This is a genomic window from Chryseolinea sp. T2 (assembly GCF_037203685.1).
In the GTDB taxonomy this organism is placed as follows: domain Bacteria; phylum Bacteroidota; class Bacteroidia; order Cytophagales; family Cyclobacteriaceae; genus Chryseolinea.
This window is the reverse complement of sequence record NZ_JBBCAU010000009.1, coordinates 346,030-403,700: the sequence shown is the minus strand read 5'-3', so window position 1 is coordinate 403,700 and position 57,671 is coordinate 346,030. Positions and strand designations below refer to the sequence as shown.

44 protein-coding genes and 4 tRNA genes (1 of these 48 running past the window's edge) are annotated in these 57,671 nt (G+C 47.6%); 25 read left to right on the top strand and 23 right to left on the bottom strand.

Annotation, left to right across the window (positions count from 1 at the left end; all coding sequences use genetic code 11):
* The 3 genes from WBG78_RS26535 to WBG78_RS26525 all read right to left on the bottom strand — a co-directional run.
* On the bottom strand, positions 1–382 hold the beginning of the coding sequence (locus tag WBG78_RS26535; protein WP_337329543.1) for a gliding motility-associated C-terminal domain-containing protein. The gene continues 9,497 nt to the left of window position 1, outside the view; only the first 382 of its 9,879 coding nucleotides appear in the window; it begins with the start codon at positions 380–382; the stop codon falls past the left edge of the window.
* A 6-nt stretch (positions 383–388) separates the two neighbouring features.
* Positions 389–724 carry a hypothetical protein gene (locus WBG78_RS26530; RefSeq protein WP_337329542.1) on the bottom strand — a complete coding sequence of 112 codons (336 nt, stop codon included), beginning with the start codon at positions 722–724 and terminating at the stop codon, positions 389–391.
* Between the two features lie 158 nt (positions 725–882).
* Positions 883–1,473: a hypothetical protein gene (locus tag WBG78_RS26525; protein WP_337329541.1), complete on the bottom strand. Its 591-nt coding sequence runs from the start codon at positions 1,471–1,473 to the stop codon at positions 883–885.
* A gap of 469 nt (positions 1,474–1,942) precedes the next feature.
* On the opposite strand from WBG78_RS26525, the gene smc reads away from it, so the two are divergent.
* From smc to WBG78_RS26510, 3 genes are all read left to right on the top strand, one after another.
* Positions 1,943–5,479 (top strand): chromosome segregation protein SMC, encoded by a 3,537-nt coding sequence (smc, locus tag WBG78_RS26520; RefSeq protein WP_337329540.1) that lies wholly within the window; start codon positions 1,943–1,945, stop codon positions 5,477–5,479.
* A 202-nt stretch (positions 5,480–5,681) separates the two neighbouring features.
* Positions 5,682–6,896: a hypothetical protein gene (locus tag WBG78_RS26515; protein ID WP_337329539.1), complete on the top strand. Its 1,215-nt coding sequence runs from the start codon at positions 5,682–5,684 to the stop codon at positions 6,894–6,896.
* Positions 6,897–6,901: 5 nt separating this feature from the next.
* The gene (locus WBG78_RS26510; protein ID WP_337329538.1) at positions 6,902–7,288 is read left to right on the top strand and encodes a hypothetical protein; all 387 of its coding nucleotides are present in this window, start codon (positions 6,902–6,904) and stop codon (positions 7,286–7,288) included.
* A 45-nt stretch (positions 7,289–7,333) separates the two neighbouring features.
* Here the strand turns inward: WBG78_RS26510 and WBG78_RS26505 are convergent, their stop codons facing one another.
* The 3 genes from WBG78_RS26505 to WBG78_RS26495 form a co-directional block, all read right to left on the bottom strand.
* On the bottom strand, positions 7,334–7,732 hold the full coding sequence (locus WBG78_RS26505; RefSeq protein WP_337329537.1) for a hypothetical protein: 399 nt from the start codon (positions 7,730–7,732) through the stop codon (positions 7,334–7,336).
* A gap of 443 nt (positions 7,733–8,175) precedes the next feature.
* Positions 8,176–8,709: an ORF6N domain-containing protein gene (locus tag WBG78_RS26500; RefSeq protein ID WP_337329536.1), complete on the bottom strand. Its 534-nt coding sequence runs from the start codon at positions 8,707–8,709 to the stop codon at positions 8,176–8,178.
* A 254-nt stretch (positions 8,710–8,963) separates the two neighbouring features.
* Positions 8,964–9,704: a class I SAM-dependent methyltransferase gene (locus WBG78_RS26495; RefSeq protein WP_337329535.1), complete on the bottom strand. Its 741-nt coding sequence runs from the start codon at positions 9,702–9,704 to the stop codon at positions 8,964–8,966.
* Positions 9,705–9,932: 228 nt separating this feature from the next.
* Between WBG78_RS26495 and WBG78_RS26490 the strand changes: the two genes are divergently transcribed.
* From WBG78_RS26490 to WBG78_RS26480, 3 genes are read left to right on the top strand one after another with little or no spacing between them, the layout of a single operon-like run.
* Entirely contained in the window at positions 9,933–10,271 is a 339-nt protein-coding gene (locus tag WBG78_RS26490; RefSeq protein ID WP_337329534.1) for a PadR family transcriptional regulator, read from the top strand.
* The gene (locus tag WBG78_RS26485; protein ID WP_337329533.1) at positions 10,268–10,876 is read left to right on the top strand and encodes a hypothetical protein; all 609 of its coding nucleotides are present in this window, start codon (positions 10,268–10,270) and stop codon (positions 10,874–10,876) included. Before WBG78_RS26490 ends, WBG78_RS26485 begins: the two co-directional genes overlap by 4 nt.
* 9 nt (positions 10,877–10,885) lie before the next feature.
* On the top strand, positions 10,886–11,512 hold the full coding sequence (locus WBG78_RS26480; RefSeq protein WP_337329532.1) for a hypothetical protein: 627 nt from the start codon (positions 10,886–10,888) through the stop codon (positions 11,510–11,512).
* Positions 11,513–11,576: 64 nt separating this feature from the next.
* Here WBG78_RS26480 and WBG78_RS26475 read toward each other — a convergent pair whose 3' ends face one another.
* The 6 genes from WBG78_RS26475 to WBG78_RS26450 all read right to left on the bottom strand — a co-directional run bounded on the left by WBG78_RS26475 (position 11,577) and on the right by WBG78_RS26450 (position 17,567).
* Positions 11,577–12,272, bottom strand: a complete 696-nt coding sequence (locus WBG78_RS26475) for an ABC transporter ATP-binding protein (RefSeq protein ID WP_337329531.1) — start codon at positions 12,270–12,272, stop codon at positions 11,577–11,579.
* Positions 12,269–12,940 carry a molybdate ABC transporter permease subunit gene (gene modB / locus WBG78_RS26470; RefSeq protein ID WP_337329530.1) on the bottom strand — a complete coding sequence of 224 codons (672 nt, stop codon included), beginning with the start codon at positions 12,938–12,940 and terminating at the stop codon, positions 12,269–12,271. The genes WBG78_RS26475 and modB overlap by 4 nt, the downstream gene beginning before the upstream one ends.
* A gap of 13 nt (positions 12,941–12,953) precedes the next feature.
* Positions 12,954–13,766, bottom strand: coding sequence for a molybdate ABC transporter substrate-binding protein (gene modA, locus WBG78_RS26465; RefSeq protein ID WP_337329529.1), 813 nt, complete (start codon positions 13,764–13,766; stop codon positions 12,954–12,956).
* On the bottom strand, positions 13,753–14,253 hold the full coding sequence (locus tag WBG78_RS26460) for a molybdopterin-dependent oxidoreductase (RefSeq protein ID WP_337329528.1): 501 nt from the start codon (positions 14,251–14,253) through the stop codon (positions 13,753–13,755). The genes modA and WBG78_RS26460 overlap by 14 nt, the downstream gene beginning before the upstream one ends.
* A 115-nt stretch (positions 14,254–14,368) precedes the next feature.
* Positions 14,369–15,487 carry a cytochrome-c peroxidase gene (locus tag WBG78_RS26455; protein WP_337329527.1) on the bottom strand — a complete coding sequence of 373 codons (1,119 nt, stop codon included), beginning with the start codon at positions 15,485–15,487 and terminating at the stop codon, positions 14,369–14,371.
* 103 nt (positions 15,488–15,590) lie between these two features.
* Positions 15,591–17,567, bottom strand: a complete 1,977-nt coding sequence (locus tag WBG78_RS26450) for a TonB-dependent receptor plug domain-containing protein (protein WP_337329526.1) — start codon at positions 17,565–17,567, stop codon at positions 15,591–15,593.
* A gap of 355 nt (positions 17,568–17,922) precedes the next feature.
* Here WBG78_RS26450 and WBG78_RS26445 point away from each other — a divergent pair, with 355 nt between their 5' ends.
* The 9 genes from WBG78_RS26445 to WBG78_RS26405 all read left to right on the top strand — a co-directional run bounded on the left by WBG78_RS26445 (position 17,923) and on the right by WBG78_RS26405 (position 28,739).
* Complete coding sequence (locus WBG78_RS26445) at positions 17,923–20,178, top strand: heavy metal translocating P-type ATPase (RefSeq protein ID WP_337329525.1); 2,256 nt, start codon at positions 17,923–17,925, stop codon at positions 20,176–20,178.
* Positions 20,179–20,250: 72 nt separating this feature from the next.
* Positions 20,251–20,454, top strand: coding sequence for a heavy-metal-associated domain-containing protein (locus tag WBG78_RS26440; protein WP_337329524.1), 204 nt, complete (start codon positions 20,251–20,253; stop codon positions 20,452–20,454).
* A gap of 29 nt (positions 20,455–20,483) precedes the next feature.
* The gene (locus WBG78_RS26435) at positions 20,484–20,888 is read left to right on the top strand and encodes an HYC_CC_PP family protein (RefSeq protein WP_337329523.1); all 405 of its coding nucleotides are present in this window, start codon (positions 20,484–20,486) and stop codon (positions 20,886–20,888) included.
* 96 nt (positions 20,889–20,984) lie between these two features.
* Entirely contained in the window at positions 20,985–22,325 is a 1,341-nt protein-coding gene (locus WBG78_RS26430) for an efflux RND transporter permease subunit (protein WP_337329522.1), read from the top strand.
* Positions 22,322–24,241 (top strand): efflux RND transporter permease subunit, encoded by a 1,920-nt coding sequence (locus WBG78_RS26425; RefSeq protein WP_337329521.1) that lies wholly within the window; start codon positions 22,322–22,324, stop codon positions 24,239–24,241. The genes WBG78_RS26430 and WBG78_RS26425 overlap by 4 nt, the downstream gene beginning before the upstream one ends.
* Positions 24,225–25,580 carry a TolC family protein gene (locus WBG78_RS26420; RefSeq protein ID WP_337329520.1) on the top strand — a complete coding sequence of 452 codons (1,356 nt, stop codon included), beginning with the start codon at positions 24,225–24,227 and terminating at the stop codon, positions 25,578–25,580. The genes WBG78_RS26425 and WBG78_RS26420 overlap by 17 nt, the downstream gene beginning before the upstream one ends.
* Positions 25,558–26,874: an efflux RND transporter periplasmic adaptor subunit gene (locus WBG78_RS26415; protein ID WP_337329519.1), complete on the top strand. Its 1,317-nt coding sequence runs from the start codon at positions 25,558–25,560 to the stop codon at positions 26,872–26,874. The genes WBG78_RS26420 and WBG78_RS26415 overlap by 23 nt, the downstream gene beginning before the upstream one ends.
* A 2-nt stretch (positions 26,875–26,876) precedes the next feature.
* Positions 26,877–28,106, top strand: coding sequence for an efflux RND transporter periplasmic adaptor subunit (locus WBG78_RS26410; RefSeq protein ID WP_337329518.1), 1,230 nt, complete (start codon positions 26,877–26,879; stop codon positions 28,104–28,106).
* A 24-nt stretch (positions 28,107–28,130) separates the two neighbouring features.
* Positions 28,131–28,739, top strand: coding sequence for a DUF3347 domain-containing protein (locus WBG78_RS26405; RefSeq protein WP_337329517.1), 609 nt, complete (start codon positions 28,131–28,133; stop codon positions 28,737–28,739).
* Positions 28,740–28,850: 111 nt separating this feature from the next.
* Here the strand turns inward: WBG78_RS26405 and WBG78_RS26400 are convergent, their stop codons facing one another.
* The gene (locus WBG78_RS26400) at positions 28,851–29,333 is read right to left on the bottom strand and encodes a VOC family protein (RefSeq protein ID WP_337329516.1); all 483 of its coding nucleotides are present in this window, start codon (positions 29,331–29,333) and stop codon (positions 28,851–28,853) included.
* A gap of 295 nt (positions 29,334–29,628) precedes the next feature.
* On the opposite strand from WBG78_RS26400, the gene WBG78_RS26395 reads away from it, so the two are divergent.
* The 3 genes from WBG78_RS26395 to ggt all read left to right on the top strand — a co-directional run bounded on the left by WBG78_RS26395 (position 29,629) and on the right by ggt (position 33,528).
* On the top strand, positions 29,629–30,816 hold the full coding sequence (locus WBG78_RS26395; RefSeq protein WP_337329515.1) for a sensor histidine kinase: 1,188 nt from the start codon (positions 29,629–29,631) through the stop codon (positions 30,814–30,816).
* Positions 30,813–31,538 carry a LytR/AlgR family response regulator transcription factor gene (locus WBG78_RS26390; RefSeq protein ID WP_337329514.1) on the top strand — a complete coding sequence of 242 codons (726 nt, stop codon included), beginning with the start codon at positions 30,813–30,815 and terminating at the stop codon, positions 31,536–31,538. The genes WBG78_RS26395 and WBG78_RS26390 overlap by 4 nt, the downstream gene beginning before the upstream one ends.
* Positions 31,539–31,728: 190 nt before the next feature.
* Positions 31,729–33,528 (top strand): gamma-glutamyltransferase, encoded by a 1,800-nt coding sequence (gene ggt / locus WBG78_RS26385; RefSeq protein WP_337329513.1) that lies wholly within the window; start codon positions 31,729–31,731, stop codon positions 33,526–33,528.
* A gap of 68 nt (positions 33,529–33,596) precedes the next feature.
* Here the strand turns inward: ggt and WBG78_RS26380 are convergent, their stop codons facing one another.
* From WBG78_RS26380 to WBG78_RS26370, 3 genes are all read right to left on the bottom strand, one after another.
* Positions 33,597–34,430, bottom strand: a complete 834-nt coding sequence (locus tag WBG78_RS26380) for an alpha/beta hydrolase family protein (RefSeq protein WP_337329512.1) — start codon at positions 34,428–34,430, stop codon at positions 33,597–33,599.
* A gap of 472 nt (positions 34,431–34,902) precedes the next feature.
* Positions 34,903–38,952 carry a hybrid sensor histidine kinase/response regulator transcription factor gene (locus WBG78_RS26375; protein WP_337329511.1) on the bottom strand — a complete coding sequence of 1,350 codons (4,050 nt, stop codon included), beginning with the start codon at positions 38,950–38,952 and terminating at the stop codon, positions 34,903–34,905.
* A 418-nt stretch (positions 38,953–39,370) separates the two neighbouring features.
* Entirely contained in the window at positions 39,371–39,910 is a 540-nt protein-coding gene (locus tag WBG78_RS26370; protein ID WP_337329510.1) for a C40 family peptidase, read from the bottom strand.
* 334 nt (positions 39,911–40,244) lie between these two features.
* Here WBG78_RS26370 and WBG78_RS26365 point away from each other — a divergent pair, with 334 nt between their 5' ends.
* Entirely contained in the window at positions 40,245–42,620 is a 2,376-nt protein-coding gene (locus WBG78_RS26365; protein WP_337329509.1) for an ABC transporter permease, read from the top strand.
* Positions 42,621–42,778: 158 nt separating this feature from the next.
* The gene (locus WBG78_RS26360) at positions 42,779–44,038 is read left to right on the top strand and encodes a BamA/TamA family outer membrane protein (RefSeq protein ID WP_337329508.1); all 1,260 of its coding nucleotides are present in this window, start codon (positions 42,779–42,781) and stop codon (positions 44,036–44,038) included.
* Positions 44,039–44,266: 228 nt separating this feature from the next.
* Here the strand turns inward: WBG78_RS26360 and WBG78_RS26355 are convergent.
* Positions 44,267–44,340 (bottom strand) — tRNA-Pro (locus WBG78_RS26355).
* 127 nt (positions 44,341–44,467) lie between these two features.
* Between WBG78_RS26355 and WBG78_RS30800 the strand changes: the two genes are divergently transcribed.
* From WBG78_RS30800 to WBG78_RS26345, 3 genes are all read left to right on the top strand, one after another.
* Positions 44,468–44,728, top strand: coding sequence for a GIY-YIG nuclease family protein (locus WBG78_RS30800; RefSeq protein WP_443092804.1), 261 nt, complete (start codon positions 44,468–44,470; stop codon positions 44,726–44,728).
* Positions 44,729–44,759: 31 nt separating this feature from the next.
* Positions 44,760–44,862, top strand: a tRNA-OTHER gene (locus WBG78_RS26350).
* A 220-nt stretch (positions 44,863–45,082) separates the two neighbouring features.
* Positions 45,083–47,500 (top strand): ABC transporter permease, encoded by a 2,418-nt coding sequence (locus WBG78_RS26345; protein WP_337329507.1) that lies wholly within the window; start codon positions 45,083–45,085, stop codon positions 47,498–47,500.
* A gap of 57 nt (positions 47,501–47,557) precedes the next feature.
* Here the strand turns inward: WBG78_RS26345 and WBG78_RS26340 are convergent, their stop codons facing one another.
* Together WBG78_RS26340 and WBG78_RS26335 are read right to left on the bottom strand one after the other, a co-directional pair.
* Positions 47,558–49,936: a TonB-dependent receptor gene (locus WBG78_RS26340; protein ID WP_337329506.1), complete on the bottom strand. Its 2,379-nt coding sequence runs from the start codon at positions 49,934–49,936 to the stop codon at positions 47,558–47,560.
* A 291-nt stretch (positions 49,937–50,227) separates the two neighbouring features.
* Positions 50,228–50,695 (bottom strand): hypothetical protein, encoded by a 468-nt coding sequence (locus tag WBG78_RS26335; RefSeq protein WP_337329505.1) that lies wholly within the window; start codon positions 50,693–50,695, stop codon positions 50,228–50,230.
* A gap of 245 nt (positions 50,696–50,940) precedes the next feature.
* On the opposite strand from WBG78_RS26335, the gene WBG78_RS26330 reads away from it, so the two are divergent.
* The gene (locus WBG78_RS26330) at positions 50,941–53,394 is read left to right on the top strand and encodes a TonB-dependent receptor (RefSeq protein WP_337329504.1); all 2,454 of its coding nucleotides are present in this window, start codon (positions 50,941–50,943) and stop codon (positions 53,392–53,394) included.
* Positions 53,394–54,251, top strand: a complete 858-nt coding sequence (locus WBG78_RS26325) for a DUF4249 domain-containing protein (protein ID WP_337329503.1) — start codon at positions 53,394–53,396, stop codon at positions 54,249–54,251. Before WBG78_RS26330 ends, WBG78_RS26325 begins: the two co-directional genes overlap by 1 nt.
* 184 nt (positions 54,252–54,435) lie before the next feature.
* Here the strand turns inward: WBG78_RS26325 and WBG78_RS26320 are convergent, their stop codons facing one another.
* The 4 genes from WBG78_RS26320 to WBG78_RS26305 form a co-directional block, all read right to left on the bottom strand.
* Entirely contained in the window at positions 54,436–55,743 is a 1,308-nt protein-coding gene (locus tag WBG78_RS26320) for a hypothetical protein (RefSeq protein ID WP_337329502.1), read from the bottom strand.
* Between the two features lie 836 nt (positions 55,744–56,579).
* Positions 56,580–56,653 (bottom strand) — tRNA-Arg (locus WBG78_RS26315).
* Between the two features lie 148 nt (positions 56,654–56,801).
* Positions 56,802–56,890 (bottom strand) — tRNA-Ser (locus WBG78_RS26310).
* Between the two features lie 271 nt (positions 56,891–57,161).
* Positions 57,162–57,596: a PepSY-like domain-containing protein gene (locus WBG78_RS26305; RefSeq protein ID WP_337329501.1), complete on the bottom strand. Its 435-nt coding sequence runs from the start codon at positions 57,594–57,596 to the stop codon at positions 57,162–57,164.
* Between the last annotated feature and the right edge of the window lie 75 nt (positions 57,597–57,671).

The following is a 57,671-nucleotide window of genomic DNA, read 5'->3' as shown; positions in this document are numbered from 1 at the left end:
CCGTATTGTCTGATTTGCTATCAAGCGTCATTGCCAGGGAAATTGGATATTCAGGAATCAATACGTTGGGTAGCGACGCCGATGTATTGTTGTCCTGAACCAGTAAGGTATAGGCACGCCCAGCTCCCGGCCCACCAGGAAGACTGCTAATAACTACCGTGGATCCAACGGTGGTACTGATGGGTACGATGTTCGGGGGGCCGAACAGATAAACAGTGATTGGATTTACACCTGAAATGATAGTCACCTCAAGTGAACCATTCGGAAATCCTTCGCAAGCGCCCTTAATGTTCTGAACCGAAAATGTTGGCTGGGCATATGCACTGTAGGACAATATCAAAAAACCTACAGCAAAGAATATTTTCAGAATTTTAGTAGCCATGCATCATCAATTGACCGTTACCTTTAATGACTTGGAGCAATAATTATCACCCTCCTTTTTGCTCACTATCACAATTAGATACTCGCCAGCAGTTAAGTCTTCGAAGGTTGTTTTATCCGTATTGAGCTGGTTGTTGCGTTTGGGACCAAACAAGTTCATTTGAAACCTGCTCGCGCTTTGATTGTCCTTAAACTCAATTTGTATGGTTGACTTTCCCTCGTTCGCCTTTATCACTTTTGCTTCTGCTTTAATTTCTTTGCATTGGGCAATTGCTGAGACGCTCGAAAGTAATCCAATCATCATGACGAGCAAGATGAATGCTGAATGCTTGGGAGTGATCATGTCTGGTCTTGAAAAAACTAATCTGTCGTTTATAATCCTCAAAAAATCATTGTAACCCGTCGTTCACCGCTTTATAGGTCGTTACAATCGCTTTAGTCTAAAAAATCGTTCATCAAAAAATGTCGGTACATCATACGTGTACCATATCCGTTAGAAAGTCAAAATTTCGGTTTGAGAATCTCGCTCATCACGACTGCCTTCCGAACTTTGTCCATATCTCCGAAGTCGTTCAGGTACTCTTCGGCAAGATTGGAACCGCTCGTTTTCTCAAACTCTTTGAACTTTCCAAAACTCACAACGGTATCTCCCACTTTCATGGTCTCTTCCAACGAAGGCCGGGAGAAGGCCTCCTTCCTGGCACGCTCATAGGTCTCGATCACCTCACTATCCTTTCGGTTGTCGTAGTTGACATCCTCCAGGTCGCGTTCCTCTTCACCGATCTGATCATCGTAATCTACTACGGGTTCTTGTTTAGGAGGCGTCGTCTTTGCCTCCATAATTTCCCGCATCAGCTCCTCAAAGGTCATAGCCTTCGGCTGCTGTTTTTGGGGTTCGGGCCGGTTCACCGTATCGGCCAACGTTCTGGTAGCAGGCGTACGATCAGGAAATTCGCGTCTGCGGGGTGCCACAGTCTCGCGAGGATTATTCCTGGGGGTGCTTGCTGGTTTCTTCGGATCCTTCTTCAGCAACCGGCTTAAGCCGTAAATCGCTGCGAGGACCACATAGATCCAGAATTTTTCTACGTCCATTAAAAACAAAAATATAAAAAAAAACGAAACGAGAACGGTTACGGGACACGTTCCCAACGTAAGACCGATTCAACCAACGGTTTGATCTTTCGCACGTAATGGTTTTACCAAGTGGAAATTACATCCTACCCAATGCCATTCAGTCGATGGGATGCAACGAGTTGCACCGGGCTCAAACCATCGCCGTACTACATTAGGATCAGCTGGATGAAGGCATCTAATTTCATGTTCGTAGCTCTAAAATAAGTGGCTTTCCATTCCAGAAAGGCACTTTTTGACGGCGGAAAGAGATCCTATATTAAGGGTAATCGATACTGTGTTAACTGATTTTGAATTGCCCACCCTACTCCCTTATATTTGCCCACCTTTGAAAGGGCACCGCGTCCGTTTGACCACTACTCGAACACTCACAAGCCGCGGCGAAACCACTCTCTTTTAAGGGGCTTTTTTACCAAACAACCACTATAGCATGCAACTAGCGAAACTGGAGATAAAAGGCTTCAAGAGTTTTGCCGACAAGATCGTGATCAACTTCGATGAAGGCATTACAGGGATCGTGGGTCCCAACGGATGCGGCAAGTCGAATGTTGTAGACTCGATCAGATGGGTACTCGGCGAGCAGAAGACCAGCGCGCTTCGTTCGGAAAAGATGGAAAACGTCATCTTCAATGGAACGAGCCAGCGCAGCGCCCAGCAAATGGCAGAGGTTTCCCTCACCATCAATAACACGAAGAACATTCTCCCTACAGAATATTCACAGATCACCATTACCCGTCGTCTATACAGAACGGGTGAAAGTGAGTATCTTCTTAATGGTGTCGTGTGCCGATTGAAAGACATTACCAACCTGTTCCTGGATACCGGCGTTGCCTCAAACAGTTACGCCATTATCGAGTTGGGCATGGTGGATGATCTGCTCAACGATAAGGACAACAGCCGCCGTTCACTTTTCGAGGAAGCTGCTGGTATCTCCAAGTTCAAGAAGCGTAAGAAAGAGACGCTCAAGAAACTGGAAGATACTGACGCCGACCTCGAGCGTGTAGCCGACCTGTTGTTCGAGATTGAGAAGAACATGAAGAGCCTGGAAAAGCAGGCCAAGCAAACAGAGAATTACTACCGCATTAAGGAAGAATATAAGAATAAGAGCATCCAGCTTGCCAAGGTGATTGTTAACAAGCAGACAGGTAAACTGCAGGGCATCACCCAGAAGATCAACGAAGAGAACGATCGCAAGCTTGGACTGGCTACTGATATAGCGGAGCGTGAGGCTTCGATCGAACAATCGAAGACTGAACTTATTCAGAAGGAGAAAACTCTTTCTTCACGCCAAAAGGCCATCAACGAGTTTGTATCGAAGATCCGCCACTACGAAAGCGAAAAGCAGATCAAGAACGAGCGTTTGAAGTACCTCAACGACCGGGCTACAGGCTTACGTGATCAGCTGGATCAGGACCGCAAGAGCAACGACCGCGCGCGTTTCAGCATTCAAAGTCTCGAAAACGAAAGAGTTGCCGCTGAGGAGATCCTGGAAGAAATCACGCATAAGCTTGATACTCTGAAGGGCGACTACGATAAGCAGCGCGCCATTACCGGTGAGTTGCAAACACAGGCAGACTCCATCCGTCGCATTCAGCGCGAGAAGCAGGAGGAGAACTTTCAGATCAATAAGGACCTTGAGATCCGCCAGATCCAGGTGTCGTCACTAAAACAGGAGCTTGAGAAAGCGGCTTCTGACACCACGCAGCAGAATGCGAGCCTTGTTGAGTTTGAGAAGAAACTTCACATTCTTCAGGAAGAACTGAGCCAGAAGAACCGTACACAGGAGAACCTGAAGAAAGAAGAAGAGACTGTGAAGGCACGCATTGCCGACATGGAGAAGACAATCGAGATGATCCGCGAAGAGTTAAATCAGACCGGTCGCAAGCTCGATGCACGTCAGAATGAATATAACCTTACCAAGTCGCTCGTTGAAAACCTGGAAGGATTTCCCGAGGCAATCAAGTTTTTGAAGAAGAAGGTGGGCAAGAATGCTCCCCTCCTGTCCGACATCCTGACGACGGCAGAAGAATACAGGGTATCGATCGAGAACTACCTCGAGCCATACCTGAACTATTACATCGTCGATCACGAAGCGGAAGCTTACGAAGCTATCAACATACTTAGTGACGCAGCAAAGGGCAAGGCGCACTTCTTTATACTTGATTCATTCGAGCGTTTCGAATCGACGCCCATCCGGATATACGACAATGCGTTTCCCGCTACGGAGATCATCGAATATGATCAGAAGTATCGCAAGCTCATGGCGTACATTCTTGATAAGGTGTACATCTACGAAGGCGATGTAAAAAGCATTCCTTCAAGTGATGACAATACCTTCATCACGAAGAACGGCAAACTCACCCGCCGCAAGTTCAGCATCTCAGGTGGGTCGGTAGGCCTTTTTGAAGGCAAGAAGATCGGTCGCGCGCGCAACATGGAGAAGCTCGAGAAGGAGATTAAAGAGCATTCACAAAAGCTCAATGAAATCCGTTCGAGTCTTGTTGAAAAGCAAGCTGACCTTGAGAAGCTGCGCAACAACAAGTTGCGTCAGCAGATGGAAGAAGTTCAGGACGACATCCGCCAGGTTAACGAAGAGTTTGTCTCTATCCGTACGAAGCGTGAGCAGTTTGCACAGATGCTGAGCAACGCCGACCTGCGCCGTGAAGACATTCTGGAAAAGATTGACACGTTATTGTCGGAGATTGATGATCTCAAGCCAAGGTCGCAGCAGGCACAGCACGAACTCGATCATCACGACGTTCGCCTCACTACAATGACTGACGAACTCTCTGCAAACAGTGAGCTGTTGAGTCAGAAGTCGGCGGCGTTTAACGAGCAGAACATCTTTTTCCATCAGCAGGAGAACCGCGTGAAAAGCATCGACCAGGAGATCCGCTTCAAGCAGGAGTCGATGGAACAAAGTGGCAAGCGCATTGAAACGAACGTTGAGGAGCTGCGCAAGAACGAGGAAGAAGTAAAGCGCATCATCGAAGTGACCAACTCCAATGACGACGAACTGCTCGGCATGTACGAGGAGAAGGAGAACATGGAGAAGGGCCTCGGTGAAGCGGAAAAAGAATATTACGAATCACGCGGCGGCATCGACAAAGTCGAGAAGCAGTTACGTGAGATTCAGCATCAGCGCCAGAACATCGACACGTTGCTGATGGAACTGCAGGGGCAGCTCAATGAGAGTAAGATGCACCTCAATTCTGTGAAAGAAAGATTGTCGGTTGAATTTAATGTAGATCTCGACTCCATTCTGAGTGAAGCAACTGCTGAAGAAGCAGAGGCGATTGCAGAGCTCGACGAAGACAAGATGCGCACCGACGTCCAGAAGATGCGTGATCGTCTCGACAACATGGGTCCTATCAACCCGATGGCCATGGAGGCCTATACGGAGATCAAGCAACGCAACGATTTCATTAATACACAGAAGGAAGACTTGTTGAAGGCGAAGGATTCGCTCATGAATACGATCACGGAAATCGAGACGGTTGCCAGCTCAACGTTCATGGAGGCCTTCACAACGATTAAAACGCATTTCATCAGAGTATTCCAGTCATTGTTCACAGACGGAGATGAGTGCGATGTGCGCCTCACAGATCCGACCAAACCGCTGGATTCCGAGATTGAGATCATCGCCAAGCCTAAAGGAAAACGTCCGTTGACCATTAATCAGCTGTCAGGAGGAGAAAAGACTTTGACGGCTACTGCCCTCCTCTTCTCGATGTATCTTCTGAAGCCAGCTCCGTTTTGTATCTTCGATGAGGTAGACGCACCGTTGGATGACGCGAACATTGATAAGTTCAACAATATCATCCGTACCTTCAGCAAGGACTCACAGTTCGTAATCGTAACGCACAATAAGCGTACGATGTCGTCTACTGACGTGATCTATGGAGTAACGATGGTGGAGAAGGGTATATCGCGGGTGGTCCCTGTTGACATGAGGGAACTCGCTTAGCGTCTTAGCACTAAGTAAGGTACTGGCTCCCAGCGAGCCCGCACCAGAAACGACAAACCAGTATCACCAATTGCCAGTTAATAGTGAAAGCCATTCCGCGAGGGGTGGCTTTTGCTTGTTGCGCGCATCAGCGGGTTACAACGCTACACGGATAAAGTATATATCTTTGATGCCTGGCCAGGGTACCAAACACGTTATTACAATGAAGAACCTACACATTGCGGTCGTGCTGCTTTGCACTTCGTTATCCGCCGTCGCCCAGACTGACTTTAGAAAAGGATTTATCATTACACTTGAGAAGGATACTGTATCTGGTCAGATTGACTTTCATGATGGTGGCCGCGCCTTCAGCACGTGCCTGTTTCGAAAAGCTGACGGTGGCGAATCACGCAGCTATGCGCCCGCCGACATTGCCGGATATGGATTCATTGATGGCCGACGTTTTGAATCAAAAACCGTGACTATCAACTCCGCAGTTGAAACCGGATTTCTGGAAATATTAGTTGGAGGAAAGGTCACGTTGTATAAATACCGTGAAGCATTCTTCGCCGATAAAGATTTAACCGACATCAGGCAACTACGGGATGAGCGTCAGACGAGAATCGTCAACGGTGAAACCTTTGTCCGCAACTCCAACGAATACATTGGCACACTCACTTATTTCATGAGCGATTGCCCTGAGATAAATAAGAACGTTGAGCGGACAAAATTCCACCAACGCTCATTGGCAAAGATTGTAGAGGTGTACAACAAGTGTAAGAGCGGCACAACCTCCACTGTTTACAATTCGAAGAAGCCCTGGGCGAAGGCCATATTCGGGATCATTGGTGGAGTTGATTTCTCATCACCGACGATTGATGGTGAATGGATGTTGTTTGGCGATAAGGTAGAGGCCCTGAGATCTGCCAAATCACCTTTGATCGGCATTTCTCTGGATGCTTCATCACCGCGAATCAGTGAACGTTTCTTCTTTACGAGCTCATTCCTTTATGCCCACGTGACATACCATATGGGCAGCGTGACAAACCGGTCATACGACAACTTTATCACCCTGGAGTTTCATGAATTGAGAATTCCCTTTGGCTTTCGTTATTCGTTTGCTCCCAGATTAGTCACACCGTTCCTGAACGCAGGGCTTTCCACTACTATCCACCTGAAAACTTCATCGGCCTGGCGTCAGGAAGTAGTGAGCGGCGATGACGTCTATCTTACCAGTAGAGGAGAGTTTCCAACAAGCGACACACAGCTAGGGTTCTGGGGTGGTATAGGTATTTTAACACGCATAAATCAGAAGTTCGACACATCGTTTGAGGTTCGTTACGAACACACAAATGGTTTTGCAGCTTCATCGCTGGATACTTCACTTACATCCAGTGTCGCTAACATTCAATTGCTGGTTGGCCTTAGAATCAAATGAAACTCATGAAACCACTGCTTATCCGAACGTCATTCATGTTAGCCAGCGCGTTGATCTCATTCAGCTGTAACGACAACGCCTTCCCCGACGCGGCATATCCAAGAATGAATACTCTTCCTGTTACCAACGTGTCGTCAACCGGGGCAACGTTCCATGGTTCAACATTACAAAACGGAACTGAAGAGATTATCAACCGGGGATTTGTGTGGTCTACAAAACAGTCGGTCACATTGGAAGATGGTCAGCGGATTGATCTGGGGCCAGGTCCGGAAGAGTTTGATGCAGAGGTCTTATCCGGCCTTTCACCAAAAACCATATACTATGTAAAGGCATTTGCTATAACGAAGAACTATACAGTTTACGCTCCTTACGTACAATTCGCATCAAACTGACACGCAGCAAACTCAAGAGGCGGTTGCTTTTTTATGCCCGCTGATTTAGCGCAATATTTTATAGTGCACATCAATTACACGCAGGTACACCAGGAGATCGATAATTTCATCGGCCCTGGAGCCTGATTGCTGGTGAATGGCAATCCAATAATGTTTGCCACTTTGGTCGTCAGGCCTTGAAGACTTCAGTATTGATTTTAGCGCTCCAAAAGGGAGTATGGTATCGTCCAGAGTAAATCCATCTGCTGAAAGAATCAACGGAGACTCCAGGATCACGTCATTGACTGCGAGTTCCACATCTGTCTGAGGGATCAATACCTCTTCGTCTTCCTCCCACAGTTTTACCAGTGATGCCCGGTACTGATCGTCGGTCATTGCAATCAACTGCGCGTGAACATTAGCACTGCTAAACACGCAGGCGAGCAAAAGCCATAGGGTTTTCATCTTTTTCAGGAATTGACAATTTACTCAGGATATTTGATAGTTCTTGTAGCGTTAGCTGCCCGGCAGAACTCGACCAGTTCCTCACCTCTTTGGATCGGCCTCCTCATGCATAAAGCTGATAAAGGTAATTTGAATATTGATCTTTATGAAGAAGGCAGGACTTGCGCTGCACAATAAAGGGACGACGGTGTTGACCTGAAAAGATCCGCTGAAATCAATGGCGCCGCTCATATCGGACACACATCGCTGGGGACTAATATTTCTGCGGCCCGCATCGCCCTCCTTCAGCAGCAACATGATTCAAAATCTGAGGTCGAAATCAAAAGATGTATTAACGGACAGCGTGCTATCCGAAGGCACGCTCGTTACGATAAAGATTCCGTTGATGCATGACTAAGATGGCTATACACAATACCATGCATGACGAGGCATCACATGAAAACTTACTCTTCTCCTTTTCGCTTGAACCCTATCTTTCGCATCGGGCCGGCCTCGGGGTCCAGTAATTCCTTCATATAGTCAAAGATTACCTTAACATCCTCATCGTGTTGCAGCACTTGTTTCTCCATCTTCTCAAGCTTGAGCAGAATGTCTTTGTGCGTTAACATCATTTCGCGCATCCGGGTGAATATCCGTATAATGCGAATGTTCATTTCAACGGCCCTCTTGCTGCTGAGTACACATGACAACATGGTCACGCCCTGTTCTGTAAAACAGAATGGAGCATGTCGCAGGCCGATCAGGTCATTTTGAGAAGTGATATTGTCCTTGCTCCATTTTTTCAGCTCTTTTGCGGTCATCTCAAACATGAAATCCGAAGGAAATCTTTCCGCATTTCTTCTTACGGCCTGTTTGAGGACGCGTGTCTCGACGCCGTATAGTGTCGACAGGTCGCGGTCGATCATCACTTTGTGCCCGCGAACTACATATATCTTGCTCACTATTATCTCGTCCGGAAGTGATTTGTCCTTTGCCATGTCATCAGAAATTTGAAAAGTTTCATTCAATTGGAGATCACAAATTGTGATGTCCAAAAGTTGCAAACGATCTGCTTTGCGACCCGCGCGCAACTCGTCCGCAATGTGTGACAAAATTGTTTTTCGCACCAGAGTTATGACAAAACTACGTTAGGTAATGTGACAGGTTATGACAATCGGACATCACAGTTTGTGATCTCCAATTTAACGTGCGGCACCAATGGAAGACATTCCTGTAGTGAGCAAAAGAGCTCTCAAGAGGCAGGCTTAACAGCCAGGACCGTAATCATGTTCGAAACGAAGTCGTTAAGCTCAATTTCAAAGCCTTCGCCCGTGAGTATCGAAATGAAAGTATTCCTGTCCAGCCGGACTTTGCTGTAAGAACTCACCGATTGATGCCAGCCAGCCTCTGTCCGTTCCAGTAAAAGATCGGTTACCGTCACTGAGTCAGAATTATAGTCGAGAATACAGGTTAGTATTCTGTTTTCATCGCTTTTCACCGGGATGAAACGCCTGTCGCCTAGCAAGGGCGTTGCATAGTCGCGAAACGAAAAGATGGCCTTACCGCCTGGCCTCAGTGCAGCAAAGACACTGGCACTCAGCTTTCTGATGTCCGTCAGGTTGTCCAGGTGCGTGACGGTGTCGCCGCAACAGGTGATGAGAGCAGCGTTGTGGATTTGTTGCGCCACGTTACGAATGTCGTCGTTGATAGCCGTTATTTCAACTGAGTGACTATGCGCGTTGGCAACCAGTTCCTGCAATAACTGATGGTTGAAGTCAATAGCGATCACCTTATAACCGAGCTCAGCAAGCGCGAGCGACTGAATACCGTGACCAGCAGCAAGATCAGCGGCCAGGTCGCCATGATTCGCAATGATGCCCTGTTGAGACAGGAACCGACTAAATGAATCGACTTTCGACCTCAGATCTCCTATCATCCATGAGTAGAAGTTCCCGAGATGATGTTCATAATGTTCCTTTACCCCCATAACCATTGAAGCCATCATTGAATGTATTGCAACGGAATAGTATTAGACCTGGTTCAAAAGCAAATTAAGAATCTGCCAATTGGTCCAAATGTAGAAGGCATGCGAACATTCAATAGAGACAAAATATTCCCGATGTCAGAAAACAAGATTGCCAGAATATTCCAAAATCGCGTGCATTCAATGCTTTCAATATTCAGGACTTTGATATATCATAATTCTATGTATATTTGATCTATGTATTCAAAAGAACTATTGAAAGGCACGCTATCGGCCATCATTTTGAAGCTTCTTGCGGAGAACGAGAAGATGTACGGCTACGAAATCTCGCAACATGTAAAAGCGCTTACAGAAGGAAAGATCCACCTTAAGGATGGTTCACTTTATCCCGCGTTACAAAAGCTGACGGCCGATGGCTTATTGTCCTACAAAGAAGAGTACGTGGGCAAGCGCGTACGAAAGTATTATATGCTTACGAAGAAAGGCAAAGTAGAAACCGTCGAACACATCGCAGAAGTAAAAGACTTCATTTCCACCATTAACAAGATCATGTTTCCACAACTGAAGACTACATGAAGCTTTCGAACAATCAGATAGAAATCATCCGGGCGCAGATCGCCCGGAGTATCCAAATACAATCTCTTCAGGACGACGTCCTGGATCATGTTTGCTGTGCTCTTGAAGAGCATGACGAACTTGAAGGTGAGTTTGAAGTAGCTGTTCAGAGCGTTGTTAAAGAACTCGCACCTGATGGTCTGCCTCAAATGCAGCGAGATACCCTATTGCTATTAAACATTAAACATATCGTTATGAAAAAATTCTTGTATTCACTGGGACTCGTCACAGCGATGTCGTCCAGTATGGGACTTTGTTTTAAAATCCTCCACCTGAAGGGAGCGGACTTTCTACTAACATGGGGACTACTTGCCTTTACCTTGCTGTACTTACCGGCCCAGGTTATCCTGTGGTATCGGACTAATGAAAACGTAGCGCTCGCAGAAAAACTTAAAATTGTGTTCGCATTGCTCAGTGGATTGATCACAGGTGGGGCTATTATTCTTCGTTTTGCCCGCTTTGACAGTTCTGCTGTTGATATGACATTTGTAGCTGGTGCGGCCATCTTCAGCTTCGGATTTTTACCGATTCAATTCTTCAATCTATACAAGAAAGAAGCCGCCTGACAAATAGCAATGAAATTGACCGAAGAGCAGATAGCAATCATTCGCTCCCATATCCGGAGCAGCGGCATTAAGCTGAAGCCGCTCCAGGATGACATCCTCGACCACCTTTGTTGTGTACTGGAGGAAAACCAGCAGGGAATCACGGATTTTGAAACGCGTCTGCAGGCGGCGATTCAGGACCTGGCACCGGGTGGTCTACCCGATATTGAACGTCAGACTTTGTACCTGCTGAACTCAAAGAAATTTATATATATGAAAAAACTTATGTATTTGATTGGACTCGGTTCGTCAATTACTCTAGCCATGGGGTTATGCTTCAAGCTGCTGAACTGGCAGGGGTGTTCGGAACTTTTCATTTATGGGTTCCTCTCCTTCACCCTGTTGTTTCTTCCTATGACAATAGTTGATCGATTTAGATTGAGAATTCACACCTCATTATCGCTGAAGCTCCGGTATTTGTTAGGCGCGACCAGTGCTATAGTCGCGGGACTTGCCTTCCTCTTCAAAATCATGCATTTGTCAGGAGCTGACCAGTTGCTTCTTATAGCGACAGTGATTTTCAGCTTTGGGTTCCTCCCCTTTCTGTACTTCACCAACTATCGCAAAGCAGTACAACAGCATTTTCAAAAGCATTAACCGAAGCAGTAGCAGGACCGATCGGTTGAAGACGGCTGCAACAATTGATGAATAAAGCCGGCGTTTAAAGCAATGAACGCAGATCGTCCAGGGGCAGTACATCGCGTGCTGCCCCTTGCATTTTAATAGTACCCTGCTCAAGGACTAGTACCCGGCTGGCAAGACGAATCACTTCGGTAACATCGTGCGTGATGAGTAAGGTTGTCATCCGATGTTTTTCGTGAAAGGTTTTGACATATTGTTGCATGCGGACCCGCAGCGCGGCGTCCAGTGAAGACGTCGGTTCATCCAACAGCAACACTTTCGGCCTACGTGCCAGAGCACGGGCAAGTGCTACGCGTTGCTTTTGTCCACCCGACAGCAACGAAGGCCTTACGTGCTCCATCTGTATTAACTCCATCACATCAAGAAGCTCTTGGACGACATCTGCTGGCTGATCCTTCTTCAACCCGTAGGCAATATTTTCACGAACAGTCATGTTAGGAAACAAAGCATAGTCCTGGAATACGATGCCGACATCGCGACGCTGAGGCACAAGATTTAAGTCACCTGAACTATCGAACCATGCTTCATTGTTCACGGTAATCGTGCCCGAATCAGGTTGAAGCAGCCCGGCAATCATTCGCAAGACGCTCGTTTTACCAGCTCCAGACGGACCGAATAATGCGAGCAACTCTCCGTCGCGGACATCGAATTGCAACTCCATCGCTATACGCCCGGATCCCGCATGAAGTTTCTTTCGAATATCGACAGTCATCATGGACGGAACAGGTTATTTGTAAACCGTTGATTTATCGAATAGACCGTGACCAGAATCACAAAGGAGAAAGCAAGTAATATTCCCGCATAGATGTTTGCTGTGTGGTAATGCATGGCCTGTACCTCGTCGTATAAGGCAATGGAAACCACATGCGTTTCCTCCGGGATACTTCCTCCGATCATCAACACAACACCGAACTCTCCGATAGTATGCGCAAATGCGAGGATGGTACCAGTGATCAGCGCTGCGCGCATGTTTGGCAATAGAACATGAATTAATGTCTCAAACCGCCCTTTGCCCAATGTGTACGATGCTTCAATCAGTGCACGCGGAATCATACGAAAGCCGGATTGGAAGGGCTGTACCATAAACGGCAGACTATAGATGACAGAAGAAATCACAAGCCCGGTGAATGTAAAAACGAGCCTGATATCAAAATATTCATCAAGAAAACCACCGAAGGAACGCTCCGGACTAAAGGCCAGCAACAGATAAAATCCAAGTACAGACGGTGGTAAAATCAAGGGAAGACTTACCATCGCTTCGACAACTGGTTTCAGCCGAAATGAAGAAAAGGCCAACAGGTACGCAACAGGCAGACTGATTACGAAGAGAATAAGCGTTGAGATCGACGCCAGTTTAAGCGTAAGAATAAAGGGACCAATCATGTATGCTTGCGAACTATTTTGGTTCGCTGAATCCAAAATAACTCAAAATCGCTTGCCCGCGCGTACTCAATACAAAATCCTGAAAAGTTCGGGCGTCAGCGTTGTTCGCGGCCTGTTTTAAGATGACCACTGCCTGTTCTAAAGGCTGGTGGAAGGTCTCAGGAATCAGATAATATTTTCCCTGCGATTTCATTGGAGGTGACAGTGCCAGCGACAAAGCCAAGATGCCTGCGTCGGCCGCACCCGTTGTAACGAACTGAGCTGCCTGCGATATATTTTCACCAAACACAAGTCTGGATTTTACCTGTTCATAGATATTCGCCTGCTTCATGGCCTCGACCGCACGACGGCCATAGGGCGCATGTTCCGGATTGGCGATTGCAATCTTAGTGATTCGCTTGTCCAACAGTGAATTAATACCGTCAGCGTTCGGATCTATTCGCCTGCTCCAGATTACGATTCGTCCGCGTCCATATTTTCTCACAGCCTGTCCGGTCTTGCCGAGTCCAACCAATTTATCAGGATAAGCAACATCTGCCGAGAAGAAGATATCAAACGGGGCTCCATTGGAAATCTGTTCGAAGAACTTTCCGGAAGACCCGTAGGTCACGACAATATTTACATCCTTGTGTGTAGAAGAGTAGTTTGAGATTACTGAGTCAAGTGCGTACTTCATGTCCGAAGCGGCAGCCACCAGGATCTTGCGCGGTTGCGCCTCAAGGCGTTTCGCGGCGCCAGGTGCTGCTACTAACAGCAGCATCATCAAAAAGAAATTGACAGACTTTATCCTGTCGCGTTGCCTACCCATGACGTTAGTCTTTCGCATATTGGATCTTAATGCTCTTAATCTCCCGGATCCACCGTGCATGTTTTTTGTCCGTTGGATTTATCAGACGGAAAGGTCCTTCTCCTTTGGGAAGTGGTTTACCATCCACGGTCGTAGCTAAAAGTACCACGTTGCTGGTAAATTCAGGGTCCAGTTCAGGCAGGGCATAAAGAACCTGATAGTTGTCTGCGGCTGTTACCAGGACGTACTTTGCAAGGTTCTCGCCTCGCAGCTGGCCACCCAGCGTTGCACCAGCCTCCTTCAGAATCTCTACCAATGCTACACCGCCATACTCGTGCTCCGTATTGTCGCGATCTTTTGCTTTGAGTTTTGCCTGAGGCAACTTTGCAAGGTCTTCTATCGACAACGATAACGGTTTTAGCACTTCACCAGATACGCTCAGAGCCTGCGGTTGAGGCGGCTGAGCGCGTACAATGCAACAGAGGAGCAACAGAGCGACCACTACAAAGCACTTCTTCACAAGCATAGTCTTAAAATCATTTGATTAAACCGTAACCAAAATCACCTGACGCAACGATATGTATGTCTGGTAATAACGCCTAAATATACAAACAACACGAGTTTGCAACGATGATAGAATGCTATTTCGCCCGAACTGCGGTTTGTGGCGGACCGAAGTCAGGATTAGTCAGGAAAGTGGAGTCCGTCAGCATGTTCAGAAAGGCAACGATGTCGTTTTTTTGCCCGTCGGTAAGAAGATAACCCCTCCTGCCATCGGCGGCTGCGGAATCAGCGATAAATGAGCTCAACGTTTCGCTGGGCTGCACATGATCACTGTAATGATCCAATACCTGCCTCAAAGTCTCGAATCTTCCGTCGTGCATATAGGGCGCGGTGACGGCTATGTTTCGTAGCGTTGGAACCCTGAATCTCCCGCGATCTCCCTTGTCCTGTGTGAAGACTTCACGACCATGATCCCGGGGATCCTGATCAAGCCCGTTGTTGTGGAAGAGTTCCACCATCAATTTTGGTGAACCATGACAATGCGCGCAATTTACCTGAGCAGCAGACGAAGCTTTGTGCCCCATAAAAAGGTCGAGTCCTCGTTGTTCCGTTGGCGTCGGCGTATAGACGCCCGTTAGATATCGGTCGTATGGCGCATCGGCGGATATCAGCGTACGCTCAAACTGTGCCAAAGCTTTGATGAGCCGATCGCCGGTAATTTTTCGGTCGCCAAATGCATCCTCGAAAAGTTGCTGGTAATACTTACTTGCCCGCAGTTTCAGTGCTGACAGGTCTGCCGGCTGATTCATTTCGTGTACATCAAACATCGGAATTGAAGCCTGGTCTTCGAGAGAATGAGAGCGGCCGTCCCAAAAGAGATTCTTCACCCACAGGAGGTTTGCCAGCGACATGGAGTTACGCGGGGTGACAACATTATCAACTCCGATACTAAATCGGAAACCGTCGGAGAAAGCCTTTTGCTGCTGGTGACAAGATGAGCAGGAGACCTTCCCATTAGACGACAACACTGGATCATAAAACAACGCGCGCCCGAGCTTTACTCCCTCCCTTGTAATTGGATTGTCTGGTGGGATTACAAACCGATTGCCAAAATACGCGGGATAACTTAGCGGATAGGGGTCGGAAGTACGAGAACTCCCGGCTGGAAACGAAACGGAAAGTGCGATTGTCAAAACTCCCACAGCGACCAGTCGCCGTGAATTTATCCACCACGTTGTTGTGCCTGCTCTGGTCATGAATGATCGATTCACAAGCTATCCTCTTCCATTTGAGACTACTCCGATCACGGCGTCCCGATGGTTTCGTCTGCACTCGATCCGGACTTTCCGGTCTGCAAATTTACAGGTTTGTGAGGTGTATTGTTACGAAGAAATTGCGGCCAGGTTCTGGAAATCCTTCAACGAGACTATAATTCACATCAAAAAGGTTATTAACGCCGCCTTCAATGGAAACACCTTTGACAATATTGATGCCAGCCATCGTATTTACAAGGGTGTATCCTGGCACGGACGTTCCATAGCTGGTGCTATACCGTTTACTGTTACGCTCGGCACTCGCCATAACGCGGAAGCGCTTCAGAAACGCATAGTCTGCCGACCCAAATATCTTGTGGTCTGGTACGTTGGTGAATAATATGCCTGGATTTGTTTCATTCTTCCTGCGTATATACGAATAGTTGACGTTCAGCTGCAACCCGCGGACCGGGACGTATCCTGCCTGCATGTCAGTGCCGTAAAAAAGTGCGTCGCCAGCGTTTTGCAACTGGAACCGGCCAGGTTGAACATTGTCTACCTGCTGAATAATGTCCGAGATGTCGCTTCGAAATGCACTCGCCTGAATGGTAAGGTTCGAGAACAGTTTGCCAGTATAAGTTATATCATAATTGACGGCCACTTCTGCTGTAAGATCAGGGTTCGGGATAGCTTGTCCCATTCGATACGAATAACGGTCTTTTATAGTCGCAAAACGTGTCTTTCGGGCTATTGTTCCCTGCAGATTATGTTTCGCATTGATATCCCATAACACACCCAACTGAGCATTCACTGCGTTGTTATTGTTTGATGGGAAATCTGAAATCTCATGTGTTGTCGCGTTATAGTCCTGAGCCTTAGAACTGATGCGGGCGTTGTAACTTATTCCCGGAACTACCGCTATCGCGGGGACTATACGCCAGGTGTCTTCGATGCCGATAGAAACCGTGTTGTCGGCAAATGTTCGTTGAGGCTCGTTGAGGTTATTCTCCCGATGGACATCATACTTTGCCTGTGCGCCGACCTTCAGCACATTGTTGGAGATGGATAACGTTTCAAACTCGACATTGCCGCCGAGGCTATAATCGTCGTAGTAGCTTTGAAACGCGTACGGCCTTGTTATCGTGGTGTAGGTATCGTCATCATAGCTAAACAGCTCGTTAACAAAGGTATCGTAATACAAACGGGCCTTTACTTTACTGCTTTCGCCTACAGCTGTATTGGAAACGAGGTACAGGCTCTGCTTGTCCCATTTAGGCCACTTCCAGAACCTGGTACGAATCGCGGGATCGGTCCCAACGTATGGCGGTGTCCCCTTTTCGCCATGCTGAAATGAGTATCCAATTACATATTCGTCGGTAGCATTTGGCGTATAGCCAATCTTTGCGCTAACCTTCATGTCTTCACGATACGAATTTTCGCGGTCACCACCATCTTCATACTGATGAGGTGTATAGTCGCCTGACATTGGATACGAATCCTGTTTTAAAATGGATGCGCCGGCCTGCACGTAAAAGTTTCCAAGATTTGAGCCGATGTTTAGGTTTGCTCTTAATCCATCTCCGCTAAATACACCTGCACGTGCGCCATACTCAAGCTTTTTCAACGGCTTACGGGACACCAGATTTATGGCACCTCCCATGGTATTTGCTCCATATAAGATCGAAGCAAATCCTTTTGAAACGTTGATTTGTGAGAGGTCGAATGTTGTGAAACGGGCAAGGTCAACATATCCGTCATATGGTACATAAACAGGAACGCCGTCGATGAATACCGGTACCTGTCGAAGGTCGAAGCCGCGAACGTAGACTACAGACTCATTACGGGGGCCAACGTTGGCAAGTGCAATACCCGGCATCAGATTTAGCGCATTGGACACATCAAGCCGGTTGTAGTTGGCTATGACTCTGGAGGGAAGGCTATTTAAAGTATCGAGGTCCTGAAATCCAGTGATCGTTACTTCCCCAAGTTCAAAGACACGTTCGCTTCGGAGCGTATCGGGCCGTTGTGCCCATACATTATCTAAAGTTGCCAGAATCAAAATACAAACTGTAAAGAATCTCATGTACTCAGTTATCTAAGTTTTAGTTACTAATCGATGTGCATTGATGACTATATCGACCGATATATCCAAACAAACATATCGCAATATACGGAAGTTGCCAAAACGCGATTACCAGATCACACCAAACCCTTGCCAGAGACTATGAACAGCAACCGGGCAATGACGAATGGAGCTTTCGGAGATGGGGTATCTTCTTCAATGTATCATAAGCCAGGGCGACGTGACCTATTGACAAATTACCGCTGCCAGGCGGTCCTGACCTGGCAGCCCACCTCAAGAACATGTAATCCTTATCCATAATAGTGTAAATCCCTCCTCCCCTTCCTGCAGTATACTTGTATAGAATTTGAAAGCTATGGAAACCGTATTGAAACCGTTGCCGGCGAAGGGTCGCAAACAAGTTCATGAGCAGCACACATTTCCTGTGCTGAAAATGTCGTGCGCGGCCTGTGCAGTGAGTGTGGAATCGATGCTTAAGTCGACTCCGGGAGTGAGCGACGTCCGTGTCAATTTCGCAGACCAGAGCGCATGGGTTGATTTCGATCCATTGACAGTCTCTGCCCCGGGATTGCAGCAGGCGGTACAGTCAATTGGATACGATCTGGTAATTGAAGAAGACGGGGCGGCAGAGAAGGCCGATGCAGCGCGGCACGAACAATATCTGCGTCTAAAGCGTCAAACGGTCTGGTCAATTGCTCTGGCAGCACCGGTCATGTTCATCTCAATGTTTGCAATGGACATGCCCTATGCCAACTACATATCGCTCGCGCTTACCGCGCCCGTTGTAATGTATTTCGGACGCAACTTTTTCAGAAACGCGTGGATGCAGCTGAGTCATGGAACGAGTTCGATGGATACGCTTGTTGCGCTTTCTACAGGGATTTCATTTGCATTTAGCGTATTCAATACGTTCTGGCCAGAAGTCTGGCACAGCAAGGGAATTCATGCGCATGTCTATTATGAGTCTGCGGTGGTAATCATAGCCTTCGTTTCCTTAGGAAAACTCCTAGAGGAACGGGCGCGAAAGAAAACCTCCGCTGCACTGCGCAATCTTATGGGGATGCAACCGAAGACTGTTATGGTTATTTCTGATAATGGTGAACAGGAAGTGCCTATTGGGTCAATCACGACGGGAATGCTTGTACAGGTTCGGCCAGGTGAACGCTTTCCGGTCGATGGGATAGTCAAAGACGGTTCATCATTTGCAGATGAAAGCATGATCACCGGTGAAGCAATGCCGGCGGGAAAGGAGGCCGGCGACAATGTCTATGCGGGATCCATCAATCAACAGGGCAGTCTTCGGATCACCGTAATCCGTGCAGGCAAGGACACGATACTGGCACATATCATCCAGGTTGTACAGGAGGCGCAGGGAAGTAAAGCGCCTGTTCAACGCCTTGTAGACAAGATATCACGGATCTTCGTTCCTACGGTAATTGTGCTTTCGGTCCTCACATTTGTCGCCTGGTATGTTTGGGGCGGAGAGCAGGGAATTAGTTATGGATTGCTCAGTGCAGTGGCCGTGCTTGTCATCGCCTGCCCTTGTGCCTTAGGACTGGCCACTCCAACGGCGTTAATGGTTGGCATTGGAAAGGGCGCCAGTCAGAACATACTCGTCAAAGATGCCGAGAGCCTCGACCTTGCCCATAAAGTAGATACAATCATACTCGACAAGACAGGGACTATTACGGCCGGTAAGCCAACCGTTACGGATGTAACATGGTTGAGTACAAGCGATCCGTCGAAAATTGAATCGGTCCTTTATGCTATTGAGTCACGCTCAGAGCATCCTTTGGCAACCGCGATAGCTTCCAGATTTAAAGATGCGGCAGACACTGGCATAGTCGTTACGCAGTTTGAGAGCATCACTGGCAAGGGCATTGTGGCTGTTGCTGATGGGATACGCTACGCTGCAGGTAATCTACGGCTTATGCAAGCTGGAGGAATAAGCGTGCCTGCAGATGTCGATAATATTGTAATGGAGCTAAGAAAGCTGGCGCGAACAGTCGTGTTTGTAAGCTCTTCTCAATCGCTGCTGGCAATCATTGGAATTAGTGATGAGATTAAACCTACTTCGAAGCAAGCGATCAGTACGCTTCGTGATATGGGTAAAACTGTAGTTATGCTTACAGGGGACGAAGAGGATACGGCGAGATCCGTTGCTGCGCAGGTTGGCATTGCCGAGTTTCATGCCAGGATGTTGCCCGCAGATAAGTCGGCCTTCGTCGAAGGTCTTAAATCCCAGGGTAAAATGGTGGCCATGGTAGGCGACGGCATTAATGATTCTGAGGCGATGGTAAAAGCCGACGTCAGCATAGCAATGGGCAAAGGCTCGGATATTGCAATGGATGTCGCGAGAATGACATTGATTACGTCTGACCTGACGCTAATTCCTACTGCACTGAAGTTATCGACAAAAACAGTAAACGGCATCCGGCAGAATCTGTTCTGGGCATTTATCTACAACCTTATCGGAATACCAATTGCTGCGGGCTTGCTTTATCCGATCAACGGTTTCCTTCTGGATCCTATGTTGGCCGGAGCGGCGATGGCGCTGAGTTCGGTGAGTGTGGTGGGCAATAGTTTGAGACTGGGGATGAAATTGAATTAAGAATTAAGAATGGTCTGGTGGCTACGTTCAGCGCCTCTTATGATACATTGATAAACTATAAAACTGTTAAACATGAAAAAGTACAAGTCAACAATACAATGCTCGGCGTGTGTGGCCAAAGTTACTTCGGCATTAGATGAAGTGGCAGGCAAGGGTCAGTGGTCGGTGGATCTTACGAGTCCTTCGAGAACGCTTACCGTTGAACCGGATGTGGCTCCTGAAAAAGTCGCTCAGGCGCTGGCGAAGGTGGGCTACAAGGCTGAACCCATTTCCTAAACTGCCGTTTAATACCTAACTTTGTCCTGATGAAGCGCTTGCGTCCCATAGTCACTCTGATGCTTGCCGTACTGGTATTAATATCCGGCACGAGCTTCATCGTAGGCGTTCACCGCTGCGGCGGGCATGTCGCCAGTGTGGCATTGTTCTCGAAAGCTGAGCCATGCGGCATGGAAATGCAAATGCCTCCCTGCCATAAGCCAGTGAAGCCATGCTGCTCAGATGAAAGTGTTGTTCATGATGGCGATGATTTTAAACCAGCTTCAGTCAACATTCACGTTGCACCTTCGCCACTCATTGCTGAACTCGCCTCTCCTGTTGTGATTTCCATTCTCGTTCCTGAGTTGCCGGCGATTCAATTTCCTCACATCGACTCATCACCTCCGACGGCTGCGCCTGACATCAATCTGGTGATGGGCAAGTTTCAAATCTGATAGTAATTGTTGCTCACGCGTAAGCGTGTCGGCGGCGCATAAAAGTGCGTGTCGCCAATCTTTCTATTCACTGTTAATTACTTTTCATCTACCGATATGATTGAGCAACTCATATCATTATCACTACGCAATCGCTTCCTTGTACTACTGATCGCTGCTGGCATGTTTGGCTGGGGCGCACTGTCTGTACAGTCAAGCAAGATTGACGCTATTCCGGACCTGAGTGAGAACCAGGTGATCGTCTTCACGGAGTGGATGGGACGAAGTCCCGAAATCATTGAGGACCAGATTACCTACCCTCTCGTAACAAATTTACAGGGATTGCCCCGCGTCAAGTATGTACGCGGATCTTCCATGTTCGGAATGAGCTTTGTTTATGTCGTCTTCAACGATGATGTGGATGTGTATTGGGGACGCGACCGTGTCCTTGAGCGCCTCAACTACGCATCACGCTTGTTGCCCGAGGGCGTAACGCCAACGCTTGGGCCAGACGGAACGGGTGTCGGCCATATTCTATGGTACACGCTGGATGCTCCTGGTATGGACCTCGGTGAGCAGCGTGCAATTCAGGACTGGTATGTAAAATTCGCCCTACAAAACGTTCAGGGCGTGAGTGAGATCGCCTCCTTCGGTGGTTTTCAAAAGCAATATCAGGTAACGATCAACCCTTCGAAGCTGGACTTTTATGGCCTCGCCTTCCAGGATGTGATCCGGTCGCTTCGCGTCAACAACAACGAGGCGGGCGGCCGCAAATTTGAAATGAGTGACGTCGGTTATATCATCCGAACAACGGGTTATCTAAAGTCGATTGAAGAAATCGCCAATCTGGCGCTGCGCAGTTCCAACGGTAACCCTATATACATCCGTGATATCGCTACAGTCCAGATGTCTGGCGAGCCACGCCTGGGAATATTCGATCTCAATGGTCAGGGCGAAGTGGTGGGCGGTATCGTTGTTATGCGCTATGGTGAAAATGCCGACCAGGTGATCGATCGCATCAAAGAGAAGATGGTAGACGTGAGCAAGGGTTTTCCTGAAGGAGTAAAATTTAATATCATCTATGACCGCAGTGAATTGATCCGCGAATCAGTCTCTTCGATCAAGACAACACTGATCGAGGAAATGATCGTTGTCTCACTGGTCGTGATCGTGTTCCTCTTTCACTGGAGGAGCGCGATCAGCATCATCATTCAGATCCCTATTACCATTGCCGGAAGTTTCATTCTGTTAAATGCCTTTAACATAACATCAAACATCATGTCGCTTACGGGTATTGCATTAGCTATCGGCGTCATCGTCGACAACGGCATCATCATGGCCGAAAACGCTTACAAGCATCTCTCTGTTCGATACTCCGAGCTAAATCCGGGTGACGACAGCAATCACAAGGACGACAGAATCACTTCCGGCGACCACGACAAAACTTATCCGGCATGAAGAAATTATTTAAACGAAACTACACCCCTATTCCGGACGAGGAACGGGTAGAGATCATCCGAAAGTCGGCGATACAGGTCTCTCGTGGTGTCTTCTATTCGACGATCATCATCATCGTTTCATTTCTGCCAGTCTTTATGCTCACCGGACAGGAAGGAAAATTGTTTCATCCGCTGGCATACACTAAGACCTTCATCCTTCTTGTGGACGCATTCCTTGTTGTAACTCTCGCCCCTGTTATTATTTCATTCTTTATGCGGGGACGATTTGCTGCTTCGAACTCACCCGTCAATAACTGGCTGGAGCGCGCCTACGAACGGATTATTGCCGCTTGCATTCGCTGGCGTAAAACCACGCTGGCTGTAAACCTCCTTGCACTTGCTATCAGCGTACCATTACTGTTCAGTGTTGGCACGGAGTTCATGCCTCCACTCGATGAACAATCGATCCTCTTCATGCCAGTAACGCTCCCTGATATTTCCAACGATGAGGTTAAGCGCATTCTTCAAGTGCAGAACAAAGTCATCAAGTCGGTACCGGAAGTGGATAAGGTACTGGGCAAGGCAGGAAGAGCGAGCACGGCGACAGACAACGCGCCCGTCAGTATGATCGAAACCATCATCCTTCTGAAGCCACGATCTGAATGGCGTGAAGGGATTACGAAACGTGACATCATTGCCGAGCTCGACAACAAATTACAAATACCCGGTGTTGTCAACGGGTGGACTCAACCGATCATTAATCGCATCAATATGCTGGCAACAGGCATTCGTACAGATGTTGGTGTAAAAGTGTATGGCCAGAACCTTGACACGCTCTATACGCTTTCCAAGCGTGTGGAAGAGCAACTTCGATCTGTTAAGGGAGTACAAGATCTTTACGTGGATCCGATTACCGGCGGAAAGTATCTCACCATAGATTACCGGCGTGAGGCGTTGTCTCGGTATGGCATATCCGTAGACGAACTTAACCTGGTTGTTGAATCGGCAATCGGCGGAGCCTCCATAGGACAGACGATCGAGGGACGCAGGAGATTCTCCATTGGTATTCGCCTTGGCCAGGACTTCAGAAACAGTCTCGACCAACTCAGGCGTATACCGGTGAGAACTCCTTCGCTTGGCACCGTCCCATTGTCATCCGTTGCCGATATTCGTTTCGAAGATGGCCCGCCGATGATTACGTCGGAGAACGCTATGTTAAGGGGAGCGGTATTGTTTAATGTAAGAGACCGTGACCTCGGAAGCACGGTTGAAGAAGCAATGCGGGTGCTGCGCAACGGTATGATTATGCCTTCGGGCTACTATGTCGAATGGAGCGGCCAGTACGAAAACCTCATCCGAAGCAAGCAAACACTCCAAATGATTCTGCCCGTCGTTTTGGTCGTGATCTTCATTTCACTTTATCTCGCTTTTAACTCCATTCGCGAAGCTTTCTTCAGCCTGATCACGGTACCGTTTGCCCTGATCGGCGGCGCGTATATCATTTATTTCTCAAATGTGCATCTGTCAGTTGCCGTAGCTGTTGGTTTCATCGCGCTGTTTGGCATTGCAGTGGAGACGGGAATTGTTATGGTCATATACCTCAATGATGCGATGCGCCAGCTGATAAGTCAAAAAGGAAATTCGGCCGATACAATTACGACAGAGGATCTTCGACAGTTCGTCATCGCGGGTGCAGCCAGACGCCTGAGGCCAAAACTGATGACCGTATGCGTTGCTCTCTTTGGATTGATTCCTGTGTTATGGTCATCGGGTGTTGGAAGTGACGTAATGAAACCGATCGTTCTTCCAATGATTGGCGGCGTCCTTACCTCGTCGACGCATATCCTCCTCGTTACACCTTTGATCTTTTTGATGACCAAGGAATATGAACTCAGAAAGTTTAAGAAACTGGAAGTTTATGAAACAAAGCATTAGGCTCAACTTACACAAAACACGTCGCCAACAAAATGCGACATGGACTCATATTCCCGGGCTGCCTGCACACATCCGGCCTGTGGCGTTTACGGGCCTGTTTCATATATGTATATCGCTCCTGCTTCCTGCTTTTGTCATATTCACCCCGAGGCAGTCATCGGCACAGGTCGTGACGCTTGATGAGATGTTTGAGGCAATTGCAAGCAACAATCCTCAGCTTAAGCAGTATGAAAGCAGGGCAAGCGCTATGGACATCTATGCTGCAGGCGCAAAATCGTGGATGGCGCCTATGGTTGGCGTTGGAACTTTTATGACGCCCTATCCCGGACAGGAAGTTATGGAAATGGATAAGGGAGCGGTGATGTTTTCTCTTGAGCAGGAAATCCCAAATCCCGGAAGGCAGAAGGCAGCATCGGCATATATGCTTTCACAGTCTGCCATTGAACGAACAGCCGGTCAGCGCCAGCTCAACACTCTTCGGGCAGAGGCACGCATGGTGTATTACCGATGGCTTGTTGCGGAGAAAAAACGCAGCGTGCTTGATGCAAGCCTCCGAACACTGGACCTGACGAAAAAGCTTGCTGAAGTACGCTATCCTTACAACAAGGGCAGCCTCTCAGATATTTACAAGCTTGAGGCGAAGATCTCTTCTGTTCAAAACAACCTTACTGCCAACGAAGGAAATATCGACCAGGCACGTGCTCAGTTATTGGCGCTGATGAATTTACCTATTAATACCTCGCTCATGATTGATACCACCCTTGACATACACGCTCATGCATCAGGAATCGACACGGCTGGATTCTCAGCAAGAAGAAGCGACCTTCGTGAACTCGACGCCCGCATAGCGTCAATGGAGTTAAACCGCGTGGCTCAACAGGCACAGGCAAAGCCGGACTTTAAGATACGCTTTGATCATATGCAGCCGTTGGGCGATAACGTACCGAGGCAATTCACAGCGATGGCAATGATTTCCATACCCATCGCACCCTGGTCATCGCGGATGTACAAAGCGCAGTCAAAAGGAATACGGTATGAGATACAATCCATGAGAGACGAACGCGCGGCTGTTTTAACGGAGACCTGGGGGAAGCTTGCCGGGATGTCGAAGCAACTCCAGTCGATGGAGCATCACCTCATGGGTTACAAACAATCCATTATGCCGGCCCTGGAAAAAAACTTTCAGGCGGCTATGCAAGCTTACGAAGAAAACCGTGGCACGCTCTTGACGGTGCTCGATGGATGGGAAGCTATGAACATGATGCAACTCGAGTATTTTGAAACAATGGATGAGTATTACCAAATGGTTACTGAATATGAGAAGGAGCTCGAGCTATAACGACATGAATTCATTAGCAGGCAAACTTATTTCATACGCCAGGATAGGAACTTTTGTCCTTATCGTCGGTTTGCTGTTCGCAGCGTGCAGGAAGGAAGCTGCGTCGAATGATGTATATACCTGTCCGATGCATCCAACAATCGTCAGCAACAAGCCGGGCGCATGTCCTGTCTGCAACATGGAACTCGTAAAGAAAGTACCCGGAGCAGAGGTTGTAATGGATGAAGAACTGTCTGCTGCAGCCGCATCGCCGGACGAAATGGTGCTTTCATCAGTGAAGACCGTGAAGGGAGAGTTCACAGCTCATCCTGTGTCCTATTCCCGTACAGGTGTTGTCACTTATGATGCGCGTAATCGTTCGATCGTTTCCGCGCGTGTATCCGGAAGGTTAGAGAAAGTGTATGTGCGCTATATTTATCAGCGGGTGCGCAAAGGCGACCGGGTTGCTGACATTTACAGTCCGGATCTCGTGGCTGCACAGCGTGAACTGCTGCAGGTGCACCGATCGGACCCTGATAATGAGCGTTTACTCGATGCCTCGAAGCAAAGGCTGCGCAACATGGGAATGACAGCCAAACAAATTGATGAAGTCATTGCCCGCAATGACCCCCAGTATAAAGTTACCCTCTACAGTCCGGCAGACGGAGTTGTGGTGCAACGGGGTAGCCAGGCGCCGTCAGCACCATCCGGCCCCGCTGATCAAAGTACAGGTATGAATTATGAAGATGCCATGAATGCATCACAGCCGCCGACGCAGACACCATCATCGCCGACAAATACAATAGAATTGCCCCGTGAGGGCACTTACGTAAGTGCAGGGCAATCCTTGTTTGAAGTGATAAGTTTTAACTCTCTTGCGATCGAAATAAACCTTCCTCCCACCGCTTCCGGTAGTGTGAGAAGAGGTGACGAGCTTAACATCACTTCAAACAACACTAACCTTAATGTAACGGTAGATCTTGTTCAACCTTATGTTGAGGCTGGCGAGCTGCTTATAAAAGTACGGGCCTACGTTCGCGGCGGAGATCCTTTAACAATTGGTCAGCTGGTCACAGCTAAACTGGAAATACCGGCTGCAGAGGGACTGTGGTTGCCAGCATCTGCGGTATATGACCTTGGCATCCGGAAGGTTGTATTCAAAAAGCAGGGTCGTCATTTTATACCAGTGGAAGTGGAAACCGGGGCTTCTACCGGCCAGGAGATCATGATCATCAGTGGTGTGGCTTCCGCCGAAGAGATAGCGGCGCAGGCACAATTTCTTATCGACAATGAAGGGTTTATTAAAACACGTTAATCATGGCATTTATAAAGACCGAAACGCTGTTGTACATTTCACTTTTCAGCATGCTGGCGGTTGCTGGCACGGGCTGCAAGCCGCAAAGCAACCACGCAGATTACTTGCATGCAGATACAACCGCATTACAGGCATCCACCTCTGGTAAACTATCCGCCGCAAAATATTTATGCCCCATGCATCCGCAGGTCACGAGTGATCAACCAGAAAAATGCCCGATCTGTGGAATGGATCTGGTGAAGGCAGCAACCGGATCTCTAATGCTCACAACAACTCAGGAAAGGCTTGCCAACATCAATGTGCGTCGCCTGTCAGAGGGGCATATCAGCGCAGAGCCGCTCATCAATGGACGCATCGTTGCCAATGAGGATCGCCGGTCAACCATCAGCAGTCGTGTTGCCGGTAGAATCGAAAAGCTTTACATACGCGAAACAGGCAGGTACATTACTGCCGGAAAGCCCCTGTATGATCTTTACAGCGACCAACTAAACGGTGATATTCAGGAATATCTCATTCTTAAAGATCAATACACCAAACTCGGCGATCAGCGAAAGCACTATTCATCGCTTCTTAAGGGAGCGGAGAATAAACTACTGCTGTATGGGCTATCCAGGAAACAACTTGACAAACTGACGGCTGGCAATTCCACAGTGACTATTTTGTCCCCAGCCAGCGGTACCGTAATCGACGCGCTAGTTACAGAGGGTCAGTATGTAGATGAAGGAAGTCTGATGTTCCGTCTTGATGATCTTGCAAAACTCTGGCTGGAGGCTGACCTTTACCCTAACGAAGCACAAGTATTCAAAATCGGCGACAGTATAGTGATACATGCCAGTGACCTGAAACCAGTTTACTCGCGTGTGTCATTCCTCACGCCGGTTTACCAGGAAAATGCACAGGTGATCGTTATGCGGGCGACGATTGACAATCCCGAAGGAATCTGGACGCCTGGTATGCAGATTAACGTGCAACAACTAAAGAAAGGGCGGCAAGTTTTGCAGTTACCAGTCGACGCGGTGGTCAGAAGCGAAAAGAATGTACACGCATTTGTTCGAACAGCTGACCACACTTATCAAATGAGGTTGGTTAAAACCGGCGCGGAGAATGCAGGTGTGATCGAGATAACTGAGGGGCTAAGCGCGACTGATGACGTTGTTATCAGCGGTGCTTATCTCCTGTATAGCGAAATGGTGCTGCGGAACGGAGCAGACTTGATGGCACATAATCATTGACCCACTAAGAATAAACAACTAAACATGACAACAATTAACCGAACAGCAAACAAACTTGTGGTGGCCTTACTCGCAATTGTTCTCTCAGCATGCGGAGGCAAGAACGCAGAGCATGAGCACGTAGAGCACGCGGAAGAGGCAAGCGCCACGGCAGCACCCGCCGCATCTGCACCGCAATACACAGCCGATGAAGAATTTAAAAAACAGCTGACAGCCGTATTCGAAAGCTATACGTTACTAAAAGACGCATTTGTTTCCTCGGATGCAGCCAAAGTCATGGGAGGTGCAACGGCTACGCTGGGCGCACTCGACAAAGTGGACATGAAGCTGGTCGATGGCGCCGCTCATCATGATTGGATGACCTACCTTGAGAGCATGAAGAAATCACTGCAGGAAATCGGTGCGGCAGGCGACATCGAAGGCCAACGTGCAGCATTCTCCAACCTCAGCAATGATTTGTACAAGACCATTAAAGCGTATGGTCTGAGCGGTGAAACGGCTTACTATGAATACTGTCCGATGGCTTTCGATAACAAGGGCGCATACTGGCTGGCGAAGGAAGAAAAGATACGTAATCCGTATTTTGGAGATAAGATGCTTACCTGCGGATCTGTGCAGGAAACGCTTAGGTAGTTCAGGATTGAAAATTGAGATTGAAATTTAGGCCCCAGGCGTCTGGGGCCTTTTTTTATGCTTGCTTGCGACGTGTGTATGATCAAAAAGCAAGACGTTCGTTTACTTCAATCAATCCTTCACTGAGTACTTCTCCCAATAGCCGGGAGCTGGTTCGATCTGCTCCACGATGTCGATATATAACCCATTGGGATCTGTGAGTCCGAATCGAAGCTGACCCCACTCCTCCTGCTTTAACTTGTAAGTGATCGGCGCACCACGTTTGACCAATGTATCAAACACAGCTTTCGCATCATTTACCTGGAGGGTAAAAAAACTGCCGCGCTTATTAAACGAACCGTAGGATGGAGGTGTCGAAGGATGATTAACATCAATCAAAGCAAAGGAAACGGGTCTTTCACCCTGAGATTGCAGATATACAAACCAGGTTGCTTCAAACACCACCTGGAAGTCAAGCCACCTGACATAGAAGTCACGGCTTTCGTTTAAGTGTTCCGTAATATAAACGCTATAGGCGTCGGCATACTGAATTGATTGACTGTTTGCAGCTGTTTTCATGGCCATCAGGGTTAGGATAATCAATATTTTTCTCATGACTTTTCCTTTAAAGAAAACAGCGCCGGGTGACAACCCTATGTCAGCAGCTTTTCCATTTCTATTACTTTTTGAATTCCTCAGTGCTGATCTAAAAGGCCTCATTGCCCAATTTTGGATATTGTAGGTCAATTGCCTGCGCCCTTTGGTGTACCAGCATGCACCGGATATCAATTGCAATTGATGAAGCATTTTTCACCCGTTATTTTTCGAGTTGTCCTAACGTCAAATCCCGGATATGAAACACCAGATACCGACTGACTGCAAACTTCCGTAATTCGTTATCTTTATAACAATGGTTCAAACTTCCGGAACGCTGCAGACCCCCCCGCCCGCCATTCACAAGGAGCGCGCCCAAAGCTGGTTCATGCGATACAAGCTGTATCACATTCCGTTCTGGATGACGTACCAGTATCTTTGGTGGACTCTTCGCATAGGTAGTCCGCTTGAGGTTGCCAACGCAATATTTTTGAACCCTGCTGCCACTTGTAAATATGTTTTTTACGTCGCCTTCCAGGCACTGGGGGTGTACTTCAACCTATACTTCCTGATGCCCCGTTTGCTGGATCGAAACCGTTACGTCGCATATGTGGTGTCGGTGGTGCTAACGATTATTCTATGCGCATGGTGTATCGTTGGAGGATACTATGTTGGTGCACTCCTGTCGGACAAAACTTTTCAGGAACTGTACAGCCGCAGCCCTTACGATGTGTATGGCTTGTTCGAATCTGGTTCGCTTCCTTCAACGGCGGCAGCAATGACGCTTGCCATGAGTATCAAGCTCACCAAGAGGTGGGTTGAGGGCCGTCGCCGCCTGCAACTCATGGAACAGGAAAAGCTCGAAACAGAGCTTAAATTTCTTAAATCGCAGTTTAATCCTCATTTCCTGTTCAACACGATCAATTCCATATTTGTTTTGATCAACAAAGACCCACGTAGCGCGAGTGACGCTCTGGCGCGCTTCTCTGATCTACTGAGATACCAACTGTACGAATGCAATGAACACGAGATCACACTTTCTCAGGAGTTGGCCTATCTCGAAAACTTCATTGCTCTACAAAAGATCCGTCAGGACGACAACGTGGAAGTTAGTTATGAAACCATTACACCCCAGCCAGACCGTTGGATGGTTGCTCCATTCATGCTGATGCCTTTTGCCGAGAATGCATTCAAGCACGTTTCCCGGAGCAGGCACCAGCGCAACTATATATCGATCTCGCTAACTTTGGCTAATGAAACGCTCCGGCTCGTAGTTATAAATACCATTGGTGACACTAGTTCGAGGGATATATCAAACGCAGGAGGCATCGGTATGAAAAACGTAACGCGTCGTCTGGCGCTCCTCTACCCTGATGCCCATCGCCTCGACATAAACCGGGACCCTCAGATGTACAGGATCGACCTCGCACTTCAACTGAGAGCCGCCCCCGGTTACAACCGCGTATCAAACAACACATCTCTTACCACGCACGCATCGGCATGAATCTTACTACTGCAATCATTGACGACGAGCCTCTTGCCAGAGAATGTATAGCGAACTACGTTAACGATGTTGATTTTCTTTCACTCACTGGTGTGGGAAGTAATCCTGTTGAGTTGCTGCAACTGCTTGATAGCACTCCCGTTGACCTTGTATTCCTCGACATTCAAATGCCGCTGATCAATGGAATCGATTTCCTTAAGACAACACGCGATCTGCCGATGGTCATCATTACAACAGCGTATCCCTCCTATGCCCTGGAGGGATTCCAGCTCGACGTAATGGACTATTTGGTTAAGCCAATCACTTTTGACAGGTTCTTTAAGGCTGTTAACAAGGCGAAAGATTATCACCAGCTTCAGGCACGTGCGTCGGCGTCTGACGAAGGGCATGCCTCTACAGAATACTTTTTCGTCAAATGCGGCTTTCGCTTCGAAAAGATATTTACTGACGATATCCTGTACGTTGAGGCGCTCCAAAATTACGTCACCATCTTCACGACAAAAGGCAAGTTTATGACGCTGCTTACCCTGAAACAGGTGGAACAAAACCTTGATGACCGGCAGTTCATTCGCGTTCATAAATCGTATGTGGTTTCAATGCCGCGCATCGCGGCGATAGAAAATAATGAAATCTTCATTGAAGGCTCACGTATACCCATAAGCAGACAATATCGCGATAATGTCATGGAACGGGTGGTCAATTCCCGACTATGGAAGAAGTAACCTGCTGGCCCCTAGAGCATCCCTGCCGGTAAGTCATGAATACTTTCATTTCGGTCTTTGACATAACCATGCGCTGATCTGTATAAAACAGGTTGCACAGGCAGCGCCGTTAAGGTATCTTCCAGTTAGATTAGCACTGCTTATGCGTGGTAATCGAAGTTATCCTTAACCTATGCAACTCTCTCAAAGAATGTCCCGCACTTTCGTGAATGGTGCAGCCATGGCGATTGGCTGTCTGCTACTTGTGTCCATGACCACGTCGCCGTCGAAGGTGCATCCGATTCCAGCGCGCTCCAGCGCGCACGTTGGCGTCCTGCCAACGTTGCCGCGCATTGTTCCGGCACCTCCAGGGCGAGAACCTGTTTATGCAAAGCACGGCATGGTTGTTTCTTCATCCGCCATCGCATCTGAAATTGGGCGCGACATATTGAAGCAGGGAGGCAATGCCATCGATGCCGCCGTAGCTACTGCATTTGCTATGGCCGTCACCTGGCCTTCGGCCGGCAATATTGGCGGCGGTGGATTTATACTTTATGTCGACAAGAACGGCAAGGCTACCAGTTTCGACTTTCGCGAGAAGGCACCTTTGACTGCAAGCGAAACGATGTTCCTTGATTCCAACGGCAAGCTGATCAGTAATCTTAATCATCGGGGAATACTTTCTGTGGGAACACCCGGAACCGTGGCTGGTCTTTTTCTTGCACACCAGCGCTATGGCAAACTCCCCTGGAAAAAGCTTGTTGACCCTGCTGTCAAACTCGCAGCAAAAGGATTTGTCTTTACACATGCACTGATGGACGATTCCGAATGGAAGAAATCAACCTGGACGAAGATTCCGTCTACCGCGCACGTTATGTACCGTAACGATTCCATAGTTATCGGGCAAGGAGAAAACTGGAAGCAACCTGAACTTGCTTCCACGCTCAAGCGTATCCGTGACAAAGGACATGATGGATTCTACAAAGGAGAAACTGCTAAGCGGCTGGCACAATTCATGTCATCGCAAGGAGGATTGATCACAGAAAAAGACCTTGCAGAATATCAGGCCATCGAACGCAAGCCGATCGAGGGCAACTATCGTGGCAACATCGTTTATTCAATGCCTCCTCCAAGCTCCGGCGGCGTAGCCCTGGTTGAAATGTTAAATATACTTGAGGGCTACGATCTCAAACAGGTGGGCTATGCGTCGGCCGATTACATTCACCTGCTTAAAGCTGCCATGCAGCGGGCATTTGCCGATCGCGCAGAATACATGGGCGATCCAGACTTTAATCCCGAGCTGCCCGTTGCACGACTTACATCCAAGCAGTATGCCGCGCAATTAAAGCAGACCATATCTTTTGATAAGGCATCCCCAAGTGATTCATCACGGTTTGGTCAGATCTACGATGGCGGCAATAACACAACGCACTTTTCAGTGGTTGACAATGATGGAAATGCTGTTGCCCTGACCTACACGCTGGAAAACTCCTACGGCTCACAAATTGTTGCCGATGGACTTGGCTTCTTCCTTAACGACGAAATGGGCGACTTCAACCCCATGCCTGGAGTGACGACTAACGACGGGCAAATTGGAACAAAGCCCAACCTTATACGTCCCGGTAAGCGAATGCTCTCCAGTATGACACCAACAATTCTGGTAAAAGACGGGAAGCCACTTATGGTTATTGGTACGCCTGGTGGCCGCACGATCATCAACAGCGTGCTACAGGTAATACTAAATGTGATCGATCATCAAATGAACATCGCTGAGGCCGTTGAGGCTCCGCGTTTTCATCATCAATGGTTACCCGACTGCATCTATCTTGAATCACTTACGGTGAACAAAAACACCCAGGAAGAATTAACACGCAGAGGCAACAAATTGAAAGAGTTACCTCCCACCTGGTATCAGGGCGCGGCAATGGGTATCTACATCGATCGGAAGTCAGGATATATAATGGGTGGTGTTGACTCCAGGAGTCCGGATGCCGGCGGTGCAGGTTACTAGCGGACTAACGAAGCGACCATAGGACTTCATGTTACTGCAGGTAACCTTCACCTCCCGGAATGTTCAAATCATTGCATCGATTCAACAATAAGCGGCCACAAACTATCTTTGAATTTTCTTCGGAATAGTCCTGTATGTCCCACCTTGTGGCGAGTATACTGCGACGTCCATATTTTTCGAATACTCACCGTTGCGTTCGGAAAGAATTGCATCATCATCGAAACGGTCTTGTCGTTGGCGATATAGTCGTCGCTTGTGTAGATAGCGGTGACGGGCCCTGTGAAGTGATAAAAACGATCCGTGTGAAGTGCTTCGTTAACATACTTTCGATAGTAGTAAGGGTCTGTACACCAGTCTCGCCATTCTATTAGCGCGTTCCGCGGTAAGTCTTCGCCCCAGCCAATCTGTCTCATCTTACCGTAGCCATAGAGCCTCAGCATCAAAGGAGACACCAGGTACCACATCATCCAAATCCCCAGATTCATGGGAAATGGAAAGTATCCCCAGTAGCCGACAGCCGCATTGATTGCAACCACCTTTCTTATGTAATGGTGATGTTCAATGAAGCCTGTAAGTTGGGCGCCGATACTGTGACCGATCCATGTAATATTTACACATCCACACGTCTCAACCAGATAACGCATCACCGCGTTCATATCTTTGATGCCCCAATCATGCATAAATATTGGAGACGACTTAAGATCACGCGGCGCTGAACCTCCGATGCCGCGATAGTCAAAGAGAAGAACATTGTAGCCCTGCTCTACCAGAAACAAACCGAAGTTTATGTAAAACTCCTTCTTCACACCCGTTGCCGAACTGATCACAGCAGTCCCTTTCGCACCCTGGTCGGCTTCACTATATAGCGCACTGAGTTGATAGCCATCTGCTGCGCAAATCATCACCTCCTTCATTGTGTTCGTCTCTAGATCCTAAAATCTTCATTACGCATTCTAAACACCTGGCGCATCAGCTGGAAAGCGGAGGATAATTCACGGAAGACAGCGGTTGATCGTTTCATTACATTTTTCATAACTGCAATATTTTGTTAGACTATACAGAATGCAGCGCGAACGGCTGCAACATCCACAGGAACGAACAAAAGTATTCAGTTGATTCGCAGGCTTCCGGTAATCCGGTTGCAATGTCAGGTACTATTGAATGAATGAATCAAAGCTATCCCCCGGCGCACGTGATTCAAGAGGAAAGCAAGGAAAGGTTTTGTCTCAGTTACTACCTAACACTGGCAGACCTAATAATGTGAATACATTATTAAAGCAACAGCTGAATATGATTTCCGCATAAGTCCGGGCCATAAGTTGAAACTGATTTCACATTGCACGACCAGAGACGAAAAAAAAGTAAAAGTATTCTTCAGGTGCGAGAATAGACCGAAGGAGATACACCGAACTGTTTCTTGAAGCACTTCGTGAAGTACGACTGATCGCGAAACCCTACGCGATAACCAATCTGTGTCACAGTATCTGCCTTAGCTGCGATGAGATCAGCGGCGTGTTTGAGTCTGAGGTCGCGAATGAACTCGCTGGGCGAAAGGCCAGTCAGGGCATGCAACTTTCTGAACAACTGCGTTCGGCTGAGGCACGCCGCCTCAGCTAGCTGGTCAACACCAAAGTCCGGATCTGACAACTGCGACTCAACTACATCACGCACGGCAAAGAGAAATTTCTCTTCAAGAGATTCGTGCTGTTTTGGCGTTGGTTCAACAAGCACCTTTTGCCGAAAACGTTCCGACAATTTTTTCCTTTGCGCGATCAGGTTGTCGATGCGAACCAAAAGCTCCTCAGCAGAAAAAGGTTTTGTGAGGTAATCGTCGGCACCTATTCTATAACTATCAAGCTTTGATGAAGATTCGTTTCTCGCCGTCAACAGCACTACCGGGATATGGCTTGTGCGTTCATCCTGCTTAAGTCGTTCAGTCAGTTGCATGCCGTCTATCTTTGGCATCATCAGATCGCTCAGTACGAGATCAGGAAGCTGATCCCTTGTAAGCGAATAGCCTTCTTCACCGTCACAAGCTGTTAATACTGTGTAGCGGGATCCCAGCAACGATGATATGAAGCTGCGAAGGTCATAGTTGTCTTCGACCACCACGACCGTATTGCGTCCGGTTATAACGGTATCGCCAGACGACCCGCTCAGCGCCTGATTTGTCAGGGTTGAACTTGTATCATCATTTGCAATTGTTGCGTCGGTCGTCTTTGCCGGGAATTCGCTATCGATACTCTCCGCACCATTGGCAAACGTGCCTGATTCCACCAATTCGTCCACAGAAAAGGCCGACATGTTCACTGGCAGTGTAACAACGAAAGTACTACCGACCTTCTCCCGACTGTCGAGCTCAATGGTACCATGGTGCAGCATCGTCAATTCTTTTACCAGAGACAGACCCAGGCCGGTACCTTGTTCATTCTCGTCACTGCTGTGCCTGACCTGATAGAACGGTGAGAAAATCCTGTCTTTCTCATTGGATGAAATTCCTCTTCCAGTATCGGAAACCGTGATCACAAGACTCATCAGACCATTTGTCCGTTGTAACGTTGCTTCAAGAAACACAACGCCACCCGCGGGTGTAAATTTCAGAGCATTCGAAAGGAGATTCGAAACAATCTTTTCCAACTTGTCACTATCGCACCAGGTGTCGCGGGAATCAATCGAAATGTTTCTTATGAATCGAATGTCGCGATGTTCGGCAAGTGATTCGAAGGACGATGACAATGTAACAATCTGCTGGCCCACGTCTGCATTTTTCACGCGAAGTTCCATCCTTCCCGCATCCAGCTTGGAGAGATCCAGCAATTGATTCACGAGTTCGAGCAAGCGCCTCGCATTACGCTTCATCATCAGCCATTTCTCCTCTGTGAGAGAGTTCTGTTCAGATCGGCTCTCGAACGGTGCAAGGATAAGCGTTAACGGCGTCCGGAATTCGTGCGAAATATTGGCATAGAATCGCGACTTTGCTGCATCCATTTCTTTCAAGCGCTCGGCCTGTACCATTACTTCTTTTGTGCGCTCGGACACAAGTCGCTCAAGTCTTTCCTTTTCAAGTTCGAGCCTTTTAGACCTGCGGTCGGCTAAAACCTTAATTATAATCAGTAAAGCGATAGCATATAAGGCGTATGCCCACCACGCGCGATAAATCGGAGGAAGTATTACAAATGACAACATGGCTTCATCTCCGATTCTTCCATAGCTGTTCCTTCCGCGAACACGAAACGTATAGTGACCTTCAAAAAGATGAGTAAAGTTAGCGTGCGTAAGCGTCGACCATCGTGACCAACGATCGTCGTATCCCTCAAGCATGAACTGATACTCGTTTGCCTCCGCCTGTTCATAATTCGGCAATGCAAACTCGAACCCCGGGCTGTTAAGTGCATACCCAAAGCGAGGTTCATTTTCAGGATGTTCTTCAGCGAGAACAGAATCGCGATTGACGAGAACTTTTCTTATACGAGTTGCAAAGGGCAACGAATCTGTATGCGAATACATCTCATTGTACACTACAAGTCCCTCGCCCGTGGAGAAAAAAGTTACTCCATCAAATGCAAACATTGACTCGAGGCGCTGCGGCAGAAAGCGATTGCCAGCAGGTACTTTACGCAACAGACCACGACGGTATCTAAACAATGACGTTGTTCCTTCCTGATTCACCGTCAACCAGAACGCGTCCCCTCCCGATTGTTCAATATGCTGAACTTCGGTATCCTTTATCGGAAAGTGCTGCATGACGGATTCGAAGCGCCGGAATGTGAGACTATTGTTATCCAGGGAATAGATCGAGCCGGCGGATGGCAGCAATGGCTTGTCACCGGACACAATCAAAAGCCCATTTACCATCGATGGCAGGCCGCGTGTTGTGTCATAATGAACCACCTGTTTGATATCGGCAAGTCTTCTCTTATCCATTGTCGCGGGGAAACGCAGCTCATACACCCCCTGATAGCGCGTTCCTATAACAACATTTCCATTGCGGGACCTTTCTATGCGACTCGGCCGGCCGTTGAGTACAAGGGTGTCAGCACCCCGTTTCCAACTATTGCCATCTTTAATCAATTCCCCTATCACACTTGTGGCCGTCGCGAACAGCAGATAATCACCCTGGCTGTTCGCCGCACCAAGCGTATGAACGTTCTGATCGTAAAGGCGATTGATCTTGCCGTCGTCGTTCATGCAGAAAAGTCCAAAGTAGTTCCCAATGATCATCTGATCACCAACTACCTCGAGGTCGCTGGTGAGGTATTCCATGTGGGGTACTTTCAGGAACGTCCGCCGCCGGCTGTCCTTTGGATCGAAGGACAGAACGTATAGCCCTGAAGTTGTAGCCGCATAAAGCTGATTGCGAAAGACCGCCACATCGTTCACTTCCTCGTCGATGCCCTGAAAAGTATCAAAACGACGGAGAGGTGAATCCCATTCCACTCGCATAAGCCCTTTGTCCGCAGCCAGCCAAAGATCACCCGTAGCATCAACAAACACATCGACAATGGTATTGGAGGTAAGTCCGTCGCGGCGTGTGTAATGATTTATTATGGTACCATCAGACTTAGCAATGTAAAGTCCGCCATCGAGGCAACCAAGGGCATAGTTACCATCGGGAAGACGTGTGGAGCGATAAACAAATCCTTCAGGCAAACTGAAGTCATGAATGGCAGTCTTTATACCATGATCACTGATTGAATAGGCTTTATCATTACTGGTGATCAGTGTCCATCCAGACTGCCCGTTTGGAAGACCCGCCGTTACCGACTGGCCGGTAAAGTCTGCATCAAATGCAGAAATCTTCGTGGGCCCGTTTGCAGTCATCCGGTGCAGGCCTTTGCCTTCGATCTGAATCCAAAGTGCACCGCGGCCAGTCCATGAGAATCCGAAACTCTTCTCCCGCCATACCTGCGCTTCGTTTCCTGCCCAACGGATCAGATGTGTGTCGGTGACGAAGTAAATGGTGTCCTGAATTGCGTGTGTGACCCATACATCGCCAAAGGCACGCTCTTTAACTTCTAATTCAGACAGAAGCGAATGGTACTTCACACCCGCTCTATGACCGGGTTCCAAATACCCAATTTCGTTAACGCCTCCGGCAAAGACGCGCCCATGCCTGTCTGTTGCCAGCGATTTAACTGGTGAATTGCCTGCAGCTTTGATCAGGCGCCAGTTAACTCCATCAAACTGCAGAATGCCATTTGTATTACCAACATAGATCAATCCGGACTTATCCTGCGTGACAGCCCAGTTCTGACCCCCTACTTTATAATCTCTTGACGTGTACGACGTGATGTACGGCAACCCCTGAGACCAAAACGAAATCAGTTCATTGTTCTTTGGGGTGGCCCCGTCCTGCGCGAAGAGGTTTAATTGAGCGACAAAGGCAATCCCGGAAATAAGAATTCGAACAACACGACCCGGCATATCCATCAAAATTCTGCATTAAGTAAAACGAAACCAATCAATAAGTGTCACCAACGAGTTGACTAAAGATGGTCATTGTCGCTTGTCATCACTCGTGAGAGTATGCATCCGCACTACAAAGGATTCTACGGTGATTGACGCCTTTCAGGTGGCAATCGGTTGGAATTATCTCACTATCGGGATGGATTTTACCTGGAATTGCAACCACATTACCTGATTCAATATCTCAGAATGAAGCCAATACGCAGGTATAACGGTCTCGTCGTTGGACGAAAAACAATAAAGTGATTGATTGAACGGAGTTGAACTGTTTTGCGATCTGCCATACCCCAACTACCACCAATTGCGTTACTAACGAGCCTGCGACAATTAAAGGTTGAAGAACTGCAAGCAATCTGGAATCGGCCTGTGCGCAGGATTACGAAAGCACTCTAACAATCTTAACGAAGCGCTTTCGATAGTGAGGTGTCATCGCTGTTTCAATTACACTGTAAGCCTTGCCGGATGTGGCATGAATAAATGATATGGTTGTCCCTCCTTCTGTCACAATTCCGACATGCCCTACTGCGCGTGTGGTTCCGCTCTTCGGCCCAGTGAACAGGATGATGTCGCCAGGCTGTGCTTCATCAAGAGTTACACGCTTTCCGATCTTTGCAAATGCCGACGAGCTTCTGGGGACATTCACATTGAAGTGTTTAAAAACATACAACACAAATCCGGAACAGTCGAATCCCTTTTCCGGATCAGCACTCGCGTATTTATAGGGAACACCTTTAAAGCTTTGAGCATAGGTGATCAGCTCGGCAGGATTTATCACCGAATGGTTTGGCGTTGATTGTTGCACATTGACCGCAGTGGTGTCTGACGAAGGCAATCGTTGAGCGTATGATTCCGCTGACCTTCCACTGCCTGGAAGACAATACAACATTGATGAAAGCACAACAATCAAACTATTCATATTCGTCTGTTCAAATCAAAAAAATGAATCCGCTTCGCGGATCTCAATTCGCGCCAGTTGCCTGAGCTCTCCATGCAGGCTGATTTCGAGCTTTTCAACTAAAGCTGATCGTGCAAGTTCGGGGAATTCTCCGAATTTTAAAAACTGATCCGTTCACCTGCGACCGGAGTCGTCCAATAGCGAACGCCTTAAATTCAATGAAATGGGATCCGGGCGCCGTTTCAAACGATTCCTCCTGGCATAATTGTTATATATCAATCATGCAGGCTCGTGATTGATATGACTCCCAACAATTTTCATCCGTTCTTAATCCCTAATTCTTAATTCCCAAGTGATGTTCAAAAGTTATCTAACCATTGGCTGGCGAAACCTGATAAAAGACAAAGGATACTCGCTGTTGAATATCGGCGGACTGAGCCTTGGGGTTGCCATAGCCATTTTGATCGGCCTATGGATTAACGATGAGCTATCATTTAACAAGGCACACAACAACTACAAGAGCATCGCTGCAGTATTTCAGAACCTGACTACCGATGGGCACATCGATACCTGGTCAACACAATCCTATCAGCTTGGTAAGGCTCTGCGTGAGAACTATGACGATTACTTTCGCCACGTTGTGATGTGTTATCCCAGCAGTGCGATCGTGGCCTTCGATGAAAAGACATTTACTGTGAAGGGCAGCTTTATGGAAGAGGGTGCACCCGAAATGCTGTCATTAAAAATCGTGCATGGTAGGTCTACAGGTCTGGATGATCCAACCTCGATATTGGTATCGCAAACGATAGCCAGGAATTTGTTTCAGGACAAGAATCCAATTGGCCAGGTGTTGAAGTTTGATAACACGCTTGCCCTGAAAGTTGTGGGCGTATATGAAGATGTTTCTTCAACTTCAGATTTCGTCAGCGATCTGAGCTTTATTGCGCCCTTGGAGATCGAGGTGAAACGCGGCAATCGCTCGCTCGGATGGAACAACAACTGGCTCCAGGTGTACGTGCAGCTTGCTGCAAATACCGACATCAACAAGGTGTCGCAGGCCATTAAGGATGTGAAGCTGAAGAACGTTGATGAATACGATAAACGCTTTCAGCCTCAGTTGTTTCTTCATCCGATGGAGAAATGGCACCTGTATTCTGCATTCGAAAATGGTGTGAACGTTGGAGGCAGAATAGAATTTGTATGGATGTTTGGTGCCATCGGATGTTTTGTGTTGCTTCTTGCCTGTATCAATTTCATGAACCTCAGTACTGCACGTTCGCAAAAGCGGGGCAAAGAGGTAGGTGTTCGAAAGGTAATTGGCTCGTTGCGTACTCAGCTGGTACGGCAGTTCTTTACTGAATCATTCATTGTTGTAGCGCTCGCCTTCTCCATTGCCATCTTCATGGTACAGGTGTCAATGCCTTTATTCAATGAAGTAGCTGCGAAGAGCATCAGAGTGGACTGGACAAATCCGGTACTGTGGCTTATTATTATTGGGCTTGCTACAGCCGTCACGTTTTTAGCAGGGAGTTATCCCGCCTTGTATTTGTCGGCTTTCAGTCCTATCACAGTATTAAAAGGAATTCATACGCGAGGTAGCTATGCTTCGTTGCCGAGGAAAATGTTGGTTATTGTGCAGTTTACCGTATCGGTAACACTGATCATAGGAACGGTTGTTATCTATCAGCAAATTGAGCATGCCCGAAACCGGCCAGTAGGCTATTCGTTAGGCGGTCTGATCGCTGTTCCTATGAAAACGGGAGAGGTTAAGGCCAATTATCAGGGCCTGAGAAATGACCTGTTGTCAACAAACTTTTTCTCTGACATCTCTGCTTCGGAGACGACAGTTACGAACTTATGGTGGTCGGACTGGGGATTCGAGTGGAAGGGAAAGGATCCAACGCTTCAGGATAATATTTTCAGAGGCGCGGTGGACTACGAGTTTGGAAAGACTGTCGGATGGAAAGTCAAAGAGGGCCGCGACTTTGAGCGCGGGAATGTTAGCGACTCGTCGGCAATGATCCTGAACGAGGCTGCTGCGAAATACATGGGCTTCAAAGAGCCCATTGGTGAAATCGTGCGAGCATATGGAAGAACATATACTGTCATAGGAGTGGTAGAAGATATGGTGACTCAGTCGTTGTATTCTCCTTCCCGACAAACGATATTTATACTCGATCCTTTTAACAGCGCCAATTTCATTAACCTGCGGATCTCGAAAGATGCGCCAGTAGCGGAGGCGTTGTCTGTACTGAGCAGTACGTTTACAAAGCACAATCCCAATACGCCGTTTGAGTTCAGGTTTGCCGATGATGAGTTTGCCGACAAGTTCGCCTTCGAGGCGCGCGTAGGCAGCCTGGTAGGCATCTTCGCTGTGCTGGCTGTATTCATAAGCCTATTGGGATTGTTTGGTCTCGCCGCATACGTGGCCGAACAACGAACCAAGGAGATTGGTATTCGTAAAGTAATGGGAGCCAGCGTAGCCCGCCTGTGGCGGTTACTCGCCCGCGATTTCGTAGTTTTGGTTGTGATCGCCTGTTTTATCGCTTTGCCACTGGGGTATTATCTGATGAACTCGTGGTTACAGGACTATGATTATCGCACATCGATATCGTGGTGGATACTATTGCTCTCCGGAGCTGGTGCCGTCATGGCCACTGTAATTACAGTCAGCATTCAAACTCTCCGGGCGGCGATGGTCAACCCCGTCAAGAGCCTGAGGTCGGAATGACAGTTAACTTATAGTTTAGAATTAGAGAGTCCCTTTCCACTGGGGCTTTTTTAATGGTGTCTGTTCTCCGCTCCAAGTCCCACGCTTCAACCTAATTCATTCTTAATTCTTAATTCTTAATTCTTAATTCTAGTGTATCTTTCTTTTCGTACACCAGAATGAAGACCCTCATCACCTTCATCTTATGCCTGATCAGTGCCAGCAGCATCGCGCAGTCTAATGACACCGTTACTGTAGAAAAAGACCTGCTGGATATTATTCGGGGGAAGAACCACGTCAGGAAGAATGCCGGGCACCGGAAACTCATGAGGATATACATGCCGTTGGTTACCAGCAGTCCTGCTACGGGAACTTCCTTTGGAGTGACGGGTACAGGCCTTTGGTACAATGGAGATCCAAAGACGACTGATCTTTCAAACCTCGCTGTGGTAGGTCTGGTGTCGACCAAACAGCAAGTACAACTCATCCTACGGAGTTCGATATTCACAAAAGAGAATAAATGGATGCTGATGAATGACTGGCGATACTTCAAGTTCTCTCAGCCAACGTTTGGGCTAGGTAGTTCCGCTCCAGGATATACACTTCCAGAGGACGGCTTTCATATTCTGGGTATTAATACGTCAAGCCTCGAGAGCGGTCAAATGATGCTGTTCAACTATGTGAAGCTCTCACAGTATGCTTTATATAAGGCATTTGGTCCGTTGTACGTCGGCCTCGGCTACAGCTTTGACAGTCACTATGATATTGAAGACGTGAGGTTAAATCTTACCGGTGACAGCATCTTCGTGACAAGTCACTTTGCCTATAGCATAGCAAACGGATTCAATCCGACTTCTTACCGATCGTCAGGCTTCAGCATTAATCTTTCTGTCGACACCCGTGACAATGGTATAAACTCCTATAAAGGTCATTATGCATGGATGTCGTATCAGATCAATTCAAAGGGACTTGGAAGCTCAAAGGACGGTGGAATTCTATGGGCAGAGTATCGAACTTATCTGAATCTCAGCAAACGACATCAGCGAAATGTTCTGGCGCTTTGGACATTCGCCAATGCGGCCTTTGGCACCGTGCCCTATCTTGATCTGCCGTCGATGGGTTGGGACATGAACGGGAGTAGTGCAAGAGGCTATGCTCAAGGACGATACCGCGGCGAAGGTTACATGTATGCGGAGGCAGAATGGCGCTTTCCAATCTCACAGCACAATGGCCTATGGGGCGGCGTGTTATTTGCAAATGTATCGACGCTTAGCAACAAGGATGAAGGTGAGCACGTGTTTGAGAATTTCAATCCTGCTGGCGGTGTCGGGCTTCGGTTCAAAGCTGTAAAACGGGCGAGGTTGAACTTTTACCTTGACTATGCCGTGGGGCAGAACGGCTCGCATGGTTTGTATTTTGGGCTGGGAGAGTTTTTCTAGGAAATATTTAGGGACTAAAGCTAACCGTGGTCATTGTTTTCAAACAATCATAGCCAATAAAAGCCCATCGGCGCTAAAGCAAGGATGGCCAGTAATTCAGGGCGGCCAGATTCGAATTGACGACCCTTGGCGCCAAGGCGTCACGCGATACCTAACCTAACAGGGAAACGACAAATCGAACTTCAATAAAAAGCCCATCGACACGAAAGCATCGATGGGCTTAGTAAGTCGGGGCGGCCAGATTCGAACTGACGACCTCCTGGTCCCAAACCAGGCGCGATACCGGGCTACGCTACGCCCCGAACCGACTTAAAGTTATGATTATCAGCAATTTGCCAGAACAATCAAAACTTGGGATCGCAAAGATAGAATTTCTCCTCAATCCAACCGTCAGTTGAGCTTATTTTTTGTTGGCTCTGCCGCAATTCAATGGCAATCATCAGGTTAATTTTCATTAGTGTCAATGTTCTGAGGTCAATTGTTATTGGTACTATTGGGCCAGCTGATGCCCGTATTGTGCAATACTTTGTCTACATCATTTACAGCGATATTATTTCCGGCTTCTATGTCGGGCAGTGCCAAAATCTGTCAAACAGAATCAATGAGCACAATAGCGGTGAGACACTTTCGATCAAAAGAGGAAATACCATGGCGAATTGTTTGGTCACTGTCGCTATCAACAAGAAGTGAAGCTGTTCAATGGGAACGAAAAATAAAATCCCGGGGTGCCCGCCGTTATTTGGCAGGCATTGGGCACGGGATTTCTTAAACTCTATCGTGGCGCCTTGGCGCCAATGTCGTCAGTTCGAATCTGGCCGCCCCGACTTACTAAGCCCATCGATGCTCTCGCGTCGATGGGCTTTTTCGTTTAGGTTTACTTTGACCTTGTGCCCCCTGTAGTGCACCTCCGGCATATATTGTCCGCTAGTTCTGTCCGCGGTGTATCAATCTGAACACATCCAATATCAACTTTCCAGCAATCTGGCTTGATTCCGCGATGGCACGATGATCGTATTGCGGTCAGCAACCATAATACCGACAACCGTGTTAAACAACTACCTCAAGTCAGCTATCCGATTCTTGTTTAAAAATAAAGGTTATACGCTCCTTAACCTATCCGGCCTCATCGTGGGCATATCCTTCAGCTGCATGCTGTTCAAGTATGTTTCGTACGAGCTATCATTCGACAAATTCCATGAAAAAGCTGATCGCACATACCGAGTCATGACCATTGACAACAGCGACAAAACATCTCCGGCACGATACAACGTAACCGCCGTTCCGGTCGGACCAGAATTGGCAAAAACATTCCCGGAGATCGAAAAGTCGGCCCGGCTTTACAGGTTCATGGGGCAAGTTGTCTTCAACATCAACGGTGAGAATTTCATGGAGCGGGATTGGTATATGGCCGATTCAACCATCTTCGACATATTCGACTACGAGTTTCTTCATGGCGACAAATCAACAGCGCTGACACAACCCTCATCCATTGTCATCAGTGAGGCCGCCGCCATTCAATACTTTGGAGAGACAAACGTAGTGGGGCAAATGATTGAAAAAACAAACCTTGGACCTCTTAAAGTAACCGGAGTGCTTAAGACTCCGCCCGTAAACAGCCACCTCTTCTTCAACGTACTCGTTTCAACATCATACAATGAACCATTCTGGAAAGAGATATTGAATGACTGGACCTTCGATTTAAAGACACCGATCGTTGCGTATACCTATGTGGTGGTGAATGACAGAATATCCAGCGCATCACTAACAAATAAACTAAGCACATTTGAGCGAACACACTTTGGTGCATCTCAACAGAATATCAACCTTCAACTCCAGCCATTGTCTGATATTTACCTTCACTCGGATGATGTGAAAGAGGAACATAAGATAACACGATATGGAAACATGTCGTACATCTACATATTCTCGTCGATGGGTGTGTTGCTCATGCTGCTCGTCTCCGTCAATTACATTAACTTAACTACTACGCGTGCCATATCGAGAGCCCGGGAAATCGGTGTTCGCAAGGTAGCCGGTGCTCAACGGCGTCAACTGATTTTCCAGTACATGACGGAATCATTGTGCATTACGCAAGCAGCGATGCTCATCTCCATTGGTGTGATGGATCTCTCCTACCCGTTCTTCAATCAAATCACCGGCCGCGACTTCGATATCAGTCTTTCAACCATTACAGAATACCTACCCGCGCTGATCATTGTCTCTGCAGCCATTGGTCTTGTCGCAGGGTGTTATCCGGCGTTGTACCTATCAGGACTTAAGCCTGTTGCTTCTCTCCGGGGTAACGGAGTTACTCCCGGATCGAATGGAACATTGAGACAGGTTCTTGTCGTTACGCAATTCGCACTCAGCATCACAATGATTATCTCCACTCTTGTCGTGGGAAGGCAAATGAACTTCATTCAATCGAAGGACCTTGGTTTTCGGAAAGACAATATGATGGTGGTGGATATCAATAGCGCTAATGTCAGATCGAAGTTTGAAACGATGAAGGCAGAATACCTGAAAATTCCCGGTGTAACAAACGTTGCCACGTCGTCACGCGTGCCCGGCGAATGGAAGAACATTGCACAAATTTATGCTCAGACCAACAATGCCGTTGACTCTCTTAACATGTATTTCATGGGATTCGATGAGGACATGCTGGATACCTACCATTTTCGTTTGACAGACGGGCGTTTCTTCACAAAGGCAAGCAGAGAAGATTCAACACATGTTCTGTTGAATCAGGAAGCAGCTAAGGCTTTGTCATTGAATGATCCCATTGGAAAGCAGGTCACGCTTCGCACACCGGATGGCAATCTGAACGTGACCATTATTGGCGTGCTCGAAAACTTCAACTTCCAATCATTGCACGCCCGCATTCAGCCTATGATGATTGGTGCCTGGAACAATCCCGTTCAAAGCATCGATTACTTTACACTCAGGTTCTCGGGCGATGTTACATCTACTGTTGAGGCTGCCACTACGGTTCACAATCAATTCGACCTGCGAACTCCAATTGAGTTTCATTTTCTTGATGAACAACTTCAGACATTTTATGATAACGAACGACGTGCCAGCATGATCTTTCAGATGGGTGCGGCAGTAAGCATTTTTGTTGCTTGTCTCGGGTTATCGGGACTGGCGGCCTACAACATACAGCGACGTGTGAAAGAGATGGGCATTCGAAAGATTCTCGGCGCAAGCCCTTCACAGATCTTCATATTGTTGTCATCAACTTTCATGAAACAAATCCTGGTAGCATTTCTTATCGCTATCCCGGTTGCTTATATCGTAATGAATAAGTGGCTGGAAGCATTTCAGTACAGGATAGGAATAACTGTCGGCGTTTTTCTTGTCGCAGGTGCCAGTGCGCTGACAATAGCATTACTAACAATTAGTTTTAGAACGCTCGTGGCGACAAGGACCAACCCAGTGGATACCCTACGGCACGGCGAATAGCGTAAAATAAAAAAGCCACAGGCGGAGGCCTGTGGCTTTGAGAATGTTGCAATAAAATCAGAAGCGGTAATTTACACTGAGACGGAAGTTGCGCGGAGCTTCGGTTTGCGTGTAGTAGAAGTTCTGCCAGGCATAGTAAGATCCGCTATACAGGAACTCATCGAAAACGTTGAACACATTGGCGGCAATACGAATGTTCTTGCTTTCCCAGAACAAGCCCGCATCAACCTTGTTGTATGTAGGAAGTTCCTGTGATGGGTCTGGCAATGGATCCCAATATGTTTCGCGGTCTGCCATCATCGTATAGCCTAACGACGCACCTACTCCACGAAGCAGCCCTTCCTGAATTGAATAGCCAATCCAGAGGTTCGCAGTATGACGGGCAAAGCCGGGAACGACATCGCCAACATTGACTGCAGTAACACCCTCCGTAACTTTAGTCACCTTCGAATCGGTGAAAGCATAATTCGCAGTTGCCGTCAAACCAGGCAGCAGTGAACCACGGACATCGAACTCAATTCCCTGTGCGCGCTTCTGTCCGAGCTCAACACTAAGGCCCGAATTCATAGGTGCATTAGGATCGGCCGTCAACTCGTTGTTTTTCAGGATACGATAAAATGCCAGAGATGAGGTGAATCTTCCATCAGCCCAGTTCCGTTTCAAACCAAATTCAATGTTGTTACCAGTGATCGGTTGCACTTTACTACCGCTTGACAATACACCTGACTGAGGTGTGAATGCCTGATCGTACAAGGCATATGCCGTTGTTGACGAAGTAATATTTACGCTAAGTCCTACGCGTGGTGTTACATGTTTGGCTTCAGACGACCCGTAATAAGATTGTTTGATATATGTGTAACGTCCCGCTATCGTCAGGCGAGCACGGTTTTCGAAGAAACCAAGTTCATCCTGTAAATAGACGCCGTAGTAACGCTGGTCCTGAAAGCTTCCGGCCGCAGCCGCTCGCTCTGATAACGGCGTTGAGTAATCGAATGCTGGATAACCTCCATTCGGCGCGCCGACGTTGGGGGCGCTGAGACTGAACTCACCACCGAGTGTATCAAGTGCGTGACTCTGCGACCAATCGGCGAGATAGGACTTATTCGCCAGATCTAACCCTGCCAATACTCTATGGCGAATCATGCCAGTGGTGAAGTCACCATTGACAAACACCTGTGCCATGTTCATTTCGCTTTTTGCCTGCCAGCTTCCCACACCACGGATCATCGTGTTATCAGGATTCACTGCTATTGGCCACATCGAAGAGCCGTCCTGGCTATAATCAAATCGTGCTACCTGAGCCGTTAACTTCCATGATTCGTTAAAATCATGTTGCAGGTTCACATACAGACTGTGGTCTTTGATTTTTGTTCCAGCAAGACCAGCGGGAAGCGTAGTGAAATCTACTGGCAAAGTGCCCAAACCGTGAGTGTCGTAAACGTAGTATGAACCGACATCACTCATGTTCGCTAGTTGCAGGGTATACTCTAATGTCAGTTTGGTCTTGTCGTCCAGCTGATAAGAGATGACAGGAGCAATGGTGTAGCGATCGTTATACTCGTTTGGTCGGTGTGATTTTTTATTCTGACCGGCAATGTTCAGGCGGTACAAGAGGCGTCCGTCTGAAGAGAGTTTACCGTCGAGATCAAGCGATGTACGGTAAAGATCGAAGCTACCAACAGTGAACGCCACTTCACCCTGTGATTTACCGGTGGGCTTCTTGGTCACCACATTGTAAAGGCCGCTCGGGTCGCCGGAGGACAACATGAATCCCGCAGGACCTTTTACGAACTCGATATGATCGACGAAGCTCATGTCTTCAGTAAGAGGTCCCCAATAAGAGTTCACTACATTGAAACCATTTCGAAAGGCCTGCACTTGTGCACCACGGGACAATACATTGGTATAGAGGTCACCCCAGTGTTCAGAACGAACAGCACCGCTTACGTTTCGCAGTACGCCGTCACTCATGCTGATCACTTGCTGATCACGCAAAACATCGCTGGTCACCATCTGAATATTCTGAGGAGTCTCGAGCAACGGCGTGGTTAGACGCAAGCTTGACGATGGTTCATTGATCGTATACACGCCGCGTGTTTCAGCGACAATGATCTCATCCAGTTGCTGTGCACTCTCTTTTAATGTGAAATCTATCGTGGTACGTTTTCCGCTCACCACTTCAACATCGCGTTCCTGTGTTTCAAGGCCTACGAAAGTGGCTACCACCGTGTAATTTCCTGGAGGAACCGGGGCAATCACGAAGCGGCCCTTCCGGTCGGCGATAGCACCTTTTGAACTCCCCTTTAGGGTGACGTTTACAAATTCGGCCGGAGATCCGTCTACTGTTGTAACAGTGCCTCCCACCGAACCATGATTCTGGGCGCTCACCCCGACCGAAGTAAGGAATACAAGCACCAACAAGTAAAGACTGCGCATAATTATTTAGACAAATTTTAAATAGTGCGCAATGATCTATTCCGGCAATCGCAATTGCAAAAGATCGCACAGTAAGTTTGAATAAATGACTTTGGGAGGTGAGCCCTCTACCCGATACAGGGTATACAGCATGACCTGAACAGGTCATGAATTTACGAGTGACTAGCCGCGATCGGTTAGCCAGTATTTCATAAGTTATTCGGTTCGCTGACAACCAATAACACAAATGGCGCCTTTACGCGCCATTCATGTTGTTCCCGGCGTTGATACAACGCTTATACTGTTCAGCTATTACTTCAATTCGTCGATAATAGGAATACTTTCGAAAATAGCCGTACGCACCTGGCTGAGCAGATACGCTTCTATCTGTACAAACTGAGCGGCGGCCTTTACCGTCGAAGCTTTCTTCATTTTACCATAGTAGGTGTGGATCAGCTTATCGGTCTTGGCGCCCAAAGAAAGCATGTCTTTTGTTATCTTGTCAGTAGTTGCGTCATCCAGTGTCGAATAGTTCTTTGCATAACGCTCCAGCAGGGCAACACGCTGATGGCCAAGTTCCTTTCTTTTTACCTCATACTCATCATAAAGCTTCCAAAAGGCATCCTTTTGCGCGCCTTCAAGCTGAATGAATTGTGCGACCACTGCTTTCTTCTCTTTGCCGTAGATAGACTGGATAAAATCTACGTCTTCCTTGTTGCTTTGCGCTGCTGCAGCGAACGAGGCAACCATAAATGCGATGATTAGAATCTTTTTTGACATAGTGAGGGTATTTGAAATCCGTTAGTAATGACAACTGGGTGCAGTTTAACAATTTAATCTTTGAGAACAACCAAAGGAAGGATGTTTCAGAAATTAAGAAAACCGTGTGCTTTTGTTATTGAGGCCGAGTGAAATATCGGGCTCTTTCCCATGCTCTTTTAGGACACGTCCAGGAACGTCATTGAGCCTGTCCAAAAGGTTCAGTATAAAGCATTTAATCCATTTCAACCTCTTAGCTGCCTCATGTGAGGTTTTTGGCCTTTTGCAAGCAGAAGCAGGGCCCCGTCGCTGCTCCGGATATTAACTTTACAGCAACGATCTCTCTGCTTGTGTTACCCTCGTGCTTGCGATTAATCGCATCCATCTTAATCACAACCATCTCTCTTGGATCAGTCCTTGGGCAGCAGCAAGGGTCAATTCTGGATGGCTACGTGGTGGACAACACGTCAAATGCCCCATTGCCAGGAGCAACAGTCTTCATCAAAGAGCTGTCGCGGGGAACAACCGCCGATGTCAGGGGGCACTACATGCTCCAACTGGCGCCGGGTACTTATTCTGTTAAGTTCTCATTTATAGGTTACGACTCCGATTCCGCTATTGTGGAAGCGGGCGTCCACACAACCCACACTGTACGTCTGAAGCCAGCCAGCGTTGTAATCAATGAGGTTACCGTTACAGCGGAAAAGGCTGACGCGAATCTCGCAAAAACGGAAACAGGCATGATCGTTATCCACAAGGACGATCTTGAGAAAATGCCCTACCTCCTGGGCGAAGTCGACCCGGTGCGCATGATTCAGCTTACGCCCGGCATACATACTTCCGGTGAAGGGAGTACAGGTTTCTACGTGCGTGGTGGTGCTGTCGATCAAAACCTCATGACACTGGATAACAGTACCATCTATAATCCAAGTCATTTGTTTGGCTTCTTCTCCATTTTCAATGGCAGTACGATTGAGGATATGGAACTTTACAAAGGGGGAATACCCGCGGATCTTGGCGGAAGGCTTTCTTCTGTTACCAACATTCACACCCGGAAAGGCAACGCTGAAGAATTTAAGGGGGAAGGCAGCATCGGCATTATTGCAGCCAGTGTATTGGCGGAGGGTCCGATTAAGAAAAACAAAAGCTCATTTCTGGTTGCTGCAAGGAGAACATACGTTGACCTGTTTGCCAAGGCGCTGAGAGACCTTCGTTTTCTCAAACAGGACATCAATTATTATTTCTACGACATCAACACGAACCTCGATTTTACTTTAGGCGGAAAAGATCAACTCCGTATTCGCGGATATTTCGGGCAGGATGTTTTCAAATATCAGGCGAGCAACTCATTCGACAATGACATGGATTGGAGAAATATATCCGGATCGGTAACGTGGCAGCATTCTTTTCACGAGAATCTTTACGGCGAGTTGGTTGTCAATACTTCGTTGTACGATATGAATTTCGGCGCAACAATAAACACCTACGCATTTAATATCGCGTCCAATATCCGGGATAAGGGCTTCTCCTATCAGCTCAACTGGCAGCTCAATGATCATGATATCAGCATGGGCGTGGTTTATACGCATCACACATTGCGCCCGAACAACTTCGCAGCCTCAAGTGATGATGTGGACCTGGAAGTTGCTCCCAAAGCACAGCTGTTTGCGCACGAGGTCGCGGCATTCGTGAATGACAAAATAGAAATCACAGAAGCACTGCAGATCAGTGCCGGAATACGCTTCACCGGTTATAGCCAGGCCGGACCTTTCACACGATATCTTCAAGACGACAACTTCCAGGTACTGGATACTATACAGTACGCCCGATACGAACCCATTGCCGTTTACTTCAACGCAGAACCACGGCTCTCGCTTCGGTATCGCCTGAACGACGTATCATCTCTCAAAGCATCGTATGACAATACACACCAGTACATGCATATGGCACCGCTCTCATCAGTGTCTCTGCCACTCGACATGTGGGTGCCCAGTACCGAGAATATTAAACCTCAATCAGCGCATCAGTGGTCAGCGGGCTATTTCCGGAACTTCAATGAACAGACTATCGAAACATCCGTCGTTGGATACTATAAGACGATGGATCATCAGCTCGAATACCGCGAGGGTACTATTATTGGCTATAGCAAAGGACTTAACTTCGACGACAACTTTGTGTTTGGGAAAGGTAAGTCGTACGGAATTGAGCTCTCGGTGAAGAAGACCGCTGGCAGCTTAACAGGACAAGTATCCTATACGTTGTCGAAAACAACACGTACGTTTTCCGATCTGAATAAGGGAAAAACTTTTGACGCCAAGTATGATCGCCTCCACGACCTTTCCCTAATGGCGAACTACGAACACAATCGCCGCTGGACATTCTCTGGCGTATTTGTATATGGCACTGGCAATGCGCTTAACCTTCCCGTGGCGCGCTACATCATTCAGGGAAATATTATCAATGAGTACGGCGCCCGAAACGCTTTCCGCATGCCACCCTACCATCGTCTTGATGTGTCAGTAACCTATGCCGCGAGGAAGTCTGAGCGTTTTCAGTCGTATTGGATATTGTCAGTATACAATGTGTACAGCCGCAAGAATCCCTACTACATTTATTTTGAGACTAAAGGCAACCTGGACAACTATGAACTGGAAACCAGCATCAAACAAGTATCCTTGTTTCCTATCATTCCGGCCATCACCTATCGCATCAAATTCTAATGATGAGGTCGCTGGCATTTATACTTTTAGTTATTATAAGCCTCACCCGCTGCGCTCCGGAGTCGGATTTTAACGCAATTCCGTACACTAAAAAGCTTGTGGTCGATGGCGCTATTGAAAGCAATGGGTATCCACGGGTACAACTAAGCTACAGTGCGGCATACTTTGAAGAAATCGATTCGGCGAACATCCGCGACCTCATGGTGTCTACTGCCAAGGTTACGGTTAGCGATGGCGAACAGGAAGAGGTGTTAACACTGCGCCGCGACAACAACCTGTTCCCTCCGTTTTATTACGAAGGCACCAGTATTGTGGGCAAAGCGGGGAAACGATATGACCTGACGATTGAATTAAAGGGAGAAATCTATACGGCAACAACCACCATTCCTGAACCCAGGAAGCTAGACAAGCTCTGGTTTGCGCTTGCACCTGATAAAGATTCGCTTGGATACCTTTATGGTAAAATAAGCGATAACGCTGCGGAGCAAAACTTCTACCGCCTGTTCACACAACGAAAAAATGTAGATCCCCGCTTCTTTCCCGTGTACTTGTCCGCCATCGATGATCAGTACTTCAACGGAAAGTCATTCACATTCACTGTCTTTCGCGGACCGGAGAACTTCTCCGAAATAAAGGACGACCTCTACTTTGCAAAAGGTGATACTATCAAATTAAAGTTCTGTACAATGGATAAAGCGCACTACGACTTCTGGAGAACAATGGAGCGGGAGCTCTACGTCGTAGGTAATCCGTTCGCTTCGTCCGGGAACGAAGTGCTCTCGAACATACAGGGTAAGAATGTGCTCGGTGTTTGGGGTGGCTATGGTGTTACGCTATACGAAACGGTAGCGCGTTAACTCTTTTTCAATATCTGTTATCGACTTGCTATCCTATGTTCCATTAGGAGCGTGCGCAATAGCAGATACGCTTTATAGAATCCCACGCCGCATAATGGCCGGGCACAATACGATTTACTCCACCAAAACAAAAAAGCTGCGCGACAAATCGCACAGCTTTTAATGCTATTGCTCGTATAGTTACTTATTCGAGATCTTCGACGAATTGCTCAAGCTTGGTCTGCAGGTCAGAGAAACCTACTTCAGTATAAGTCTGCAGATCAGACTTAGTACCATCTGCGAAGATCATACGAATTTCCATGCGGTCGTAATCCTCAGTGACGGTCTCGCATACCACGTCGTAATCCTGAGTTGTTTCATTCCAGATCCAATCACAAGACTCATATTCTTCCGTCTCCGTGAATGTGTAGAATTCGCTTTCCGCGATCTTCTCCTTGCTGTCGGCATAGAAAACCAACAACTTGTAGTTCGCATTCCAAGCGGCGGCCTTAGCTTGTGCTGATTCAGCGGCTTCCAACGCCTGACGCAATTTTGTAGCGTCGAGTTCACCAGAGAATTTGATATTCATAATCTGGAAATAAGCGCTTGCGTTTGCTACTACGTCAATACCTTCATCGCTTCCTTCAACAGCTTCTGAACTGAAGCTACCTGCGCCACGCAATCCGAATGAAAGCAAATTCTTATCACCTTCAGTCAGTGAGTAGTCGACTTTTGCCTCAGTTACTGTGTTTACTACACTATACTTAAGCGTGTACTGATCGATGCTGATCGCGATGGATGCTGATTCAGGATCGCCGTCCTTGTTATACGCGGCTGCGAATTCGTAACCCATTTTCTTTGTGCCGTCTACCGTAAGGTTAGCCTTTAACGCCGTTGGGTAATCGCCTGTGTAATCGGCGCCGCCCAAATCGCTGGCAATAGTTACGCCTTTGTAATCGAATATGGAGTATTCAGCGTTGTTCGTTGTTCCGTTTTCTGTAGAAGGAAACTTGAAGACGATCTTATCGCCGCTCTTCTCGTAAGTCCAGGTATCGTTGGCTTTGCTGTATGTGTATATACCAACCGCGTCGTTAAACTCCTGTTGGAATGAGGTAAATTCATCGGCTGCACTGCGCATCCCAGTAAGTGTCTTTGAAGCAGATGAGCTGCCAGAGCCCAAAGAGCTGAGCAAGCTGATAATGCGAATACCCTGGTTTGCATTTAAGCGACCTCCCAGACTTGCAGGAAGTCCCGCACCGTCAAGGTGTTTTCCAAATGCAATTGAGGTCTTAATACCACTGGCGCTCTTCAGATTATTCACACCGTTTATAAGTTCGATGCCATTATCTTCAAGACTTGCCTTGTTTTGTTCTACTGTTTTGGTGCTAAATTCAGTGGGGAATTCAGGCTCGTTGGATGGTGTCGGCTTTACATCGTCATCATTGCCGCAAGAGCTAACAAGCAGCGCTCCCGCCAAAATCATCGCACTAAACCTAAGGTGTGTTTTATTCATAACTCTTTTAATGGTTTCTATGGCAATGATACAGTGCAAATGAATACTCATAAAAACCCGGGCGTACACTTAAAAAAAAAGCTATGTAAGGATGTGTCTGCTGTAAAATTTTAGGCGCCTGAAATTGGTTTTGCCCTATTCTACAGACGGCGACAAACGCACAATTGAGTGATCGCGATATAACCAATCTCTGTGTATCAGGGTGTTGCATTGGCTGATGTGCATTTTTTGCATTAACAACGCTAATGGTACATGCGTTGCCCGGTGTGAGCTTCTGCGGGCGAGCTCAATTAAGGTGGTTACCTTATGAACTTGACTCGTATGTGCGCAGATGGCGATGGGTAACATTCACACAATTGGTTCTCTATCCAGCCCGGTAAGATCGGATACGTTCGCGCGCACTGATTAAATAACCGGACCGTGCTTGATCTTTTTGTTTGATGTAAAACGGCTGAACGTACGTGGCTAAAAATCCATTGACATCCAGAGATCTTTTCTCAGTTTAGCTTGACATCTTAGATCAATTTTTCGTCTTAGCTAACTTTTTCCGTTTCAGTATCCTCAAACAATGACTGTATCTCTGAGGATAAAGTCGAGGCCATGATTCACTATTACTTCAATGTTAAGGTAAACCGGTAACGTACACCGAGCACAAATAATAAAAACAAATTCATGCTTTCTGTGGAGTAGCGTCTTCGACGGCTAACATGTGCCGCGGTAATGAACGGAAAAAACAAGCGCTTACCAAAGATTACTGAATGCCAGTTCGACCGGGTCGGTGGACCGGAGCCATAAAATAAAAAAAGCCCTTTCGGGCTTGTTGAATGAAGTTTTCGTGATCCGACAGGGACTCGAACCCCGAACCGTCAGCTTAGAAGGCTGATGCTCTATCCAGTTGAGCTATCGGACCATTCACGTTGGCACCACTCCGATACATGATCTTGCGGACTATAACCGCTGAAACTAACCCTCCTTACCTTAGGACCGGCCAGGTCAATCATGACCGCCATAGAGCAAAACTACAAAATCTTAACCTGGATGGCTTGACCAGGTATATGCGGAGAGAGGGGGATTCGAACCCCCGGTACAGTTTAACCCGTACGACAGTTTAGCAAACTATTGGTTTCAGCCACTCACCCACCTCTCCAGCGAGTAAAATACCGCCCTTTTTCAAAGGAAGTGCAAATATAAAAGTTGCCTTGAAACTATCGCAAAAACCGGGAAATACTTTATTGGAAGGGACTTGAGGGGGGGCAAACTCCGGAAGAACCGGCGGCCCCCTCCCCGGGAAGGCCCGGGAAGGGAAAGTCTGGGCTCCAAAACCGCCGTAATCTCACCAAGTGGGTTGGCTGGATATGAGCGGAGGACAACGGACTATGATCTACTAACTACACAACTGAATAACCGCGGCCTTTAGTTCAAGGCCAAACAGTTACAAACAAACTCCCGTTGCGATCAAACACAAGGGTAACTTCTTCATTACCCTTCTTAAGATACGTTTCATGAAACGGATCCGTGTTGACAACAACATACAGACATTTCACCATCTCCCATCCTCTGTAGTTGGTTTCCACAAAATCGCGGACGGTACCCGGCAGTTCAACGGCAGGCACCTCGTTCTTCATTTCACTTACTGAGCCCGACTCATCAAACATGAGCATCATCCCTTTGTTGCGCAATTTGAAACGAGCTTCGTAGTTGGGTTCATTGTAATTCCATGCGACGTCTTTGACGTTAGGATATAGTGCAGTAAATGACTGCATAACAGGCGTTGGAATGGAAGCCAATGCTCCTTGTGCTTTGACCAGCGTGGTGGTCAGCACGAGTAATGCAATTCCGATCAACGTTTTCATAAGATTAAAATCTAGTGACCATTTAAAGTTTATAACAACTTACCTGTAGCCTAACGGTTGAACTGGATCAAGTCA

Bases quoted from the DNA above. Each gene is read 5' to 3' on its own strand.
- WBG78_RS26530 (WP_337329542.1), bottom strand. From the start codon at position 724: ATGATCACTCCCAAGCATTCAGCATTCATCTTGCTCGTCATGATGATT.
- WBG78_RS26525 (WP_337329541.1), bottom strand. From the start codon at position 1,473: ATGGACGTAGAAAAATTCTGGATCTATGTGGTCCTCGCAGCGATTTAC.
- smc (WP_337329540.1), top strand. From the start codon at position 1,943: ATGCAACTAGCGAAACTGGAGATAAAAGGCTTCAAGAGTTTTGCCGAC.
- WBG78_RS26515 (WP_337329539.1), top strand. From the start codon at position 5,682: ATGAAGAACCTACACATTGCGGTCGTGCTGCTTTGCACTTCGTTATCC.
- WBG78_RS26510 (WP_337329538.1), top strand. From the start codon at position 6,902: ATGAAACCACTGCTTATCCGAACGTCATTCATGTTAGCCAGCGCGTTG.
- WBG78_RS26505 (WP_337329537.1), bottom strand. From the start codon at position 7,732: ATGAAAACCCTATGGCTTTTGCTCGCCTGCGTGTTTAGCAGTGCTAAT.
- WBG78_RS26500 (WP_337329536.1), bottom strand. From the start codon at position 8,709: ATGGCAAAGGACAAATCACTTCCGGACGAGATAATAGTGAGCAAGATA.
- WBG78_RS26495 (WP_337329535.1), bottom strand. From the start codon at position 9,704: ATGGTTATGGGGGTAAAGGAACATTATGAACATCATCTCGGGAACTTC.
- WBG78_RS26490 (WP_337329534.1), top strand. From the start codon at position 9,933: ATGTATTCAAAAGAACTATTGAAAGGCACGCTATCGGCCATCATTTTG.
- WBG78_RS26485 (WP_337329533.1), top strand. From the start codon at position 10,268: ATGAAGCTTTCGAACAATCAGATAGAAATCATCCGGGCGCAGATCGCC.
- WBG78_RS26480 (WP_337329532.1), top strand. From the start codon at position 10,886: ATGAAATTGACCGAAGAGCAGATAGCAATCATTCGCTCCCATATCCGG.
- WBG78_RS26475 (WP_337329531.1), bottom strand. From the start codon at position 12,272: ATGATGACTGTCGATATTCGAAAGAAACTTCATGCGGGATCCGGGCGT.
- modB (WP_337329530.1), bottom strand. From the start codon at position 12,940: ATGATTGGTCCCTTTATTCTTACGCTTAAACTGGCGTCGATCTCAACG.
- modA (WP_337329529.1), bottom strand. From the start codon at position 13,766: ATGCGAAAGACTAACGTCATGGGTAGGCAACGCGACAGGATAAAGTCT.
- WBG78_RS26460 (WP_337329528.1), bottom strand. From the start codon at position 14,253: ATGCTTGTGAAGAAGTGCTTTGTAGTGGTCGCTCTGTTGCTCCTCTGT.
- WBG78_RS26455 (WP_337329527.1), bottom strand. From the start codon at position 15,487: ATGACCAGAGCAGGCACAACAACGTGGTGGATAAATTCACGGCGACTG.
- WBG78_RS26450 (WP_337329526.1), bottom strand. From the start codon at position 17,567: ATGAGATTCTTTACAGTTTGTATTTTGATTCTGGCAACTTTAGATAAT.
- WBG78_RS26445 (WP_337329525.1), top strand. From the start codon at position 17,923: ATGGAAACCGTATTGAAACCGTTGCCGGCGAAGGGTCGCAAACAAGTT.
- WBG78_RS26440 (WP_337329524.1), top strand. From the start codon at position 20,251: ATGAAAAAGTACAAGTCAACAATACAATGCTCGGCGTGTGTGGCCAAA.
- WBG78_RS26435 (WP_337329523.1), top strand. From the start codon at position 20,484: ATGAAGCGCTTGCGTCCCATAGTCACTCTGATGCTTGCCGTACTGGTA.
- WBG78_RS26430 (WP_337329522.1), top strand. From the start codon at position 20,985: ATGATTGAGCAACTCATATCATTATCACTACGCAATCGCTTCCTTGTA.
- WBG78_RS26425 (WP_337329521.1), top strand. From the start codon at position 22,322: ATGAAGAAATTATTTAAACGAAACTACACCCCTATTCCGGACGAGGAA.
- WBG78_RS26420 (WP_337329520.1), top strand. From the start codon at position 24,225: ATGAAACAAAGCATTAGGCTCAACTTACACAAAACACGTCGCCAACAA.
- WBG78_RS26415 (WP_337329519.1), top strand. From the start codon at position 25,558: ATGAGAAGGAGCTCGAGCTATAACGACATGAATTCATTAGCAGGCAAA.
- WBG78_RS26410 (WP_337329518.1), top strand. From the start codon at position 26,877: ATGGCATTTATAAAGACCGAAACGCTGTTGTACATTTCACTTTTCAGC.
- WBG78_RS26405 (WP_337329517.1), top strand. From the start codon at position 28,131: ATGACAACAATTAACCGAACAGCAAACAAACTTGTGGTGGCCTTACTC.
- WBG78_RS26400 (WP_337329516.1), bottom strand. From the start codon at position 29,333: ATGAGAAAAATATTGATTATCCTAACCCTGATGGCCATGAAAACAGCT.
- WBG78_RS26395 (WP_337329515.1), top strand. From the start codon at position 29,629: ATGGTTCAAACTTCCGGAACGCTGCAGACCCCCCCGCCCGCCATTCAC.
- WBG78_RS26390 (WP_337329514.1), top strand. From the start codon at position 30,813: ATGAATCTTACTACTGCAATCATTGACGACGAGCCTCTTGCCAGAGAA.
- ggt (WP_337329513.1), top strand. From the start codon at position 31,729: ATGTCCCGCACTTTCGTGAATGGTGCAGCCATGGCGATTGGCTGTCTG.
- WBG78_RS26380 (WP_337329512.1), bottom strand. From the start codon at position 34,430: ATGATTTGCGCAGCAGATGGCTATCAACTCAGTGCGCTATATAGTGAA.
- WBG78_RS26375 (WP_337329511.1), bottom strand. From the start codon at position 38,952: ATGCCGGGTCGTGTTGTTCGAATTCTTATTTCCGGGATTGCCTTTGTC.
- WBG78_RS26370 (WP_337329510.1), bottom strand. From the start codon at position 39,910: ATGAATAGTTTGATTGTTGTGCTTTCATCAATGTTGTATTGTCTTCCA.
- WBG78_RS26365 (WP_337329509.1), top strand. From the start codon at position 40,245: ATGTTCAAAAGTTATCTAACCATTGGCTGGCGAAACCTGATAAAAGAC.
- WBG78_RS26360 (WP_337329508.1), top strand. From the start codon at position 42,779: ATGAAGACCCTCATCACCTTCATCTTATGCCTGATCAGTGCCAGCAGC.
- WBG78_RS30800 (WP_443092804.1), top strand. From the start codon at position 44,468: ATGGCAATCATCAGGTTAATTTTCATTAGTGTCAATGTTCTGAGGTCA.
- WBG78_RS26340 (WP_337329506.1), bottom strand. From the start codon at position 49,936: ATGCGCAGTCTTTACTTGTTGGTGCTTGTATTCCTTACTTCGGTCGGG.
- WBG78_RS26335 (WP_337329505.1), bottom strand. From the start codon at position 50,695: ATGTCAAAAAAGATTCTAATCATCGCATTTATGGTTGCCTCGTTCGCT.
- WBG78_RS26325 (WP_337329503.1), top strand. From the start codon at position 53,394: ATGATGAGGTCGCTGGCATTTATACTTTTAGTTATTATAAGCCTCACC.
- WBG78_RS26320 (WP_337329502.1), bottom strand. From the start codon at position 55,743: ATGAATAAAACACACCTTAGGTTTAGTGCGATGATTTTGGCGGGAGCG.
- WBG78_RS26305 (WP_337329501.1), bottom strand. From the start codon at position 57,596: ATGAAAACGTTGATCGGAATTGCATTACTCGTGCTGACCACCACGCTG.